This is a genomic window from Burkholderia sp. RF2-non_BP3, from assembly GCF_001522185.1.
In the GTDB taxonomy this organism is placed as follows: Bacteria; Pseudomonadota; Gammaproteobacteria; order Burkholderiales; family Burkholderiaceae; genus Burkholderia; species Burkholderia diffusa.
Genome location: NZ_LOSU01000049.1, coordinates 1 through 57,671 on the forward strand (window position 1 = coordinate 1; position 57,671 = coordinate 57,671).

Consider the following 57,671-nt stretch of genomic DNA (forward strand, 5'->3'; position numbering starts at 1 on the left):
GGAATACAAAACGCCCGATGCGGTGCATCGGGCGTTCTAGCGTCTGGATACTGTCAACCTATTCCAGGACTTGACACGGGAGCGTTGCCGGAGCCGCATGGCGCGAGGCGCCAACGCGAATCTCAGTCTTCGTCGTCGAAGTCGGATTCATCGATCCAGTGGGCCTGGATCGCTTCGAGGATCTTCTCGCCCGAGTGCGCCGGGTCGTCGGTGAAGCCGTCCAGTTCGATGACCCATTGGCGCAGGTCGACGAAATTGATCCGCTGCGGATCGACGTCCGGATGCTTGTCTGCCAGCGCGATGGCGATTTCGCGCGAATCGGTCCATTTCATGCCCTGCTCTCCCGTGTACGCGGCGAGTCCGCCCCGCCGATCCGTCAGTGATTTTCCTTCGCGTGGTTGATCGAGTACTTCGGGATCTCGACCACCAGGTCAGAATCTTCCTTCACGATTGCCTGGCACGACAGGCGCGACGTCGGCTCGAGGCCCCACGCCTTGTCGAGCAGGTCGTCTTCGTCCTCGTCGGACGGGTCGAGATCGTTGAAGCCCTCGCGGATCACCACGTGGCAGGTCGTGCATGCGCACGACTTCTCGCACGCATGCTCGATCTCGATCCCGTTGTCGAGCAGGTTGTCGCAAATACTCTTGCCGGGCGTCGCGTCGATCACTGCGCCGTCCGGGCACAGTTCGACGTGAGGCAGCACCACCAGTTGAGGCATGTCCGTTCCGTCAGTCAGGGTGCGGCGACTGGCGCCGCACGGTTCAATATCGCGCGGGCCGTCGCCGGCCCGCGCGCAGTTCGTTCAGATCTCGTCGAGCCGTCGGCCCGACAGTGCGCGCTTGATGCTCTTGTCCATCCGGCGCGCCGCGAATTCGTCGGTGCCGTCGGCCAGCGTCTTGGTCGCGGTTTCGATCGCGTCCGTGTCGTCGCCCTGCGCGATCGTGCGCAGCGCGGCGACGAGCGCGTCGACCTGCGTGCGTTCGGTGTCGTCGAGCAATTCGCCGTCGGCCGCCAGCGCCGCCTGCGTCGCCTCGATCATCCGCTCGGCCTCGACTTGCGCTTCGCGCAGCGCGCGCGCCCGCATGTCGATCTCGGCGGTCTTGAAGCTGTCCTCGAGCATCTTCGCGATGTCGTCGTCGGCAAGGCCGTACGACGGCTTCACGACGACCGACGCCTCGACGCCCGAATGCTGCTCGCGCGCGAACACTGACAGCAACCCGTCGGCATCGACCTGGTAGGTCACGCGGATGCGCGCCGCACCGGCCGTCATCGGCGGGATGCCGCGCAGCTCGAAGCGCGCGAGCGACCGGCAGTCGGCGACGAGCTCGCGCTCGCCCTGCACGACGTGGATCGCCATCGCGGTCTGGCCGTCCTTGAAGGTCGTGAATTCCTGTGCACGCGCGATCGGAATCGTCGAATTGCGCGGAATGATCTTCTCGACGAGGCCGCCCATCGTCTCGACGCCGAGCGACAGCGGTATCACGTCGAGCAGCAGCCAGTCGTCGCCGCTGCCGCGATTGCCGGCGAGCAGGTCGGCCTGGATTGCCGCGCCGAGCGCAACGACCTGGTCCGGATCGAGATTGACGAGCGGCGGCTGGCCGAAATGCTTCGCGACCGCCTCGCGGATCACCGGCATGCGCGTCGCGCCGCCGACGAGCACGACGCCCTTGATGTCGGCCGGGCTCACCTGCGCATCGCGCAATGCCTTGCGGGTCGGCGTCAGCGTACGCTGCACGAGCGGCTCGACGAGCGCGGCGAACGTGTCGTGCGAGATCGTCTGCTCGATCCGGGCACCGCTCGACAGCGTCACGTCGAGCGACGCCTGCGGCGCGGACGACAGCGCTTCCTTCAGCACGCGCACGCGATCGAGCAGCAGGCGCACGTCCTCGGGCGCGAGCGCCTTCGCATCGATGCCGGCCTGCGCGAGCACGTGGCCGAACAGCGCGTGGTCGAAATCGTCGCCGCCGAGCGCGGAATCGCCGCCCGCGGCCAGCACTTCGAACACGCCCTTGGTCAGCTTCAGGATCGACAGGTCGAACGTGCCGCCGCCGAGGTCGTACACCGCATAGAGGCCTTCGGCCGCGTTGTCGAGACCGTAGGCGATCGCGGCCGCGGTCGGTTCGTTCAGGAGACGCAGCACGTTGAGGCCCGCAAGACGCGCGGCGTCCTTCGTCGCCTGGCGCTGCGCGTCGTCGAAGTACGCGGGCACCGTGATCACCGCGCCGACCAGTTCGTCGCCGAGCGTGTCTTCCGCGCGGTAGCGCAGCGTCGCGAGAATCTCGGCCGATACTTCGACCGGGCTCTTCACGCCGTCGATCGTGCGGATCTGCACCATGCCCGGTGCATCGACGAATTCGTAAGGCGCGTTCGCCGCGCCTTCGACTTCCGCCTTGCCACGGCCCATGAAGCGCTTGACCGACACGATCGTGTTGCGCGGATCGGTCGCGGCCTGTTCCTTCGCTTCGTGGCCGATGCGGCGGCCGCCCTGCTCCAGATAACGGACCACCGACGGCAGCAGCGCGCGGCCTGCCTCGTCCGGCAGCACTTCGGGCACGCTGTTGCGCACGGCCGCGACGAGCGAGTTCGTCGTGCCGAGATCGATCCCGACAGCGAGTCGCCGCTGGTGCGGCGCCGGCGCCATGCCCGGTTCGGAAATTTGCAGTAAAGCCATCTTGGTTCGTTCGGGCGCTCGGCCCGTTTGCTGCGCGTGCCGCGAGGCACGCGGTTAAGTTTCGAGGCGCTCGATCTGCGCGCCCACTTCCGACGCGACCCGTTCGATGAACATCAGCTGACGCACGGCTTCGGCGGCGGCCTGGTCGGCGGCGCTGTCGAGCAGCGTACCGAGGCGCTCGAGGCGCACGCGTTTTTCGTCGCGCAGTTCGGCGAGCAGCGCATCGAGCGCGTCGACGTTGCGGGCGGCCGCGGCATCCTCGATGCCTTCGCGCCACTCCATCTGCTGCATCAGGAACGCGGGCTCCATCGCGGTATTGTTTTCGGCACCGATATCGACGCCGCGCAGCGACAGCAGATAGGTCGCGCGCTTCAGCGGATCGCGCAGCGTGCGGTAGGCTTCGTTCGCACGGGTCGCCCATTGCATCGCGATGCGCTTTTGCGCGTCGCCGGCCGCCGCGAAGCGGTCCGGATGGACCTGCGTCTGCACCGTGCGATATGCGCTGTCGAGCGCAGCCTCGTCGAGCGCGAATTGCGCCGGCAGGTGAAACAGATCGAAGTGGCTGTCTTTCAGCGAAACCATCGTCGCGTTCAATTCCGGTTCGTCGCGCGGCAAACGCCGCACATTAAAAAGGCGGCTCGTGCCGCCTCTTGCCCGCATCGCGCGGATACCCGCGTCACACGCGGAACGATTCGCCGCAACCGCACTCGTCCTTCACGTTCGGGTTGTTGAACTTGAACCCTTCGTTCAGGCCTTCGCGTGCGAAGTCGAGCTCGGTGCCGTCGATGTACGCGAGGCTCTTCGGGTCGACGACGACCTTCACGCCATGGCTCTCGAACACCTGATCCTCGGGGGCCAGCTCGTCGACATACTCGAGCTTGTACGCGAGCCCCGAGCACCCGGTCGTGCGAACGCCAAGCCGCAGGCCCACACCCTTGCCGCGACGGACGAGGTATTTCTGGACGTGCTGTGCTGCTTTTTCGGTCAGTGTAATTGCCATGATGTCCTTGCCGCGGCGCGCCACCCGGGCCCGCCGCGTTCCTTCACAAGCCGCTCGATGCCGCTCAGGCCGCTGCCTGATCGCCTTCCTTCGTGTCGTGGCGCTTCTTGTAGTCGGCCACGGCTGCCTTGATCGCGTCTTCCGCGAGAATCGAGCAGTGAATCTTCACCGGCGGCAGGGCCAGCTCTTCGGCGATCTGCGTGTTCTTGATCGACAGCGCCTCGTCGAGGGTCTTGCCCTTCACCCATTCGGTCACGAGCGAGCTCGACGCGATCGCCGAACCGCAGCCGTAAGTCTTGAACTTCGCGTCTTCGATCACGCCGTCCGCGCCGACGCGGATCTGCAGCTTCATCACGTCGCCGCAGGCCGGCGCGCCGACCATGCCCGTGCCGACCGCGTCGTCGTCTTTCGCGAACGAACCGACGTTACGCGGGTTTTCGTAGTGATCCAGAACCTTGTTGCTGTATGACATGACTCAGACTCCTTGACTCGTTACGTCTGCGTGCGCAAATCCGCCCGCGAATGTATTCAATGCGGTGTTCAGTGTGCGGCCCATTCGATCGTCGACAGATCGATGCCTTCCTGGTGCATTTCCCAGAGCGGCGACAGTTCGCGCAGCTTCGCGATCTTGCTGTTCAGCAGTGCGATCACGAAGTCGACGTCCTGCTCCGTCGTGAAGCGGCCGACCGTGAAGCGGATCGAGCTGTGCGCGAGTTCGTCGTTGCGGCCGAGTGCACGCAGCACGTACGACGGCTCCAGCGACGCCGACGTGCACGCCGAGCCCGACGACACCGCGACGTCCTTGATCGCCATGATCAGCGACTCGCCTTCGACGAAGTTGAAGCTGATGTTCAGGTTGTGCGGGACACGGTGCTCCATGTCGCCGTTCACGTACGTTTCCTCGATCTGCGACAGGCCGCGCAGCAGCTTGTCGCGCAGCATGCGGATGCGCTCGTTTTCGGTCGCCATTTCTTCACGCGCGATGCGGAACGCTTCGCCCATGCCGACGATCTGGTGCGTCGCCAGCGTGCCCGAACGCATGCCGCGCTCGTGGCCGCCGCCGTGCATCTGCGCTTCGATGCGCACGCGCGGCTTGCGGCGCACGTACAGCGCGCCGATGCCCTTCGGGCCGTAGGTCTTGTGCGCCGAGAACGACATCAGGTCGACCTTCAGCTTCGCGAGGTCGATCTCGACCTTGCCGGTCGACTGTGCGGCGTCGACGTGGAACACGATGCCCTTCTCGCGGCAGATCTCGCCGATCGTCTCGATGTCCTGGATCACGCCGATCTCGTTGTTCACGTGCATGACCGACACGAGGATCGTGTCCGGGCGCAGCGCGGCCTTGAACACGTCGAGGTCGATCAGGCCGTCTTCCTTCACGTCGAGATAGGTGACTTCGAAGCCGTCGCGCTCGAGCTCGCGGCAGGTGTCGAGCACGGCCTTGTGTTCGGTCTTCACCGTGACGATGTGCTTGCCCTTGCCCTTGTAGAAATTCGCGGCACCCTTGATGGCGAGGTTGTCCGATTCCGTCGCGCCGGACGTCCAGATGATCTCGCGCGGATCCGCGTTCACGAGCGCGGCCACCTGCTCGCGCGCTTCCTCGACCGCGCGTTCCGCGTCCCAGCCGTATGCGTGGCTGCGCGACGCCGGGTTGCCGAACTGCTCGCGCAGATACGGCACCATCTTGTCGACCACGCGCGGGTCGACCGGCGTCGTCGCGCTGTAATCCATATAGATGGGCAGGTGGAGAGTCTCTTGGGTCATCTGTCGCTCCGGGAATTCTGTGCAGGGACTATGTGCGTTATGGGGTGTGCGGCGCGTTCGCGCTCACGAACTCGCGATGTTGAACACCGAATTGGGACCGAGCGGCATCGTGCGCACCGGTTCGGCCGGCGCCGCGACGGGCTCCGGCGTGCGCCGGTCGCGCAGCACCGCGGGTGCGCCTTCGCGTGCGCGCTGCTGATCGACGAGATCCTGCAGCGATACCGAATCGAGGTATTCGACCATTTTCTGGTTCAGGGTCGACCACAGCTCGTGCGTCATGCAATGGCCGTCGGGCTGCTTCGAGCCGTCGCACGTGCCTTTGCCGCCGCACTGCGTGGCGTCGAGCGGTTCATCGACCGCGATGATGATGTCGGCGACGGTGACGTCCTGCGCGCGGCGCGCGAGGTTGTAGCCGCCGCCCGGGCCGCGCACGGATTCGACGATTTCATGCCTGCGCAGCTTGCCGAACAGCTGTTCGAGATACGAGAGCGAAATCCGCTGGCGCTGGCTGATGCCTGCAAGCGTCACCGGGCCCTGCTCCTGGCGCAGTGCCAAGTCAATCATCGCCGTGACGGCGAAACGGCCTTTGGTGGTGAGTCTCATGGTGTCTAGGGGACTGCAATCTTGACGATTTTGGTCAAGTATAAATATTTGACGTTTTTAGTCAAGTATCCATGTCTTCGACAGGGTATTCGCAAATCGCTGAATACGCCCCGCCGCGATCAGCGTGCGGTGCCGCTCCGGAGGGTGTCCAGCAGGCCCGCGCACGCGCGCTCGACCTGGTCGAGCACCTGTTCGAAGCCCTGCGCGCCGCCGAAATAAGGATCCGCCACTTCGGTCTCGGTCGCGCCCGGCGCGAATTCCATCAGGAGGCGCACCTTGTCGCGATGCTCGGGCGGGCAGCGCCGCCGCAATTCCGCGAAATTGGCTTCATCCATCGCCAGCAGCAGATCGAACCGCTCGAAATCCACCGCGCTCACCTGCCGCGCCCGCAGCGCCGACAGGTCGTAGCCGCGGGTGCGGGCCGCCGCCTGCGCACGCGTGTCGGGCGGCTCGCCGACGTGCCAGTCGCCGGTCCCGGCCGAGTCGATCGCGATCCGGTCGGCCAGCCCGGCCGCATCGACCTGGTGGCGCATCACGCCTTCGGCCGTGGGCGAACGGCAGATGTTGCCGAGACAGACGAAACAGATCGCAACGCGGGTCATCGCACTATCGAAAAGCCGCGGCGAACCGCGCGGAAGAAGAACGCGCCATTATACAAAGGCGCCCGGAATCGCGCCGCCGCGCAAAGCGACGGCGGCGTGCCTTACAGCGCCTTGGGTACGGCGAGCACGACGTCGCCGGATACGGTCGGCAACGGCTTCGCCGCGTCGCCGACCAGCCCGAACGACACCGCGCGCGCGAGCTCGGCCGATGCCTGATGAACGGCGAGCGGGCCACGCGACGGCGCGTCGGCCATCGCGTGCAGATAAGCGACCGCGGCGAGCGGAACGACGATTGCCAGCGGCCAGTACATCGATATTGTCTTTCTCATGATGCGGCTCCTTGACCTCATGCCCCGAAACCCGATTCCGGGGACTACAGGCAGGATTCTATAGGCCGCACCTATCGAGATAAATACATGAATAGCGAACGCACTGTTGTCGCTCGATGAACAGTCGTCAGCCGAGGTGGCTTTGCGATGCCGCGTACAGCTCGCGGAACGTGCGTCCGGTCGGCGTCGGCATGTCGCGCGTGTCCATCCAGCCGCCCATCATCGGCAGGCGCCGCAGCGTGCCGCCATTGCCGCCCAGCCGCTCGAGGATGCGCACCGCGAGCTTGGTCGTGAGCGCATACAGCATCGGCCGGCGCGCGACAAAGCCCCACGCGGCGAGCGCGGCGCGCTCGCGCCACGGCCGCAGATGCCGCTCGACCTGTTTCTCGCGCAACGTGCGCAGCAAGTGCGACAACGGGATCCCGGCCGGGCACACGCTGTCGCATTCGCCGCACAGCGTCGCGGCCTGCGGCAGGTCGAGCGCTCGGTCGAGCCCCACGTAGCTCGGCGTCAGCACCGAGCCCATCGGGCCCGGATAGACCCATCCGTACGCGTGCCCGCCGACCTTCTGATATACCGGGCAGTGGTTCATGCATGCGCCGCAGCGGATGCAGCGCAGCATCTCCTGGAACTGGCCGCCGATCAGTCCCGTGCGGCCGCCGTCGACGAGTACCACGTAGTTGTGCTCCGGACCGTCCTCGTCGCCGGGGCCGCGCGGCCCGGTGAGCAGCGAAAAATAGTTCGAGGTCTTCTGCCCGGTCGCCGAGCGCGGCAGCAGACGCATCGCGGTCGCGAGATCCTCGAGCGTCGGCAGCACCTTCTCGATGCCCGTCACCGCGACATGCACGCGCGGCATCACCGTGCACATCCCTTCGTTGCCTTCGTTCGTGACGACCGCGACCGACCCCGTCTCGGCGATCACGAAGTTGCCGCCCGTCACCCCCATGTCGGCCGACAGGAAATGCGGACGCAGCACCTCACGCGCCTCGCGCGTCATGTCGGGAATCTCGGTCAGCCGCTCGCGGTGGTGCGTGCGCGCGAACAGGTCCGCAATCTCGTCCTTGTCCTTGTGCACGACGGGCGCGATGATGTGGCTCGGCGGCTCGTTGTCGTTGATCTGCAGGATGTATTCGCCGAGGTCGGTCTCGATCGACTGCACGCCCATCTCGGCGAGCACCGCGTTCAGGCGCATTTCCTCGGACACCATCGACTTCGTCTTGATGACCTTCTTCACGTCGTGGCGTCGCGCGATGTCGGCGACGAGCCGCGCGGCGTCGGCGGTCGTTTCCGCGAACAGCACCGTCGTGCCGCGCCGCGTCGCCTCGCGTTCGAACGCCTCGAGCCACACGTCGAGATTCTCCAGCGCACGGTTGCGGCGCGCCTTCAGCGCGGCGCGCGTCGCCTCGAAGTCGATCGCGGTCATCGCGTCGGCGCGTGCGGACACGAATTTCGTCGACAGCTTCTTCAGGTTCTGCTGCAGGCGCTGGTCGGCCAGCTTCTGGCCGGCACGGGCCTTGAAATGCATCGATTGGACTTGCATCGCGGTATCGGGGAAAAGTGAGCGGAACCGGGCGTCAGACGTCGCCCGCCAGCACCTGCGCGACGTGCAGCACGCGCGTGTCGCGGTCGCCCGTGCGGCGCAACCGCCCTTCGATGTTCAGCATGCAGCCGAGATCGCCGAGCACGACGGCGCCCGCGCCGGATGCGCGCACGTTCGCGCATTTCTCGTCCGCGATGGCCGCCGAAATGTCTCCGTACTTGACCGCGAACGTGCCGCCGAAGCCGCAGCAGTGCTCGCAGTCCTTCATCTCGGTGACGGCCACGCCGCGCTGCGCGAGCAACGCGCGCGGCTGCGCCTTCACGCCGAGCTCGCGCAGGCCCGAGCACGAGTCGTGATAGGTGACGGGCCCCGTGAATTCGCCGGGCGCAAGCGTCACCTTCGCGACGTTCGCGAGGAAATCGGTCAGTTCATAGACTTTCTGCTGAAATCGCGCATAGCGCCCCATCAGTTCGGGGTCGTCGCGGAACAGGTCGCCGTAGTGCGTGCGGATCATGCCGCCGCACGAGCCCGACGGCGCGACGACGTAGTCGAACTGCTCGAACTCGCGCAGCGTCTTTTCGGCGAGATCGCGTGCGAGCGCGCGGTCGCCCGAGTTGTAGGCCGGCTGGCCGCAGCAGGTTTGCGCGGGCGGCACGAACACCTCGTAGCCGGCTTCGCGAATCAGTTTCAGCGCGGAAAAACCGATTTCCGGACGCATCAGGTCGACTAGGCAGGTCACGAACAAACCGACTCGCATATGCGCTCCTTCGAGAAAACGGCTCTCATTATCCGCCGTTTGGCCGGCAAGACCAACGCCGGCGCGCGCGCAAGCACGCACGGCCGGAAACGAGGACTTCCTCGAACAGCGTTCGCTTTTTTCACGATACGAGATACAATCGACGCAACCACCGCTTGATGCGTCAACCGATTCTCCCCCGACATGAGCCAACCCACCCCGGATTCCAAAACGTCGATCCAGGTGATCGAACGCATGATGCGGCTGCTGGACGCGCTCGCCGCGCACAGCGACCCCGTCAGCCTGAAGGAGCTTGCGCAGCGCACCGAGCTGCATCCGTCGACCGCGCACCGCATCCTCAACGACATGGTGACCTGCCGCCTCGTCGACCGCTCCGACCCCGGCACCTACCGGCTCGGCATGCGGCTGCTCGAACTCGGCAACCTCGTGAAGGCGCGCCTGTCGGTACGCGACGCCGCGCTGATGCCGATGCGCGAACTGCACCGCCTGACCGGCCAGACCGTGAACCTGTCGGTACGCCAGGGCGACGAAATCGTCTATATCGAGCGCGCGTATTCGGAGCGCTCGGGGATGCAGGTCGTCCGCGCGATCGGCGGCCGCGCGCCGCTGCACCTGACGTCGGTCGGCAAGCTGTTTCTCGCGGTCGACGAAACGTCGCGCGTGCGCGCCTACGCGACGCGCACCGGGCTGTCCGGCCATACGCAGAACAGCATTACCGACATCGCGAAGCTCGAGCGCGAACTGACGCTCGTGCGCCAGCAATCGTGCGCGCGTGACAACGAGGAACTGGAGCTGGGCGTGCGCTGTATCGCGGCCGGCATCTACGACGACTCGGGTAAGCTCGTCGCGGGCCTCTCGCTGTCGGCACCGGCCGATCGCCTGCAGGACGCGTGGCTCGGCCAGTTGAGCCGCACCGCCCTCACCATTTCGGAATCGCTCGGCTATCGGCCGGAGCCTGCGAAGGACGCCGAAGGGCTGCAACGGCACGCATGACCCGCACCGCCCGCCGCACGGCGGCCGGACGAAAAAAAGCCCCGCGATAGCGGGGCTTTTTCTTTGCGGCGACGGTACGGCGGCGAACCGCCGTGGCGCGATCAGGTGCCGCCGCTCGCCGTGTTGGCCGCCGTCAGGCGCTCGCCGCCGCCGGCGTCGAGCCAGTTGCGCAGGCGCGCCGCGTCGGCGAAACGCGAGTACTTGCCGAACGAATCCAGCAGCACCATCACCATCGGCCGGCCATGGATCGTCGCCTGCATCACGAGACATTCGCCTGCCTCGTTGATGAAGCCCGTCTTCTGCAGGCCGATGTCCCACGAGCCGTTGCCGCGGATCAGCGCGTTCGTGCTGTTGTAGACCAGATTGCGCTTGCCCGTATTGACGTCGTACGTGCGGTCGGTCGAGAACTGGCGAATCATCGGGTACTGGTACGCCGCGTTGACCATCTTCACGAGGTCGCGCGCGCTCGACACGTTCGAGCTCGACAGACCCGTCGAATTCTCGAAGTGCGTGTCGTTCATGCCGAGCGACTTCGCCTTCGCGTTCATCGCGGCGATGAATGCCGGACGGCCACCCGGGTAGTAGCGCGACAACGCGGCAGCGGCACGGTTTTCCGACGCCATCAGCGCGATGTGGAGCATGTCCTCGCGCGACAGGACCGAGCCGACCGACAGGCGCGAGCCCGTGCCCTTCTCGTAGTCGCGGTCTTCGTCGGTGACTTCGAGCTGGTCGGTCATCGGCGATTTCGCGTCGAGCACGACCATCGCCGTCATCAGCTTCGAGATCGACGCGATCGGCACGACGGCGTGCGAATTCTTGTCGAACAGCGGCTCGCCGGTGTTCTGGTCGACGACGTACGCGACGCTCGAGCGCAGCGCGAGCGCGTCCGGCGTGTCGTGCAGGCCGAATGCCTGACCGACCGTCGGGCGACGCGGCTGGAACGCGACCTTGCGCACCGCACCGCGGTGGCCGTGCACGTTCGACGCGAGCGTCGCGCGCTTGCGCGTTGCCTTCGGCGCATCGGCCGACGCGACGTTGGCGGATTTCGCGGAGGCGGCCTTCACCGTCTTCTTCTTCGCCGAAGAAGTGGAAGCGGCTTTCTTGGCGGCCTGGTGGGTCTTCGCAGTGGCGGCAAAGGCGTCAGCGGGTGCGACGGACGCAGCGGTCGCCAGCAAGGCGACGGCGACCGACACAGCCGTGCCGAGCGTCATGCTCTGCAACAATCTGCGCGGTGAAAACGATTCGGCTTTCATTGGGGTCTGGACAAAGCGGGCGGGAGTTTCCGCAAGTGTAGTTAAAGCTGAAAAAAAGAGCAATATTAGGCACTTACCGATCGTCGTTAAACCGGAATGTAAGAGTTGACCAACGACGAGTCGATCAACCTTCCCGCTCCCATCGAAAAAATTGATGAGATGCGCTGCCCGACAGCACCCGTCTCCCGATTACCACACGGTTAATTGAGATAACGTCACTTTGGCGACGAATTAAAGCGGGGAAAGTACGTACCCGGCGCTCGGTGTGCCTGTGGCACCGGCGTCGACCGCGGCGGCGGCACATCGCCACGGCACGCGCAGTGAAACGGCGCGCTTTTCGACAGGAACAGAAGCATAACGTTCCACATGCCTGTCAGGTTTACCTGTGCATGATCATGGTGCGCCGCGCCTTCCCCGGCCCGGTGCGCACCATGTGGGATCACGCCTGAAACCGATTCCGGACGGGCGTGATAACTCGTTGTTTTATCGATAATTTGTCGCGATTGTGCAACGCACAAAAAGTACTTGACAAGCGTTTTCTCTGCCCTAAAATACGACTCATTGCTGCGTTGCACAAAGCACGCGCATCCGTGGTTCCCCAGCGTAGTGCCCCTTACCCTGCGATCGACGCGATCGCTTTTCAGGAGCTTGACATGTCCTTGCTGACCCCCGAGCAAATCGCCGCCGCACAGAAAGCCAACCTCGAAAGCCTGTTCGGTCTGACGACCAAGGCGTTCGAAGGCGTCGAAAAGCTGATCGAACTCAACCTGCAGGTCGTGAAGTCGTCGCTGGCGGAAAGCCAGGAAAACGCGCAGCGCCTGCTGTCGGTGAAGGACGCGCAGGAACTGATCGCGCTGCAAGCGAGCCTGTCGCAGCCGGTCGCGGAAAAGGTGCTGTCGTACAGCCGTCACCTGTATGAAATCGCGTCGTCGACCCAAGCCGAGTTCGCGAAGGTTGCCGAAGCGCAATTCGAAGAGCAGAACAAGAAGGTCCAGGCGCTCGTCGACAACGTCGCGAAGAACGCCCCGGCCGGTTCGGAAACGGCTGTCGCCGCCCTGAAGTCGGCGCTGAACGCAGCGAACACGACGTACGAAACGGTCCAGAAGGCTGCCAAGCAAGCCGTCGAGATCGCCGAAACGAACTTCAACGCGGCTGCCGCTGTCGCGACGAAGGCTGCGAGCGCTGCTGCATCGCGCCGTTCGAGCAAGCCGGCCGCGTAAGCGTCCCCTGCTCCTGAAAAAGCCGCGCACTGCGCGGCTTTTTTTCGTTTCCGGCGTCGGAACATCCGGGCATCCGGTCGTCGCCGGCGCGTTGGCGCACTGCCGTCGGCTGCAGGCAAAAGAAAACGCCGCCGTCCGGATATCCCGGGCGGCGGCGTTTTTTCGTGGCCGGCACGAGGCCGGCCATGCCGGTCGCGTTACTTCTTGCGTTGCGGCGGCAGGTCCGTGCAGACGCCTTCGTACAGCTCGGCGGCCATGCCGACCGATTCGCCGAGCGTCGGGTGCGGATGGATCGTCTTGCCGATGTCTTCCGCGTCCGCGCCCATCTCGACGGCGAGGCACACTTCGCTGATCAGGTCGCCGGCGTTCAGGCCGACGATACCGCCGCCGATCACGCGATGGGTTTCCTCGTCGAAGATCAGCTTCGTGAAGCCTTCGTCGCGGCCGTTCGCGATCGCGCGGCCCGATGCGGCCCACGGGAACACGGCCTTGCCGTACTTGATGCCTTCGGCCTTGCACTGGTCTTCCGTCTTGCCGGCCCAGGCCACTTCCGGATCCGTGTACGCCACCGACGGGATCTGCAGCGCGTCGAAGTACGCCTTCTCGCCGTGCGCGGCTTCCGCTGCGACGTGGCCTTCATGCACGGCCTTGTGCGCGAGCATCGGCTGACCGACGATGTCGCCGATCGCGAAGATGTGCGGGACGTTCGTGCGCATCTGCTTGTCGACGTCGATGAAGCCGCGGTCGGTGACCGCGACCCCGGCCTTGTCGGCACCGATCTTCTTGCCGTTCGGGCTGCGGCCCACCGCGACGAGCACGAGGTCGTAGCGCTGCGCTTCCGCCGGCGCCTTCTCGCCCTCGAACTTCACGTAGATGCCGTCTTCCTTCGCTTCCGCGCCGACCGTCTTGGTCTTCAGCATCACGTTGCCGAAGCGCTTCGCGTTGTACTTTTCCCAGACCTTCACGAGATCGCGGTCCGCGCCCATCATCAGGCCGTCCATCATTTCGACGACGTCGATCTCGGTGCCGAGCGTCGAGTACACCGTCGCCATTTCGAGGCCGATGATGCCACCGCCGATCACGAGCATGCGCTTGGGCAGCTGACGCAGTTCGAGCGCGCCCGTCGAATCGACGACGCGCGGGTCTTCCGGCATGAACGGCAGCTTCACTGCCTGCGACCCGGCGGCGATGATCGCCTGCTTGAACTTGACGACCTTCTTGCCGTTTTCGCCCTGCACTTCCATGTGATACGGATCGACGAATGCGCCGACGCCGGTGACCACTTCGACCTTGCGCGCCTTCGCCATGCCGGCGAGGCCCGTCGTCAGCTTCTTGACCACGCCGCCCTTGAAGTCGCGCAGCTTGTCGAGATCGACCTGCGGCTTGCCGAACGAGATGCCGTGCGCCGCGAGCGCTTCGGCTTCCTCGACGACGAGCGCCGTGTGCAGCAGTGCCTTCGACGGAATGCAACCGACGTTCAGGCAGACGCCGCCGAGCGTCGAGTAGCGTTCGACCAGCACCGTCTTCATGCCGAGGTCGGCTGCGCGGAACGCGGCCGAATAGCCGCCGGGGCCGGCGCCGAGCACGAGCATGTCGCACTCGATGTCGGCGGAGCCGCTGTAGCTGCCGGCTTGCGGCGCGGGTGCCGCAGCGGCGGCGGGCGCAGCGGCCGGAGCCGGTGCTGCGGCCTTCGCGGGTTCGGCTGCTTTCGCCGGAGCGGCGGCGCCTGCCGAAGCTTCGACGATGGCGATGACCGTGCCTTGCGAGACTTTCTCGCCGGCCTTGACCTTGACTTCCTTGACCGTGCCGGCGACGTCGCTGGGCACTTCCATGGAGGCCTTGTCCGATTCGAGCGTGATGAGCGTTTGCTCTTTTTCGATCACGTCGCCGGGTTTGACGTTGACTTCGATGACATCGACGCCGCTGAAATCGCCGATATCCGGAACCTTGACTTCGATGAGACTCATTACTGTCCCCTTCTTGATTAGCTGCAGACAGAGAGGGAGCCGCTCGCGGAAGAACTACGGCCTGACAAGAGAACGCACACTTGGGCAGGACCACCTTTGCCGTCCGCCCAAGGACGCGCCTTTCTTTTGGTTACTTTTCTTTGGAAGACAAAGAAAAGTGACCGCCGCCCCGCGCAGGGGCGACGCTAGCAGACCGTCAAGAAAGCCAGTTCAACGACAGCGCGTGGATCACCGAAAGAAAACCCACGCCCCGCGAGCACGCTCCCCGCTCATCAAAGAATGATGCGACGGAAATCGGCAAGCAACGCACCGAGATACGCATTGAACCGCGCGGCTTCCGCGCCATCGATGACACGATGGTCATACGACAGCGACAGCGGCAGCGTCAGACGCGGCACGAACTGCTTGCCGTCCCACACAGGCTTCATCTGACCGCGCGACAACCCGAGGATCGCGACTTCCGGCGCGTTGATGATCGGCGTGAAGTTGGTGCCGCCGATGCCGCCGAGCGACGAGATCGAGAAGCAGCCGCCCTGCATCTGGTCCGGCTTCAGCTTGCCGTCGCGCGCGGCCTTCGACAGCTCGGCCATTTCCTTCGCGATGTCGACGAGGCCCTTCTTGTCCGCGTCGCGGATCACCGGCACGACGAGACCGTTCGGCGTGTCCGCGGCGAAACCGATGTGGTAGTACTGCTTGAACACCAGGTTGTCGCCGTCGAGGCTCGCGTTGAAGGTCGGGAACTTCTTCAGCGCCGCGACGACCGCCTTGATCACGAATGCGAGCATCGTGAACTTCACGCCGGCCTTCTCGTGCTCCTTGTTCAGCTGCACGCGCAGCGCTTCGAGCTCGGTGATGTCCGCTTCGTCGTTGTTCGTGACGTGCGGGATCATCACCCAGTTGCGATGCAGGTTCGCGCCCGAGATCTTCTTGATGCGCGACAGCGGCTTCGCCTCGAACGGGCCGAACTTCGCGAAGTCGACCTTCGGCCACGGCAGCAGGTTCAGCTCGCCGCCGCCTGCCGGCGCGGCTGCCACGCCCGGCGCTGCGCGCTGGCCCGTCATCACGCCCTTCACGAAGCCCGTGATGTCGTCCTTCGTGATACGGCCCTTCGGACCGCTACCCTGCACGCGTGCGACTTCGACGCCGAGTTCGCGCGCGAACTTGCGCACGGACGGCGATGCGTGGCTCGCGCGATACTCGCCCGACGGTGCGGCGGCCGGCGCGGCAGCAGCCGGAGCCGGTGCGGCCTTCGCGGGGGCCGGTGCGGCGGCGGGTGCCGGCGCTGCTGCGGCCGGTGCCGGTGCGCTCGCTTGCGGCGCGGCGGCCGGCGCGGCGCCGGCGGCGTCGAGCAGCACGATCAGCGTGCCTTCCGACACCGAATCGCCCACCTTGACCTTGATTTCCTTCACGACGCCGGCGGCCGGGCTCGGCACGTCCATCGTCGCCTTGTCCGATTCGAGCGTGACGAGCGACTGCTCCTTCTCGACCGTGTCACCGACCTTCACGCCGATCTCGATCACCGGGACGTCCTTGTAATCGCCGATGTCGGGCACCTTCACCTCGAGCGTGCCGCCCGACGCAGCGGGAGCGGCAGCCGGCGCGGCTGCGGCCGGTGCCGGAGCTGCCGCCGGAGCCGGCGCTGCTGCCGGCGCGGCCGCGCCGTTCACCTGCGCCGCGGCGCCGCCTTCGAGCAGGATGATCAGCGAGCCTTCCGATACGGAATCACCCACCTTGATCTTCACTTCCTTGACCGTGCCGGCTGCCGGGCTCGGGACGTCCATCGTCGCCTTGTCCGACTCGAGCGTGACGAGCGACTGCTCGGGCTCGACCGTGTCGCCCACCTTCACGAGCACCTCGATGACGGGCACGTCCTTGTAATCGCCGATATCCGGCACCTTCACTTCGATCGCTTGACTCATCTTTTTGTGTCTCCATGGCCGCGCGCGCCCCTCCCGGAAGCGGCGCGCGGCATCACACGGCGCGTGTGCGTTAAACGGTCATCGGGTTGGGCTTCGACGGATCGAGGTTGTACTTGGCAATCGCGTCCGCGACCACCTTGCGCTCGATCGTGCCTTCGTCGGCCAGCGCGTTCAGCGCCGCGACGGTGACCCAGTGACGGTCGACTTCGAAGAAGTGACGCAGCTTCTCGCGGGTGTCCGAACGACCGAAGCCGTCCGTGCCCAGCACGACGAAGCGGCGATCGATCTGGCCGCGGATCTGGTCGACCAGCGCGCGCACGTAGTCGGTCGATGCGATGACCGGGCCTTGCGTGTCCTTCAGGCACTTCTGCACGTGCGACAGGCGACGCTCTTCGGTCGGATGGAGCAGATTCCAGCGCTCGATTTCGTGACCTTCACGCGCGAGTTCGGTGAAGCTCGGCACGCTCCACAGGTCGGCCGCGACGCCCCAGTCGTTCTTCAGCAGGTCGGCGGCGGCGATCACTTCGTTGAAGATCGTGCCCGCGCCGAGCAGCTGCACGCGCGGCGCCTTCTGGTCGGCGTCCGCCTTCTTGAACGCGTACATGCCCTTGATGATGTCGGCCGCCACGTGCTCGCCCTGCGGAATCGCCGGGTGCTCGTAGTTCTCGTTCATCACCGTGATGTAGTAGTACACGTCTTCCTGGTCCTGCACCATGCGGCGCAGACCGTCCTGGATGATCACCGCGAGTTCGTAGCCGAACGTCGGGTCGTAGCTCACGCAGTTCGGCACCGATGCCGCCCACAGGAGCGAGTGACCGTCTTCGTGCTGCAGGCCTTCGCCGTTCAGCGTCGTGCGGCCCGCGGTGCCGCCGAGCAGGAAGCCGCGCGAGCGCATGTCGCCCGCCGCCCATGCCAGGTCGCCGATCCGCTGGAAGCCGAACATCGAATAGAAGATGTAGAACGGCACCATGATCTCGCCGTGCGTCGAATACGACGTCGCCGCCGCGATCCAGTCGCACATGCCGCCCGCTTCGTTGATGCCTTCCTGCAGGATCTGGCCGGTTTCCGATTCCTTGTAGAACATCAGCTGGTCGGAATCTTCCGGCACGTACTTCTGGCCTTCCTGGTTCCAGATACCGATCTGGCGGAACAGGCCTTCCATGCCGAACGTACGCGATTCGTCCGGGACGATCGGCACGACGCGCTTGCCCAGCGCCTTGTCCTTCAGCAGGATGTTCAGGATCCGCACGAACGCCATCGTCGTCGAGATCTCGCGGCCTTCGCCCGTGCCCTTCAGCAGCGGCTCGAATGCGTCGAGCGCCGGCACCGGCAGCGACGTCGCCTTCTCGCGGCGATGCGGCAGGTAGCCGCCGAGGTCCATGCGCTTCTGGCGCATGTATTCGAGTTCCTTCGAACCTTCCTCGAACTTCAGGTACGGCACGTCGGCGATCTGCTCGTCGGTGATCGGCAGGCGGAACTGGTCACGGAACTTCTTCAGTTGCTCGACCGGCAGCTTCTTCTGCTGGTGCGTGATGTTCATCGCCTGGCCCGACTCGCCCATCCCGTAGCCCTTGATGGTCTTCGCGAGGATGACGGTCGGCGCGCCCTTCGTGTTGGTCGCTTCGTGGAATGCCGCGTAGATCTTGTGCGGATCGTGGCCGCCGCGGTTCAGCGCCCAGATGTCGTCGTCCGACCAGTCGGCGACGAGCGCCTTCAGTTCAGGCGTGTTGAAGAAGTGCTCGCGTACGAACGCGCCCGACTCCGACTTGTACGTCTGGTATTCGCCGTCGACGACTTCCATCATGCGGCGCATCAGCGCGCCCGTCTTGTCGCGTGCGAACAGCGCATCCCAGCGGCTGCCCCAGATGACCTTGATCACGTTCCAGCCGGCGCCGCGGAATTCCGATTCCAGTTCCTGGATGATCTTGCCGTTGCCGCGCACCGGGCCGTCGAGACGCTGCAGGTTGCAGTTGATCACGAACACGAGGTTGTCGAGCTTCTCGCGGCTCGCCATGCCGATCGCGCCGAGCGATTCCGGCTCGTCCGTCTCGCCGTCGCCGAGGAACGCCCAGACCTTGCGGCCGGCGGTCTTCGCGATGCCGCGCGATTCCAGGTACTTCATGAAGCGTGCCTGGTAGATCGCCATGATCGGGCCGAGACCCATCGACACGGTCGGGAACTGCCAGAAGTCCGGCATCAGCCACGGGTGCGGGTACGACGAGATGCCCTTGCCGTCGACTTCCTGGCGGAAGCTGTCGAGCTGCTCTTCCGACAGGCGGCCGAGCAGGAACGCGCGCGAGTACACGCCCGGCGACGAGTGGCCCTGCACGAACACGAGATCGCCGCCGTGCTGGTCCGACGCCGCGTGCCAGAAGTGGTTGTAGCCGACGTCATAGAGCGTCGCGGCCGATGCGAACGACGCGATGTGGCCGCCGACGTTCGTGTCCTTGCCTGCGCGCAGCACCATCGCCAGCGCATTCCAGCGCGTGTACGAACGAATGCGGTGCTCGACGTCCTGGTCGCCCGGAATCTTCGCCTGGGCTTCGACCGGGATCGTGTTGATGTACGGGGTGTTGGCGGAGAACGGCAGGTGTTCGCCGTGCATGCGGGCGAATTCGATCTGCTTTTCGATCAGGTAATGCGCGCGGCCGGTGCCCACGGAGGAGATCACGCCGTCGAGCGACTCGAGCCATTCAACGGTTTCTTGCGGGTCGTCGTCACGATCGGCGGCGACATATTTCATCACTTCGTTCGGTACAGCGGACATTCTCGTCTCCTGGGTCCTGGAATGTGAGGATCGCTCTCGTGCAGACGACGCGACGCGGCCGGCTGCGGGCAAGCTCCGACGGATTGTAATGATCGTGTACGGCCACGCGCAACAAAATTTTCGAATTGTGAGATCTTTTCTCGCAATGCGGAATATTGCTGCGCTGCACCCCCGTATCGGGCCTCTCCGGCACGCGCCGCGAGCACAAATCCGTTTCCGTTCAACATATCCGGTATGGGTTTTCCATGTATTGCGCTGCGCTACAATCCTGCCATGTTGACCGATCGGCTTTTCGCACGCTCGGCGCGACCGTCGGGCCCGCCGGCGGAGTCGCAGCCGTCCCGCTGGCACCACGGACCGTGGTGGTCCAACTCCTATTTGCTGACGCCGCTGCTGTCGATCCTCGTGTTCCTCGTGGTGATGAGCCTGATTCTATGGAGCCTCAATCGCCGCGAACAGCAGCAGCAGGAAGACACCCTGTTCCGTAACGTCGCGTGGGCGCAGCAGCAGATCCGCCTGTCGATGACGGGTGCGCAGGAGCAGCTGCAGGCGCTGTCGCGCGATCTCGCGTCCGGCCGCCTCGACCAGAACGCATTCCAGATGGCGGTCGCGGACGTGATGCAGACGCATCCGGAAATCCTCTATCTGAACTGGTACACCGCGCCCGGCGTGCAGCGCTGGCCGACCGTGCACCCGCCGCTGCTCGGCCAGCGGCTCGCGAAGCCCGGCGACGCGCAGATGCAGGACGCCGTGCGCGGCGCGTACGACGAGGCGCGCAGCACGCGCCGCCAGGCCTATTCGCCGCTGATCTACGACGACTTCGGCAACGGCTTCATCACGCTGCAGACGCCCGTGATGCGCGGCGACCGCGAATATCTCGGCTCGATCGCCGCGGTGTTCTCGGTCGAAGGAATCCTGAAGCACGACATCCCGCAGGAACTGTCGTCGAAGTACAAGATCTCGATCACCGACTCGAACAACCGCGAGCTGTCGTCCACGTCGACGCGCCCGCGCCTGCCGCGCGACTCCCACTACGATCTGCCGCTCGATCCGCCCGGCCAGGGGCTGACCGTGCGCGTGTACGCATTCCCGCAGCTCACGAACCTGACCAACAACACGCTCGTATGGCTGGTCGCCGGCCTGTCGTGCTTCGTGCTGTGGAGCCTCTGGAGCCTGTGGAAGCACACGCGCCAGCGCTTCGAGGCGCAGCAGGCGCTGTACGCGGAAGCATTCTTCCGCCGCGCGATGGAAAACTCGGTGCTGATCGGCATGCGCGTACTCGACATGCACGGCCGCATCACGCACGTGAACCCCGCGTTCTGCCGGATGACGGGCTGGGACGAGACCGACCTCGTCGGCAAGGTCGCGCCGTTCCCGTACTGGCCGCGCGACGCCTACCCGGAAATGCAGCGCCAGCTCGACATGACGCTGCGCGGCAAGGCGCCGAGCTCGGGCTTCGAGCTGCGCGTGCGGCGCAAGAACGGCACGCTGTTCCATGCGCGCCTCTACGTGTCGCCGCTGATCGACAGCTCGGGCCGCCAGACCGGCTGGATGTCGTCGATGACCGACATCACCGAGCCGAAGCGCGCGCGCGAGGAACTCGCGGCCGCGCACGAGCGCTTCACGACGGTGCTCGAAAGCCTCGACGCCGCCGTGTCTGTGCTCGCCGCCGACGAAGCCGAGCTGCTGTTCGCGAACCGCTACTACCGCCATCTGTTCGGGATCCGCCCGGACGGCCATCTGGAGCTGTCCGGCGGCGGCTTCGACCGCGCGCAGGCGTCGTCCGACTCGATCGACATGGTCGACGCGTTCGCGGGCCTGCCGGCCGCCGCGCTGACGAGCAGCACGGCCGACGCGCAGGAGGTGTACGTCGAGAGCATCCAGAAGTGGTTCGAGGTGCGCCGCCAGTACATCCAGTGGGTGGACGGCCACCTCGCGCAGATGCAGATCGCGACCGACATCACGACCCGCAAGAAGGCGCAGGAACTCGCGCACCAGCAGGAAGAGAAGCTGCAGTTCACGAGCCGATTGATGACGATGGGCGAAATGGCGTCGTCGATTGCTCACGAATTGAACCAGCCGCTCGCCGCGATCAACAACTACTGCTCGGGCACGCTCGCGCTCGTGAAGAGCGGCCGCGGCACGCCCGAAACGCTGCAGCCCGCGCTGGAAAAGACCGCGCAGCAGGCGCTGCGCGCGGGGATGATCGTCAAGCGGATTCGCGAATTCGTGAAGCGCAGCGAGCCGAAGCGCCAGCCGGCGCGGGTCGCGGACATCGTCGCCGACGCGGTCGGGCTCGCCGAAATCGAGGCCAGGAAGCGCAGGATCCGGATCGTCACGGAAATCCTCGCAAGAATGCCTATTATTTATGTCGACCCCGTGCTGATCGAGCAGGTGCTCGTTAACCTGATGAAGAACGCGGCCGAGGCGATGGCCGACGTGAAGCCGGCGTCGGCGGACGGCGTGATCCGCGTCGTCGCCGACATCGACGCAGGTTTCGTCGACATCCGCGTGATCGACCAGGGTCCGGGCGTGGACGAAGCGACCGCCGAACGCCTGTTCGAACCGTTTTACAGCACCAAGTCCGACGGCATGGGCATGGGGCTGAACATCTGCCGTTCGATCATCGAATCGCATCGGGGGCGTCTGTGGGTGGTCAACAATGTCGAACCGGACGGCCGCATTTCCGGCGCGACATTCCACTGCAGCCTGCCCATTGGGGAACCCGCTGATCTCGGCCAAGGGGGGCGCGAGGCATCGGCATCACATACCGTTACGGGAGAACTATGAATAGCCCTGTCACCACCACTCAGGAAACTGTCTTCGTCGTCGACGACGACGAGGCCGTACGGGACTCGCTGCGCTGGCTGCTGGAGGCGAACGGCTATCGCGTGCAATGCTTCTCGAGCGCCGAGCAGTTCCTCGATGCCTATCAGCCGGCGCAGCAGGCCGGCCAGATCGCCTGCCTGATCCTCGACGTGCGGATGTCGGGCATGAGCGGCCTCGAACTGCAGGAACGCCTGATCGCGGACAACGCCGCGCTGCCGATCATCTTCGTCACGGGCCACGGCGACGTGCCGATGGCGGTGTCGACGATGAAAAAGGGTGCGATGGACTTTATCGAGAAACCGTTCGACGAGGCCGAGCTGCGCAAGCTCGTCGAGCGGATGCTCGACAAGGCCCGAAGCGAAAGCAAGAGCGTCCAGGAACAGCGCGCCGCGAGCGAGCGCCTGTCGAAGCTGACCGCGCGCGAGCAGCAGGTGCTCGAGCGGATCATCGCCGGCCGCCTGAACAAGCAGATCGCCGACGATCTCGGGATCAGCATCAAGACGGTCGAAGCGCACCGCGCGAACATCATGGAAAAGCTCAACGTCAACACGGTCGCCGATCTGCTGCGCCTCGCGCTGTCGAAGAAGCAGGCCTGAACGTCGCGTGCGGCCGCGGGGCACCTGCCCGGCCGGCCGCACCGTCGCCCTGCCGCGCCGTGCGATGCGGCCCACTCGCGCGGCGCGGCCCGGCGCTTCCTCCCGGCGCGCCGGCACCGCCGCCATGACGCTTTCCCGATATTCGCTGTCGGACGACGGCAGGCGACCGGTATAATTGCGTGTTTTGCTGCGGCGCTTCGCGCGCCGCACGCCCGCATTCCAACTTCCCGGCAGGACCACCACCATGACAGCCCTCCTCATCGACGGCAACGCCCTCTCGAAGACCTTGCGCGCGCAGGCCGCCGAACGCGCCGCCGCCCTGACCGCACGCGGCCACCAGCCCGGTCTCGCGGTGATCCTCGTCGGCGCCAACCCGGCGAGCGAAGTCTACGTGCGCAACAAGATCAAGGCGTGCGAGGACAACGGTTTCTTCTCGCTGAAGGATGCGTACCCGGACACGCTGTCGGAAGCCGACCTGCTGGCGCGCATCGACGAACTGAATCGCGACCCGAAGATCCACGGCATCCTGGTCCAGCTGCCGCTGCCGAAGCACATCGACAGCCACAAGGTGATCGAGGCGATCGCGCCGGAGAAGGACGTCGACGGCTTCCACGTCGCGAACGCCGGCGCGCTGATGACGGGCAAGCCGCTGTTCCGCCCGTGCACGCCGTACGGCGTGATGAAGATGTTCGAAGCACATGACATCCCGCTGCAAGGCGCGAACGCCGTCGTGATCGGCCGCTCGAACATCGTCGGCAAGCCGATGGCGATGCTGCTGCTCGAAGCCGGCGCGACCGTGACGATCTGCCACAGCAAGACCCGCGACCTCGCCGCGCACACGCGCCAGGCCGACGTCGTGGTCGCCGCGGTCGGCAAGCGCAACATCCTGACGGCCGACATGGTCAAGCCCGGCGCGACGGTGATCGACGTCGGCATGAACCGCGACGACGCGGGCAAGCTGTGCGGCGACGTCGATTTCGCCGGCGTGAAGGAAGTCGCCGGTCACATCACGCCGGTGCCGGGCGGTGTCGGCCCGATGACCATCACGATGCTGCTGATCAACACGATCGAAGCCGCCGAGCGCGCCGCCGCGGCCGCCTGATCGCAACGCGATCGCCCCTGCCCGCCCAGCCGGCGCGCATTCGTGCGCCGGCGTCTGGCCGGCCGCCGTCGCGGCCGCGCCGATGCACCAAACTCCCCCGTATCCGACCCCGCACCGAGCGCAAACCAATCGCGTCGTTAGAAACTAACGATTGGAAAGCGCACGATGCGCCCCAATAATGTCGGTATCGGGCGCCGCCGTATCGCGCCTCACCCTTTTCACTCCGGTTCATCCGGCAACAGACAGGGAGTCTTAATGTCCGCCAGCGCCAACACCAATCCGCTCCTCGATTTCTCCGGCCTGCCCCGCTTCGGCGAGATTCGTCCGGAACACGTGACGCCCGCGCTCGACACGCTGCTCGATGCCGCCAACCGCGCGGTCGACACCGCGAGCGCGCCCGAGACGCCGGCGACGTGGGCCGCGATCGTCGAGACGGTCGAGCAGGCGACGGAGCCGCTCGGGCGTGCATGGGGCGTCGTCGGCCACCTGAACGCGGTCGCCGATACGCCGGAGTTGCGCGCCGCCTACGGCGAAAACCTGCCGCGCGTGACCGAGTTCTGGTCGAGCGTCGGCCAGAACCTCGCGCTGTACGAGAAGTACAAGGCGATCGCCGCGAGCGCCGAATACGCGACGCTGTCCGCCGAACGCAAGAAGATCCTCGACAACGCGCTGCGCGATTTCCGCCTGTCGGGCGCCGAGTTGCCCGAGGACCGGAAGCCGCGCTTCGCGGAACTGCAGGAACAGCAGGCCGCGCTGTCGAAGGCGTTCTCCGACCACGTGCTCGACGCGACCAACGCGTATGCGTATTTCGCGCACGACGAAGCCGAGCTGGCCGGCCTGCCGGGCGACGCGATCGAAGCGGCCCGCGAAGCCGCGCAGAAGGACGGCAAGGAAGGCTGGAAGTTCACGCTGCATTTCCCGTCCTACTTCCCGGTGCTGCAGTACGCCGAGAACCGCGCGATGCGCGAGACGCTGTACCGCGCGTATGCGACCCGCGCCTCGGAACTCGGCCCGCAGTACGGCGGCGGCAAGGCCGAGTGGGACAACACGGCGATCGTCGCCGACGAACTGAAGCTGCGCCGCGAAGAAGCGCAGATGCTCGGCTACCGCAACTTCGCCGAGGTGTCGCTCGCGCCGAAGATGGCCGAATCGCCGCAGCAGGTGATCGCGTTCCTCGAGGATCTCGCGACGCGCGCGCGCCCGCACGCTGACAAGGACTGGGACGAACTGCGCGCGTTCGCCGCGAAGGAACTCGGTCTGGCCGAGCTCGCGCCGTGGGACGTCGCGTTCGCGGCCGAGCGGCTGCGCCAGCAGCGCTACGCGTTCTCGGAAAACGAGGTCAAGCAGTATTTCCCGGAACCGGCCGTGCTGAAGGGCCTGTTCACCGTCACCGAAACGCTGTTCGGCGTGCGGATCAAGCCGGACGACGCACCGGTGTGGCACAAGGACGTGCGTTTCTTCCGCGTGGAGAACCGCGACGGCTCGCTCGTCGCGCAGTTCTATCTCGATCTGTATGCGCGCGAAGGCAAGCGCGGCGGCGCGTGGATGGACGATGCGCGTGCGCGCGCGAAGCGCGGCAACGCCGTGCAGACGCCGGTTGCGTATCTGACCTGCAACTTCTCGGCACCGGTCGGCGGCAAGCCCGCATGCTTCACGCACGACGAAGTCATCACGCTGTTCCATGAATTCGGCCACGGGCTGCATCACATGCTCACGCGCGTCGACGAACTCGGCGTGTCGGGCATCAACGGCGTCGAATGGGATGCGGTCGAACTGCCGTCGCAGTTCATGGAAAACTTCTGCTGGGAATGGGACGTGCTGTCGTCGATGTCGTCGCACGTCGATACGGGCGCCACGCTGCCGCGCGAGCTGTTCGACAAGATGATCGCCGCGAAGAACTTCCAGAGCGGCCTCGGCACGCTCCGCCAGATCGTGTTCTCGATGTTCGACATGCTGCTGCACGTCGACTTCGACCCGGCCGGCACGACCGGCGTGAACGCATTCGCGCGCGAGATCAACGAGCGCTACCACGTGATCCCGCAGGCGGCGTTCTCGCGCTGGCCGAACACGTTCAGCCACATCTTCGCGGGCGGCTATGCGGCCGGCTATTACAGCTACAAGTGGGCGGAGGTGCTGTCGGCCGACGCGTATGCGGCGTTCGAGGAAGCGGCTGCCGCAAGCGGCAGCGTGCTCGACGCGGCGACCGGCACGCGCTATCGCCGCGAGATCCTCGAAGTCGGCGGCAGCCGGCCGGCGATGGATTCGTTCAAGGCGTTCCGCGGCCGCGAGCCGGAAATCGACGCGCTGCTGCGCCACAACGGGATGGCTTCCCCCGCGCACTGAGCATGCGCTGCCCGGCTCGTCCGGCAGCATCGAAAGGCACCGCTTCGGCGGTGCCTTTTTTCATGGTGCCGGCGTCTCGCCACCGGCGTCGTCCGTGTTGTCGGTATTGCGGTCGGCCTCATCGTCGAACAGCGAAAACTGCCCGTGACGCTCGGCCGTGTCCTCGTCGATGCGCACGCCGACGCCGAGCAGCCGCACGGCCTGCGCGCGCCGCTGCAGCCCCTTCGCGAGCAGCGTGACGGCCGTTTGCGCATTCGTCGCGTCGGCCACGCACTCGACCGTCGTGCGCTGGAAATCGGCGAAGCGGATCTTCACGTACAGCTTGCGGATCGTGCGGGCCGCGCCCGCGCGCGCGATGCGCGCGTCGAGCTGCACGACCAGACGGCGGATCTCGTCCGCGCATTGCTCGAGCGTCGTCAGGTCGGTCACGTAGGTCGTCTCGACGCTGACCGACTTGCGCTCCTGATCGGCCTGCACCGGCCGCTCGTCGATTCCGCGTGCCAGCTGGTACAGCCGCCGGCCGAACGCGCCGAATTCGCGATGCAGATCGATCAGCGACCAGTCGCGCAGCTGCGCGCAGGTCTGGATGCCGAGCCGGTCGAGCCGCGTGGCCGTCACCTGGCCGACGCCGTGCAGCTTGCGCACCGGCAATGCCGCGACGAATGCATCGACCTCATGCGGGCGCACGACGAACAGGCCGTCGGGCTTGTTCCAGTCGGACGCGATTTTCGCGATGAACTTGTTCGGCGCGACGCCCGCCGACACCGTCACGCCGACCGTGTCGTACACGCGCTGGCGAATCTCCCGCGCAATCAGCGTCGCGCTGCCCTGGCACAGTTCGGAGCCGCTGACGTCGAGGTACGCCTCGTCGAGCGACAGCGGCTCGACGTCACGCGTGTAGTCGCGATAGATCGCCATGATCTGCCGCGACGCCGCGCGGTACTTGTCCATCGCGGACGGCAGGATCAGCAGGTCCGGGCACTTGCGCATCGCCAGCGCCGACGACATCGCCGAATGCACGCCGTAGCGCCGCGCCTCGTAATTGCAGGTCGCGATCACGCCGCGCTGGTCGGGCCGGCCGCCGACTGCGAGCGGCCGGTTGCGCAGCGACGGGTCGTCGCGCATCTCGACCGATGCGTAAAAGCAGTCGCAATCGCAATGGATGATCTTGCGCACGCGCGACGGCGCGTCGCCGGGTGGCGGCACGCGCGGATCGGCAGGCGGGATGATGGTCGGATTCACGGTGCCGATACTGTACAAAAACACAGTGGCCGTTTCAACTGTCGCGTGCTGTCGCGTTCGGTCGCCTCCACGCAGTTCCGGCACGTTCCGGACGGCCGCACCGTACCGGTCCGCTTCGCGCGGATCGTACCGCCGCGCGCAAGGACCGCCCCCTATACTCGTCTGCCACAGGTTACGAAACGCACGGGTGACGGATGAAGACGATCGGACTGATCGGCGGGATGAGCTGGGAATCGTCGGCGGAGTACTACCGGATGATCAATCGCCATTCGAAGGCGCTGCACGGCGGCCATCACAATGCGAAGAGCGTGCTGGTCACGGTGGATTTCGCGGAGATCGAAGCGCTGCAGCGCGCGCAGGACTGGGCTGCGCTCGGCGAGCGGATGGCCGATGCCGCGCGCCGGCTCGAAGCGGCCGGCGCCGATCTCATCGTGCTGACGACCAACACGATGCACCGCGTGCACGGCGCGATCGAGGCTGCGGTGGCGCTGCCGTTCCTGCACATCGCCGATCCGACCGGCGCCGCGCTGCGTGCAGCGGGCGTCGAGCGCGTCGCGCTGCTCGGCACGCGCTACACGATGGAACTGCCGTTCTACGCGGCGCGTCTGCGCGACAAATTCGGTCTCGACGTGCTGGTGCCGGACGAATCCGCGCGCGGCGACGTGCACCGGATCATCTACGACGAGCTGTGTCATGGCGTGATCGATGCCGGGTCGCGCGCGACCTACGTGGCCATCATCGACGAACTGGCAACACGCGGCGCGCAGGCGGTGATACTCGGCTGCACGGAAATCACGCTGCTGATCGGTGCGGACGATTCGCCGCTGCCGGTGTTCGATACGACCGCGCTGCATGCGAAGGCGGCGGTCGAGTGGGCGGCGGGCTGAAAACAAAAAACCCGGCACGAGGCCGGGTTCCTGTCGACGAAGCGCGCATCGGTCACTTGCGCTGCACATCGTCTGGTGTGCTTGGTTGCGGGGGTAGGATTTGAACCTACGACCTTCGGGTTATGAGCCCGACGAGCTGCCAGACTGCTCCACCCCGCGTCAGAGAAATAAATTATAGGGTGATGAAGTACTCACGTCAACACTTTTGTCACAATTCCTTTGCAGGTCGTCGATAACGCAATGCATCGCGCCTGCTTCGCGTCGCGTGTCGCGCGCGTTCGCGCCCCTTGCTCGCGGTAAGATGGCGGCCTTCGCATCCACCCCGCACGCATTCCCGTTCATGAAAATCGCCACCTGGAACGTCAACTCGCTCAACGTCCGCAAGCAGCACGTGCTCGACTGGCTCGCGCAAAGCGGAACCGACGTGCTGTGCCTGCAGGAACTGAAGCTGCCCGACGAGAAGTATCCGCGCGCCGATCTCGAGGCTGCCGGCTACCGCAGCTGGTTCACGGGCCAGAAAACCTACAACGGCGTCGCGATCCTCGTGCGCGACACGCTCGCCGTCGACGAATCGGACGTCGTGCGCAACATCCCCGGCTTCGACGATCCGCAGCAGCGCGTGATCGCCGTGACGGTCGACGGCGTGCGCATCGTGTCCGCCTATTTCCCGAACGGCCAGGCGCCCGACTCCGACAAATTCGTCTACAAGATGCAGTGGCTCGACGCGCTGCATGCGTGGCTGAGCACCGAGATGCAGCGCCACCCGAAGCTCGCGCTGCTCGGCGACTACAACATCGCGCCGGAAGACCGCGACGTGCACGACCCGGCGAAATGGGAAGGCCAGAACCTCGTGTCGCCGCAGGAGCGTGCGCACTTCGCGAAGCTGATCGAACTCGGCTTCGTCGATGCGTTCCGCCGTTTCGAACAGCCGGAGAAGACCTTCACGTGGTGGGACTACCGGATGTTCGCGTTCCGCCGCAACGCGGGGCTGCGTATCGACCACGTCCTGCTGTCGCCGGCGCTCGCCGCCACCTGCACGTCGTGCGAAGTCGATCGCGTGCCGCGCACGTGGGACCAGCCGTCCGACCACGCGCCCGTCGTCGCGATCGTCGGCTGAGCCCCCCTGCCCGCTCGCGCCCGCGCTCAACCGCGCGCGGGCGCGGGCCCGAGATGGGCCCACAGGAAGCCGAATTCCGCCGCATCGGATTCGGCGCGCTCCAGATCGTCGGCGCTGCCGTGGCCGCCGTCGGTGTTCTCCCAGTACCACACCCGTTCGTGTCCGAGCGCATGCATGCGCGCGGCCATCTTGCGCGCATGCGCGGGATGCACGCGGTCGTCGCGCGTCGACGTCGTCAGCAGCAGCGGCGGATACACGACACCGTCGCGCACGCGGTGATACGGCGAGTAGGCGGCGAGTGCCGCGCCCTCGCGCGCATCGTCCGGATCGCCGTACTCGTCGAGCCACGCGGCGCCCGCGTGCAGCTTCGGATAGCGCCGCATGTCGAGCAGCGGCACGCGGCACAGCACCGCGCCGAACAGTTCCGGACGCTGCACCATGCAAGCGCCCACCAATAGCCCGCCGTTGCTGCCGCCCTCGATGCCGAGCTGCGCGGCCGTCGTCACGCCGGTGCGGATCAGGTCCTCGGCCACCGCGATGAAGTCGTCGAACGAGCGCTGCCGATGTTCGCGCTGCGCGTCGACGTGCCAGCCCGGCCCGAATTCGCCGCCACCCCGGATGTGTGCGAACGCCGCGACACCGCCGCGTTCGAGCCACGCAATGCCGAGTGCATCGCTGTAGCCCGGCAGGTTCGGAATCGCGAAGCCGCCATAGCCTGACAGCAGGCACGGCCGCGCGACGCGGGTGCGGCCGTCGGCGCGCTCCGGCGCATCGAGTGCATCGAGCGCGTCACGCGGCCCGATCAGCGTGTACGGCACCACCGTGCCGTCGCGCGAACGGGCATTCGCGCGACGCACGACGAGCCCGGTCGCATCGAACCGCACCGGCGGCCGGTCGAGCAGCACGCGGCGCGACGGCGCATCGGCCGCGCGATCGGCCAGGTCGGCGAGCCAGCATTCGGGCGGATCGAGATAGGTATCGACGTCCACGTACACGTCGTCGTTCAGCGTCGACTCGACCGGCTCGACGTCGATCTGCGCATCGCCCGGCCAGTCGAACGGCCGCGCGTCCCACGTCCACGCGCCGTCCTCGCCCTGGCGCGGCTGCCACAGCATCGTGCGGTTGTGCACGTCGTCGAGCCAGCTCGCGATCAGCATCGTGCGCGTGTGCGTCCACGTGCAGGCGGATGTCGACGGCCGCGGCGCGAACAGCGTCGTGAGCTCGCGCGAGCCGGCCAGGAACGCCTGCTCGCGGATCGCGAGCAGCGAGCCGCCCGCGTGATGCACGCCGCCGCAGTCCCAGTCGAGCCGCGGCTCCAGCACGAGCCAGCCTTCCCAGAAGCCGACCTCGACATGCGTCGGCACGTCGTAGCGCGCCCACTCGCCCGCGTCGGTCAGCCAGTACGCGTGTGCGTCGAAGAAATCCACGCTGCGCCACGCGACGTGACGGCCATCGATCGGGTCGAACCACGCGCCCGCGCTGATGTCGTCGGGTTCGCCGCGAAACACGACCGGCGCATCGGCGAGCGGCGTACCGCGCACCCAGCGGCGCGCGTCGTACGGATAGCCGGCTGCGGTCGCATGCGCTTCGCCGCGATCCCAGCTCACGTAGACGGTATCGCGGTCGATCCAGCCGACCGTGTGATGCCCCGGCTCGTCGATCGTGAAACCGCCGTCGACGAAACGACGCTGCACGAGATCGAACTCGCGCACGACGACGGCGTCGGCCCCGCCGGGCGACAGCGACAGCAGCGCGCGGTCGCCGTCGGGGTACAGGATCGCGTCCTGCTCGAACACCCACGACTCGCCCTCTTGCGCGCCGAGCGCGTCGACGTCGAGCAGCGTTTCCCACTCGGGCCGGCCGGCGCGCCAGTCGTCCCAGCGCGCGCGGCGCCACAGTCCCTTCGGATGGAGATCGTCCTGCCACAGGTCGTACGCCCAGTCGCGCCAGCGGGTCGGAATCACCGGGCGTTCGCGCGGCAGATACGCCTGCGCGAGCCGCGCGGTGAGCGCGCGATACGCATCGTCGTCGCGCAGCGCGACACGCGTGCGCGCGTTCTGCTCGTCGACCCAGGCGCGGGCGCGCTTGCTGTCGAGCGCTTCGAGAAAGCGGAAGGGATCGGCCCCGGCGGGCCAGCGGAAGGAATCGGACATGACGGAACGCACCTGACGGCAAACCGCGATTATGTCCGATCACGGCATGCGCGACGTCCGCGCATGCCGCGACAGCGGTTTACGGCTCCAGATGCAGTTCCTGGATCTTGCGCGTGATGGTGTTGCGGCCGATGCCGAGCCGCTCCGCCGCCTCGACCTTGCGGCCGCGCGTGAAGTCGAGCGCCTCGCGAATCACGGCCGCCTCGAAGCGGCGCGCGAGCTCGTCCATCACGTCGGCGGAATTCTCGCGCAGCAGCCGCGCGACTTCCGTGCGCAGGCCGCTTTCCCACATCGGATAGCCGGCCGGCGCACCGTTCGGTGCGGCCGCGACGGGCGCCGCCGTCAACGGCACGACACCGGCCGCCAGCTGTGCGCGCGCCGCGTCGCCCGCAACGCCGCCGCTCACGCCGCCGAGTGCATCCGCGCCATCGGCCGTCGCGGTCACCGGCGCGCCTGCCGGCACGAGGTCGGGCGGCAGGTCCTTGATCTCGACCGTCTGCGCGGGCGCCATCACGGTCAGCCAGTTCGCGAGGTTCTCGAGCTGCCGCACATTGCCGGGAAACGGCAGCGACGTCAGATACGCGAGCGCTTCGTCCGACACGCGCTTCGGCTCGACGCCGAGATCGCGCGCGCTCTTCTGCAGGAAGTGGCGCGTGAGCAGCGCGATGTCCTCGCTGCGTTCGCGCAGCGGCGGCAGCCGCAGCCGGATCACGTTGAGGCGGTGGTAAAGGTCCTCGCGGAACAGCCCCTGCCGCACGCGCGCCTCCAGATTCTGGTGCGTCGCGGCGATCACGCGCACGTTCGCGCGCAGCGGATTGTGGCCACCGACCCGATAGAACTGGCCGTCCGACAGCACGCGCAACAGGCGCGTCTGCAGATCGAACGGCATGTCGCCGATTTCGTCGAGGAACAGCGTGCCGTTCTCGGCCTGCTCGAAGCGGCCCTGGCGCGTCGTCTGCGCGCCGGTGAACGCGCCACGCTCGTGGCCGAACAGTTCGGATTCCAGCAGGTCCTTCGGAATCGCCGCCGTGTTCAGCGCGATGAACGGGCCGTTCGCCCGCGGGCTGTGACGGTGCAGCGCCCGTGCGACGAGCTCCTTGCCGGTGCCCGATTCGCCGGTGATCAGCACGGTCGCGGCCGAATGCGACAAGCGGCCGATCGCGCGGAACATGTCCTGCATCGCGGGCGCCTGGCCGAGCATCTCGGGCGCCTCGGCGACGCGCTCGTCCTGCGGCGCGCCGCCGCGCAGGCTCTCCTCGACCGCGCGGCGAATCAGCTCGACGGCCTTGTCGACGTCGAACGGCTTCGCGAGATATTCGAACGCGCCGCCCTGGAACGCCGCGACGGCGCTGTCGAGATCGGAGAACGCCGTCATGATGATGACGGGCAGGCCCGGCAAGCGCTCGTGCATCGCCTGCAACAGCTCGAGGCCGGAGCCGCCCGGCATCCGGATGTCGGACACGAGCACCTGCGGCGTCTCGTGGTCGAGCGCGGCCAGCGCGTCGCGCACGTTCGCGAAGCTCTTCGTCGCGAAGCTGTCCCGGGCGAGTGCCTTTTCGAGCACCCAGCGGATCGATTGGTCGTCGTCTACTATCCAGATCGGCTTCATAGGTCGGTCAGGTATGGGTGAATCCGGTGAATCGCCATGCCGTCGCTCAGTGATCGAGCGGCAGCAGGATCTGAAATTCGGTACGGCCGGGCCGGCTCTCGACCTCGATCATCCCGTCGTGCTGCTGCACGAAGGTCTGCGCGAGCGTGAGTCCGAGGCCGCTGCCGTCGTCGCGCCCGGACACGAGCGGGTAGAAGATCCGGTCGCGGATCTCCTCCGGAATGCCGGGCCCGTTGTCGACTATGTGCAAGTCCAGTGCCAGCTTGTACAGGCGCTTCGCGATCGTCACCTTGCGCGCGACGCGCGTGCGCAGCTCGATCTTCGCGTCGCCCTGCGCGATCCGTTCGCGCAGCGCCTGCGCGGCGTTGCGCACGATGTTCAGCAGCGCCTGGATCAACTGCTCCTTGTCGCCGCGCAGGTCCGGCACGCTCACGTCGTAATCGCGCTCGATGGTGAGCCCGCGCGGAAATTCCGCGAGCATCACCGCGCGCACGCGTTCGCACACTTCATGAATGTTGACGTCGCCGACGATGTGCGGATGCCGATGTGGCTCCAGCAACCGGTCGACGAGCGTCTGCAGGCGATCGGACTCCTTGATGATCACCTGCGTGTATTCGCGCAACTCACCGCGCTCGCGCTCGCTCAGTTCGAATTCGAGCAGCTGGGCTGCGCCGCGAATGCCGCCGAGCGGGTTCTTGATTTCGTGCGCGAGGTTGCGGATCAATTGCTTGTTGACCGCGGTCAGGTCGTGGATGCGCTCCTCGCGATCGGTGCGCGACTGCCGTTCGTTCTCGAACAGCTCGACGAGCACGAAATCGGGCGCGGTCTCGAGGAAGCCGACGATCGCATGCACGTGCAGCGGTTCGCGGCCGGGCCGGTCGAGCACGGTATCGAGATGCGTCGCGTGAAAGCGCTCCTCGCCGATCGCGGTGATCGTCGACGCGAGCTCGTTCGCGTTCGGGAAAATCTCGCCCCACGGCCGCTGCGCGAGCTGCCGGCGCGAGATGTCGAGCATCGCCTCCGCGGACGGGTTCGCGAACGCGACCCGCAGCGTCTTGCGGTCGAGCACGATCACGACCGTCGGCAGCGCTTCCAGCCCGGCAAGCAGGCCCGAGCGCGAGAGGCGCTCGTCTTCCGTCAGTCGCTCGGGCTGCCCCGTCTTCGCCTTGATCAGATTCTTCAGAGCCATCGTGCGTGTCGTCGCGCCTCAGCGGGTCGGAAAATGGAAATGCTCGGAACAAAAAAGGGACGGCTGGACGCCGTCCCCTTTCAGACTCCGCGGTCCCCGCCGCAAGCCGCGCGACGGGAACGAACCGGCATGACGGCGCTGGATCGAAGCGCCATCGCCGATTACAGCGAGTAATACATCTCGAACTCGATCGGATGCGTCGTCATGCGGAACTTCGCCAGCTCCTGCTCCTTCAGCGCGAGGTACGCATCGATCATGCCGTCGGTGAACACGCCACCGCGCGTCAGGAACTCGCGATCCTTGTCGAGCGCTTCCAGTGCCTGGTCGAGGCCTGCGCAGACGGTCGGGATCTTTGCATCCTCTTCCGGCGGCAGGTCGTACAGGTTCTTGTCCGCGGCTTCGCCCGGGTGGATCTTGTTCTGCACGCCGTCGAGACCGGCCATCATCAGTGCCGTGAAGCACAGGTACGGGTTGGCCATCGGGTCCGGGAAGCGCGTTTCGATACGGCGGCCCTTCGGGTTCGACACGTGCGGAATGCGGATCGATGCCGAACGGTTGCGTGCCGAGTAGGCGAGCTTGACCGGTGCCTCGAAGTGCGGAACCAGACGCTTGTACGAGTTCGTCGTCGGGTTCGTGATCGCGTTCAGCGCACGGGCGTGCTTGATGATGCCGCCGATGTAGAACAGCGCGAATTCCGACAGGCCGGCGTAGCCGTTGCCCGCGAACAGGTTCTGGCCGTCCTTCCAGATCGACTGGTGAACGTGCATGCCCGAACCGTTGTCGCCGACGACCGGCTTCGGCATGAACGTCGCCGTCTTGCCGTACGAGTGCGCGACGTTATGGATGATGTACTTCGACCATTGCGTCCAGTCGGCGCGCTGCACCAGCGTCGAGAACTTCGTGCCGATTTCGTTCTGGCCCTGGCCCGCCACTTCGTGGTGGTGCACTTCGACCGGGATGCCGAGCTGTTCGAGCAGCAGGCACATTTCCGAACGCATGTCCTGGAACGTGTCGACCGGCGCGACCGGGAAGTAGCCGCCCTTCGTGCCCGGACGGTGGCCCGTGTTGCCGCCTTCGAATTCCTTGCCTGCTGACCACGGCGCTTCTTCCGAGTTGATCTTCACGAAGCAGCCCGACATGTCCGTGTTCCACTGGACCGAGTCGAAAATGAAGAATTCCGGCTCCGGACCGAAGTAGGCGGTGTCGCCCAGGCCCGTGCTCTTCAGGTACGCTTCGCCGCGCTTCGCGAGCGAACGCGGGTCGCGCTCGTAGCCCTTGCCGTCGGCCGGCTCGACCACGTCGCAGGTCAGCACCAGCGTCGATTCTTCGTAGAACGGGTCGATGAATGCGGCGGTCGGGTCCGGCATGAGCAGCATGTCCGACGCCTCGATGCCCTTCCAGCCGGCGATCGACGAGCCGTCGAATGCATGACCGCTTTCGAACTTGTCTTCGTCAAACGCCGAAACCGGCACCGACACGTGCTGTTCCTTGCCGCGCGTATCCGTGAAGCGGAAATCGACGAACTTGACGTCCTCGTCCTTCACGAGCTGCATGACGTCGGCGACGGTTTTACTCATAACCTCTTCTCCTGATTGAACAATTCCGGCGGACTGGGAACCGCCTCGTTTATCGAGCTGCCCGGAGTCTGGCTTTGGCGCAGCGCGCCCCGGGTCGACCGAATTCTATATAGCAGCAACCGTGCCAGCCATGCACAGAAGCGACATGAATCGCGCCAGACCGCGCCACGGCAGGGCCCGGCTGCGCGATTCCGGGGCCAGGCGCCGCATCGGCGATCGCATGGCCGCACCTCCATGGTGCAAATGGCGAAGCATGCCCACGTCGCAGATTCATTCTGGTGCACGCGTGCCATTCTGCACTTTTTTGGTGAATGCGTGGGCGGTGCATACCCTGCCGGGCAACCGGACATCCGCGCGGCGGTGCCGCGCTAGAATGATCGTTTGACCGATACGGAGACCTCCTGCCATGAGTACGCTCGACCAGCTTTACGCGAAGGCCGAAGAACGCCGCGCCCAGGGTGCGCTCCACTATGCCGGCGCACTGCTGCCGGTCGAGGCGTTCGAACTGCTGCAGCTCGACCCGTCGGCACGCCTCGTCGACGTGCGCACCCGCGCCGAGCTCGACTGGATCGGCCGCCCGCTCGTCGGCGACGGCCAGTACCTGCACCTCGAATGGACGCGCTATCCGGGCGGCGTGCCGAACGCCGAATTCGTCGATCAACTGAAAGCGGCCCTCCCGGCCGATACGCCCATCCTGTTCCTGTGCCGCAGCGCCGCGCGCTCGAAGCTCGCCGCGGTCGCCTCGACGCAGGCCGGCTTCACGAAGGCGTTCGACCTGCTCGAAGGCTTCGAGGGCGGCAAGGATGCCGAAGGCCATCGCAAGACGGTCGACGGCTGGTGCTTCCGGAAACTGCCGTGGATCGGCGCCTGACAGCGCATCCGCCCAGGCACGCCCGACTGCGACATCGTCGAGCCGGGCGATGACATCCCGATGACGGGCCGCATTGCGCGGCCCGCGGTTTTTGTGCGGCCCTTGCGCGGCCCGCATCGGTGATCGGTGCGCGGCCCTCAGGCGCGCGGCACGTCCGGTTCGACCACGTCGCCGCCGAGCAGGTGCACGCCTTCGCGCAGCTTCACGAACGCGGCCGCGACCGCCTCCGGCTCGCCCTTCACGCCGAGATCGATGTGCCGGCGCGCGTAGATCCCGCCGCGCTCGGCATCGCCGACGCTCGGCAGGCTGAACACGCGCACGCCCGGGAAATCGCGCTCGATCTTCTCCATCAGCGGCGTGAGCGTCGATTCCGGCAGTTCGAACACGTACAACGAGCGCTCCGCGTGCGGCGTCGCGTGATGGAGATGCTGGTACTTCGTGTCGAGCACCCATTCGATCATCGGCCACGCCATCACCGGAAAGCCCGGCACGAAATGGAGATCGCCGACCGAGAACCCGGGAATCCGGTTGTAGCCGTTCGGGATGATCGTCGCGCCGGCCGGGAACACGCCCATGTTGAAGCGGTGCTGGTTTTCCGGCGATTCGAAATCGACCGGCCGGGCCGGATCGGTGTGCGTCTCGCGGATACGCTCCGAGATCAGCGCCTTCGCTTCCGGGTGCAGCTCGAGCGGCACGCCGAGCGCGGCGGCCGCGCACTGGCGCGTGTGGTCGTCCGGCGTCGCGCCGATCCCGCCCGTGGAAAACACGATGTCGCCGGATGCGACCGCGCGCGCGATCGTCGCGGTGATCCGCGCCGGATCGTCGCCGACGTATTCGGCCCAGTCGAGCGCGAGGCCGCGCGCGCCGAGCAGCTCGATGACCTTGGCCAGGTGCTTGTCCTGCCGGCGGCCCGAAAGGATTTCGTCGCCGATGATGATGATGCCGATGCTCATGCCTGCCCCATGTCGATTGCGGTGGCGCGCGAACTCGCGCGCAGGTCGTCCAGCGCGCGCAGGCAATAGTGCCCGAACCACAGCGCCGAAAAGACGAGGATGAAAGCGTAAACCCAGATCATGGCCGCCGCCACGAACGGAAACAGCACCATCATCCAGACCGACGACACCCACACGAACGTCGGCACGGTACCGAGCAGCCCGGTCGCGACGCCGATGCCGATCAGCGGCCAGCGATGCTGCCGCACCAGCGCACGTCGCTCGTCGCGGCTCGCGTGCTGCGCGAGCGCGTCGTAGGTCATCACGCGGTAGGTCAGCCAGCCCCAGATCACGGGCGGCAGCAGCGCGAAGAACGGCGGAATCAGCCACAGCGGGATCGTGACGACGAGCAGCACGACGCCGACGACGGCCGCGCCGAGCGAATTGAACACGCTGCCGAAGAACGTGCCGCCCCGCTTCGCCTCCAGCGCGGCGAACTGCCGGTTCGACAGGTGCTTGATCACGACCGGCATCGAGATCGTCGCGATCAGCAGCAGCACGGTCAGCACGATCAGCGGAATCGCGAGCGATACGACGACGAACGGCGCGACGACCGCATGCAGCTGCGACATCCCGATCGCGTCGAACATGCGGTACAGCACCGCCGTGAGCACGAAGCCGTCGAGCGCGCCGCGCGCGGCGTCGATCAGCGTTTGCCACGAGAACCACAGCACGACGCCCCACAGCAGCGCCGAGACGACGAACGGCATCAGGGTGAGCCACAGCATGCGCGGATGCAGCGCGCTGACGAAGGCCCGGACGAAGGAGCGCAGCAAGTCGTTCATGCGAACCTGTATCGACGAAGAAAAACGGGGAAAGGATAAACCACACGGCCCGCATGCGCCAAAGCGCTTGCGGGCCGTGCAGGAGAGCCGTTCAACGGGAAAGCGGCGGGGTCAGGCCGACGCCGCGCCGCGCTTCGCGGGAACGAGGCGCCGGAAGATGCGCACGAACGCGAGGCCGTGCTGCGCCCAGAAGCCGTCGCCGTAGGACACGCCTTCGATCTGCTCGCGGATGCCGGTCGGCTCGACCGTGCGGTTCCACGACGCGGTGCCGAACATCATGTCCCACCACGGGAACAGCACGCCGAAGTTGCAGCCGTACTTGGTGCCTTCGTGGCCGTAGCCGACCGCGTGGTGGCGCCGGTGGAAGGTCGGGCTCACGAGCAGGCGCTCGCCGAGCCGGCCGAACGACAGCCGCGCATTCGTATGCTGGATGCTCTGCATGAAGTTCGTGACCGCGGTCAGCACGACGAACTGCGACGGCGTCACGCCGATCACGAGCGCGATCGACGCGAAGAAGCACGACTGGATCACGTCGTCGAGCAGGTGGTTGCGGTCGTCGCACCACAGCGACATCTGCCGCTGGCTGTGATGCACCGCGTGCAGCTCCCACCAGATGCCGAACTTGTGCTGCCAGCGGTGATACCAGTAGCCGGCGAAGTCGAGCACGACGAGGTAGATCGCGAACGCGACGATCGGCCGCGACGTCACGCCGGGCCACAGATAGTCGAGGTTGACGTTCACGACGCCGTGCAGGCGCAGCCATGCCTGGAAGCCGTCGAACACCGGCTGCAGCGCAAAGAAGAAGAACAGCGCGTAGATGCCGAGCTTCGCGATCGCCGTATAGATCACGTCGACCCGCACCGCGCGGCGGTTCTGCCAGCGCTCGACCGGCAGCAGCGCCTCGAGCGGGCGCAGCAGCACGAACATCAGCACCATCTGCAGCGCGCCGATGATCACCCAGTACAGCGCGTCGTAGGTGTCCTCGTCATAGCCCATCAGGTTGAACTTGAAGAGGAGCGGCTGCACGACGTCGACGTACAGCCAGGTCTGGATGTCCGACACGAACGCATCGATCAGGTGCAGCATCGCTCGCCTCCGCCCGTCACGCGCCGTTCGCAGCCTTCCACGGCGCGCGGTCGTAGAAGTAGATCCCGTGCGGCGAACGGCCGACGGCGATCGTCTGCACCAGCTTGCGCGATGCGAGATCGATGATACCGACCTTCTTCGCGAAGCGGAACGTCACCCACAGCGTCTTCTTGTCGGCGGACAGTTCCATGTCGTCCGGTCCCGGCAGCAGGCCGGTGATGTCGCCGACGTTGGTGAGCGTGTTCTCGTCGATGATGCTGATCGTGTTCGCGACCCGGTTCGTGACCGCGACGTGCGTGCCGTCGGCGAGCGAGCGGAAGTTGTGCGCGCCGTTGCCCGTGTGGATCTGCTTGACGATCTTCTGGTTGCGCCAGTCGACCACCGCGACGTAATCCGCGCCAGTCATCCCGACCAGCAGGAACTTGTCGTCCGGCGTGAGCCACAGGCCGGCCGGCACCTTGCCGACCTTCATCTTCCACTTGACCGTCTGAGTCGCGAGGTCGACCGCCGCGATCTCGCCGGACACCTGCAGCGACACGAGCACGGTCTTGCTGTCCTTCGTGAACGCGATATGGCTCGGCATCACCGCGAGCGGCAAGCGCTTCACGAGATGCAGGTCGCGGCCGTCGTAGCCGTAGATGTCGAGCCGGTCGAGGCGCAGCCCGGTCGACACGAACCACTTGTTGTCGGGCGAAAAGCCGAGCTGGTACGGATCCTCGATGCCTTCGACCGTGCGCTGCAGCTTGCCCGTCTTCGGATCGACGAACATCAGGCTGTTCGAGACCGAATTCGCGACGATCAGCGACGAATTGTCCGGCGTCGCCATCAGGTGGTGCGGCTCCTTGCCGGTCGGCATCGTGCCGACGACCTGGCGGGTCTGCTGGTCGATCAGGGAAAGCGTCGCTTCGGCCGAATTGAGGATGATTACGTTATTGGCGTGTGCGGCGGGCGCCAGCACGGCGGCGGCCAGCGCAAGCGTGCGGCCGAAGGAAAGGAAAGTGCGCATGAAGACTCACGTCGTGGAACAGCAGTCATTGTAAAACGCTCGGCGGGCCCCACCGGTTGACGGAAGGCGGGGTTGCGCCACTTCGACGCACGTCGCGGCCGCCGTGCGGCCGGCCGCGGCGGGGCCCGCAACCGGTGCGGGCCCCGCCGGTCGCTGATGCGCTAACGCTGCATCGACTCCCACACCTTGTGCAGACGCTTGACAGAGACAGGCATCGGCGTGCGCAGTTCCTGCGCGAACAGCGAAATTCGCAGCTCCTCCAGCAGCCAGCGGAATTCCGCGAGGCGCGAATCGGCGACGCCACCGCGCTGCGACACCGCGCGCTGATACTGCTGGACGAGCGGCAGCAGCTCGCCGGACTGCTTCGCGTCGCGCGCCGGGTCGGCCTTCAGCTTGTCGATCCGCAGCGCGATGCCCTTCAGGTAGCGCGGGAAGTGTGCAAGCTGCACGTAAGGCGTGTCGATCACGAAGCGCTTGCCGACCAGCGCGGCGAGCTGCTGCTGCAGATCCGCATGGGCCTGCGCGAACGGCTTCGCCTGCGCGAGCTTCTTCGCAAGCCCCGCATACTCGGCGAGGATCTGCCCGACCAGCCGCGCGATCTCCTGCGCGAGCAGGTTCAGGCGGCTCCTGCCCTCGTCGCGGCGCGCGTGGAAGCTCGCGTCGTCGTCGGGCAGCGGATCCTGCAGGCACGCGCGGTCGAGCGCCGTGTCGATCAGCTGGTCGCGCAGTTCGTCCTGCGTGCCGAGCGACATGTACTGCATCGCCATCTCGCGCAGCCCCGGCAGGTTCTTCTCGAGGAACTTGATCGGCTCCTTCAGCTGCAGCGCGAACAGCCGCCGCAAGCCGGCTCGGTGGATCCGCGCGGCCTCCTCCGGCGAGTCGAACACTTCGACGTCGCAATGCGTGCCGCGATCGACGAGCGCAGGATAGCCGTACAGCGTCTGGCCGCGGCGGCGGATCTCCAGCAGCTCGGGAAGCTTGCCGAAGTTCCACGTCGTCAGGTTCTCGTACAGCGCGGTCGCGCCGGCTTCCGCCGGGGCGGCCGTGTGCGGCGCCGCGCCCTTGCCCGGCTTGCCGCCCTTCGCCGTCGAACCCGCCGCCGCGGCGAGCGCCGGCGCGCCGCCCGCGTCGCCGTCGCCCGCTTCGCCGCCCGGCGCGATCGTCGACGCCGCCGCGATCTTCTGGAACTGCTGCTGCGCCTGCGCGCCGAGCTCCTGGCGCAGTTGCGCCAGATTGCGCCCCATCGCGAGCTGACGGCCGTGCTCGTCGATCACCTTGAAGTTCATGAACAGGTGCGCGGGCAACGTCTCGAGCTTGAAGTCGGCCGTCTTCATCGCGACCTGGGTCTCGCCGCGCACGTCGGCGATCAGCGCCTCGACGAGGCCGCCCGCGCCGAAGCGCTCGCGGCCCGTGCGCTCGACGAAGCCGGCCGCGTATTCGGGCAGCGGCACGCAGTGCCGGCGCAGCTTCTGCGGCAGCGACTTCAGGAGCAGCTGCACCTTTTCCTTCAGCATCCCCGGCACGAGCCATTCGCAGCGGCGCGCGTCGACCTGGTTCAGCGCGTACAGCGGCACCGCGAGCGTCACGCCGTCGCGCGGCGTGCCGGGCTCGAAATGGTACGTGAGCGCCATCTCGACACCGGCCATCGTCGCGCGCTTCGGAAACAGCTCGGTCGTCACGCCGGCCGCCTCGTGGCGCATCAGGTCGTCGCGCGACAGGTACAGCAGGCGCTGCTTCTCCTCCGCCTGACCGCCCTTCTTCGCCTCGTCGCGATACCAGCGCTCGAACGCGGCGCCGGTGTGAATGCCCTCCGGAATCGCCTGGTCGTAATACGCGTAGATCAGCTCGTCGTCGACCAGCACGTCCTGGCGGCGCGACTTGTGCTCGAGCTGCTCGATGTCGGCGAGCAGCTTGCGGTTGTGCGCGAAGAACGGCAGCTTCGTGTCGAACTCGCCCTCGACCAGCGCGCCGCGGATGAACAGCTCGCGCGCCCGCGCCGGATCCTGCTTGCCGAACGCGACGCGCCGGCGGTGGTAGATCGGCAGCCCGTACAGCGTCGCGCGCTCGAACGCGCTGACCTGCGCGGGGCGCTTTTCCCAATGCGGCTCCGACAGCGATTTCTTCAGCAGATGCGCGCCGATCTTCTCGACCCACTCCGGCTCGATCTTCGCGAGACAGCGCGCATACAGCCGGCTCGTCTCGACGAGTTCGGCCGCCATCACCCAGCGGCCGGCCTTCTTCGCGAGCGCGGAGCCCGGCCACAGGTAGAACTTGATCCCGCGTGCGCCGAGGTAGTGCGGATCGTCGTCGGCCTTCATGCCGAGGTTGCCGAGCAGGCCCGTCAACAGGGCCAGATGGACCTGCTCGTAGGTCGCCTCGACCTCGTTGAGGCGCCAGCCGTGCTCGCGCACGACCGTCAGCAGCTGCGAATGGACGTCGCGCCATTCGCGCAGCCGCAGGTGCGACAGGAAGTTCTGCCGGCACGCGTCGATCAGCTGGCGGTTCGACTTCTTGTGCGCGACGGCTTCCTCGAACCACGCCCAGATCTTCAGCCACTGCAGGAATTCGGAGCGCTCGTCGGCGAACCGGCGGTGCGCCTGGTCGGCCTGCTCCTGCGCCTCGATCGGACGGTCGCGCGGGTCCTGAACGGACAGCGCGCTCGCGATGATCAGCACCTCGCGCAGCGACTGCTGGTCGCGCGCGGCGAGAATCATCCGGCCGACGCGCGGATCGAGCGGCAGCCGCGCGAGTTCGCGGCCGAGCGGCGTCAGCGCGTTGTCGTCGTCGACCGCGCCGAGTTCGTTGAGCAGCTGGTAGCCGTCCGCGATCGCGCGGCCGGGCGGCGGCTCGAGGAACGGGAACGATTCGATCGCGGTCAGGTGCAGCGACTTCATCCGCAGGATCACCGACGCGAGCGACGAGCGCAGGATTTCCGGATCGGTGAAACGCGCGCGCGCCTGGTAGTCGCTTTCCTCGTACAAGCGGATGCAGACGCCGTCGGCCACCCGGCCGCAGCGGCCCGCGCGCTGGTTCGCGGCGGCCTGCGAGATCGACTCGACCTGCAGCTGCTCGACCTTGTTCCGGTACGAATAGCGCTTCACGCGCGCGAGCCCGGTGTCGACGACGTAGCGGATGCCCGGCACCGTCAGCGACGTTTCGGCCACGTTGGTCGCGAGCACGATGCGGCGTGCGTTCGACGCCTTGAACACCTTGTCCTGGTCGGCCGCCGACAGCCGCGCGAACAGCGGCAGAATCTCGGTATGCGGCGGATGATGCTTGCGCAGCGCCTCGGCCGCCTCGCGGATCTCGCGCTCGCCGGGCAGGAACACCAGCACGTCGCCGGGGCCTTCGCGGCACAGTTCGTCGACCGCGTCGACGATCGCGTCCATCAGGTCGCGTTCGGCCTCGCGCGCGGTCTTCACGCGATCGCGGCCGCCCGTGCCTTCGGCGTGCTTCACGGCCGGGCGATCCTCGGCCACCGGCCGGTAGCGCATCTCGACCGGATACAGCCGCCCGCTCACCTCGATCACGGGCGCCGGGCGCGCATCGGTGCCGAAATGGCGCGCGAAACGGTCGGCGTCGATCGTCGCGGACGTGACGATCAGCTTCAGGTCCGGCCGCCTCGGCAGGATTTCCTTCAGGTAGCCGAGCAGGAAGTCGATGTTCAGGCTGCGTTCGTGCGCCTCGTCGATGATCAGCGTGTCGTACGCCTTCAGCAGCGGATCGGTCTGCGTCTCGGCGAGCAGAATGCCGTCCGTCATCAGCTTGACGGACGCGCCCGGCGCGAGATTGTCGGTGAAACGCACCTTGTAGCCGACCACCTCGCCGAACGGCGTGCCGAGCTCCTCGGCGATGCGCCGGCCGGTCGACGACGCGGCCAGGCGCCGCGGCTGCGTATGGCCGATCAGGCCCGTGCCGCCGGCGCCGAGGCCGCGGCCGAGATCGAGACAGATCTTCGGCAGCTGGGTGGTCTTGCCCGAACCCGTTTCACCGCAGACGATGACGACCTGATGACCGGCGATCGCGCGCGCGATTTCGTCGCGCTTGCCCGACACGGGCAGGCTTTCGGGGTAGGTGATCGGCGGAACGGGATTGGGCGCGACGGCCGCGCGCGGCGGACGCTCGCGGCGCGGCGCGCGCTCGCCGGCGGCCTGGGGCGCGCCCTGCGCGGCCGGCTGGCCCGGCTCGCGGCGCCGCTCGTCGCCGCGCGGCCCGCGCGGCAGCTGACCCGCCTGCTGTTGCTGCTGGCGCGGCGGCTGGCCCTGCTGCTGACGCGCATCGGCCGCCCCCTCCGGGTGCCGGGCCGACGGCGCTTTGGCCCGCGTCGGCGCGGGACTTTTAGGTACATTCGACATGGGGGCGCATTATAATCCCGCCCATGAATTCCCAAACCGACCTCCCACCCGCCCAGACCGGCGCCGCGACGCCGCCGGCCGCCGACGATTCGGCCGCCAGCCACGCGCAGTTCGTCGACTGGATGCGCTCCGTCGCGCCTTACATCCACAAGTTCCGCAACAGCACGTTCGTCGTGGGGTTCGGCGGCGAGGTGGTGCAGCAGGGGCTGCTGAACGCGCTCGTGTCCGACATCGCGCTGCTGCAGGCGATGGGCATCCAGATCGTGCTCGTGCACGGCTCGCGGCCGCAGGTCGAGGAGCAGCTGAGCCTGCATGGTGTCGAATCCGAGTTTTCGCACGGGCTGCGCATCACCGATGCGCGCGCGCTCGAATCCGCGAAGGAAGCGGCCGGCGAAGTGCGTCTCGACATCGAGGCCGCGATCAGCCAGGGTCTGCCGAACTCGCCGATGGCGCACGCGCACATCAGCGTCGTGTCCGGCAACTTCGTGACCGCCCGGCCGGTGGGGATTCTCGACGGGGTCGATTTCGCGCACACGGGCATCGTGCGCAAGATCGACGCCGAATCGATCCGTCATTCGCTCGCGAGCCGCAAGCTCGTGCTGCTGTCGCCGCTCGGCTTCTCGCCGACCGGCGAGGCGTTCAACCTGTCGATGGAAGACGTCGCGTCGGCCGCCGCGATCGCGCTGCGCGCCGACAAGATCATCTTCCTGACCGAGGCGCCCGGCATCGTCGACGACGAAGGCGGCCTGATCCGCGAAATGTCGCTCGACGCGGCCGCCGAGCTGCTCGACTCCGGCAACATCCAGGGCGACGACGCGTTCTTCCTGAAGCACTCGATCCGCGCCTGCCGCGGCGGCGTGACCCGGGCCCACCTGATTCCGCAGTCGCTCGACGGCAGCATGCTGCTCGAACTGTTCCTGCACGACGGCGTCGGCACGATGATCTCGTACGAGAACCTCGAAAGCCTGCGCGAAGCGACGCCGGACGACGTCGGCGGCATCCTGTCGCTGATCGAGCCGCTCGAATCCGACGGCACGCTGGTGCGGCGCGGCCGCCACCAGATCGAACGCGACATCGACCACTTCTCGGTGATCGAGCACGATGGCGTGCTGTTCGGCTGCGCGGCGCTGTATCCGTACCAGCAGGAGAAGATCGGCGAGATGGCGTGCCTGACGGTCGCGCCGGAAGCGCAGGGCTCGGGCGACGGCGAACGCCTGCTCAAGCGCATCGAGCAGCGCGCCCGCGCGCGCGGCCTCACGCACATCTTCGTGCTCACGACGCGCACCGAGCACTGGTTCCTCAAGCGCGGCTTCGTCAAGGTCAGCGTCGACGACCTGCCGGAAGACCGCCGCAAACTCTATAACTGGCAGCGCAAGTCGCTCGTGCTGATGAAGCAGCTCTGAGCGCAGGCACGACTGCCCTCCCCCAGACCGATTACAGGAGAAGTACACGATGGCTCGAATGATCCAATGCGCGAAGCTCGGCAAGGAAGCCGAAGGTCTCGATTTCCCGCCGCTGCCGGGCGAACTCGGCAAGCGCATCTACGAAAGCGTGTCGAAGGAAGCGTGGCAAGGCTGGCTCAAGCAGCAGACGATGCTGATCAACGAGAACCGCCTGAACATGGCCGACCCGCGCGCGCGCCAGTACCTGATGAAGCAGACCGAGAAGTACTTCTTCGGCGACGGCGCGGACCAGGCGTCCGGCTACGTGCCGCCGACGGAAGGCTGACGCACCGCGAATCGCGCGGGCCGGTCGCGCCGGCCGCGTTGCGAAGCGAAGCAAGGCAAACGGCACCGTGTATCGCACGGTGCCGTTTGCTTTTGGGAGGGCGGAATCGAGGCGATGCGATCCGTCCGGCGCGTGCGCCGCCGCCGAATCGGCAAGTCGCGCCGGCCCGGCGGATTCAACCCGCCGGTTTCAACGCACCGCGGTCGCCCGCCTGCGCGGTCTCGCCGATCGGACTTTCAGCGCTCGCGCCTTCGGCACCCCATTCGGCCGCATCGCTGCGCTCGGCCGTCGACAACTCGTCCGCGCGGTAGCCGGTGCGATTCAGCAGCGCGAGCATGCATGCGAGCGACACGAGCGCGTACAGCCCCGACGCGATCGCGACGCCGACGATGCTGCCGGTCGCGTTCAGGATCGCCTGCGCGAGCACCGGCGTGCCGCCGCCGACGACGAGCGCGCTCAACTGATACGCGAGCGACAGGCCCGTGTAGCGGATGTTGGCCGGAAACACGCGCGCGAGCACGCCGCCGACCGCGCCGTAGAACATCGCCGACGGGATCGTCGAGATGCACATCCCGGCGACGGCGATCCAGTACGAACGCGTCGCGAGCGCATGGAACATCACCGGCATCAGCACGATCTCGGGAATCAGGATCCAGCACATCGCGCGTCGCATGTCGACCTTCGACACGAACCACGCGCCGACCGGCTGCATCAGGAACTGCACGACGAGCGAGATCGACAGGATGCCGAGAAACGTGCCCTGCGCGTAGCCGAGCTCCTTCGTCGCCCACGACAGCGCGAAGGTGCTGCGGAAATACGTGACGTTGATCACCGGCAGCGTGCCGGCCGCGAGCAGCACGACGGGCCAGTGGTCGCGCACGACGTCGCGCAGCGGCAGCTTCACCGTGCGCTTGCGCGCGAGCACGCGCTGCATGTCGAGCGATTCCTCGAGCCGCAGCCGGATCACCATCCCGATGATCACGAGCACCGCCGACAGCAGGAACGGGATGCGCCAGCCCCACATCAGGAACGACGGCGTCGGCAGCGCGCTCAGCGCGAAGAAGGCGGCTGTGGCGAGCAGGTTGCCGGTGGGCGAACCCTGCTGCGCGAACGCCGCATAGAGGATGCTGCGATGCTTCGGCGCGTTCTCGCTCGCGATCAGCACCGCGCCGCCCCACTCGCCGCCGACCGCGATGCCCTGCAACACGCGCAGCACGACGAGGCCCGCCGGCGCCCACACACCGATCGACGCATAGCCGGGCAGCAGGCCGATGCCCGTCGTGGCCAGCCCCATCATCACCAGCGTGATCACGAGCGCGGTCTTTCGGCCGACGCGGTCGCCGAGATGCCCGAACACGATTCCGCCGAGCGGCCGCGCGGCGAAGCCGGCCCAGAACGTGACGAATGCGAGCAGCGTCGCGACGCCGGGATCCATCGTGCTCGAAAAGAACACCTTGCCGAATACGAGCGCGGCGGCGGTGCCGTAGATGTAGAAGTCGTACCACTCGATCGTGGTGCCGACGAACGCCGCGAGGGCGGCGCGGCCGGGCCGCGGCTGCGCGGCGGACGGGGATTGCGGACGGCTCATCGATGTCTCCATGTTTGTGATCGGCGGCGCGACTGTCGCGCGCCTTGCCGGATGGCCGGCCTTGCGCCGCCGGCTGGCGGTGGTGCTTTACGTCGCCTTACGTCGCTTTCATTGCCTTGCGTCGAGCGGCTTGTCCCTGCGATGCGCCGGCCGAGGATGCTCGCGTGCGCGCACCACTCGGCCGGTCACGCCGGGTCCGGCGCGACCTTCAGCACGCCGGCGTCGAGCAATCGTTGCTGGAGCGCGGGATCGACGCCGAGGCGGTCGAGCACCGCGCGCGTGTTGCGGCCGAGCGCGGGCGGCGGCGAACGATAGGTTGCCGGCGTGCGCGACAGCTTCACCGGCGATGCCGTGCCGCGATATGCGCCGATCTCGACGAACAATTCGCGGTGCAGCGCATGCGGGTCGCGCGCGACGTCGGCGACCGTGCGCACCGGCCCGCACGGCACGCCCGCCGCCATCAGGTCGCGCGCCAGCGGCTCGCACGGATGGGCGGCGAGCCGTGCCTCGAGTTCGGCCTTCAGTTCGGGCCGGTGCGCGCAGCGGCTGCGGTTGTCGGCGAAACGCGGATCGCCCGCGAGCGCCGGCGCGCCAAGATGCGCGACGAGGCGCGCGAACTGCCGGTCGTTGCCGACCGCGAGGAAGATCGGCACCGTCGCCGTGCGATAGCTGTCGTACGGCGCGATGTTCGGATGCGCGTTGCCGCTGCGCCCGGGCACGCGCCCCGAGCCGAAGAAGTTCGGCAGGTGCGGATGCAGCAGCGATACGCCGCAGTCGTACAGCGCGATGTCGATCGACTGCCCCTGCCCGCTCTTCTCGCGCTCCGCGAGCGCCAGCAGGATGCCGGCCAGCGCGTTGAGCCCCGTGACCATGTCGACGATCGGCAACCCGATGCGCATCGCGTCGCCGTCGCGCTCGCCGTTGACGCTCATCAGCCCGGCCATCGCCTGGATCACCGCGTCGTAGCCGGGCAGCCCGCCGAGCGGGCCGTCCTCGCCGAAGCCCGTCACCGCGCAGTGGATCAGGCGCGGGAAACGCGGCTGCAGGTCGCGCGCATAGTCCATGCCCCAGCGCGCGAGCGTGCCGGGCTTGAAGTTCTCGACGAGCACGTCGGCGTCCTCCAGCAGGCGCCACAGGATCGCGCGCCCGTCGTCGCGGGACAGGTCGAGCGCGAGCCCCTCCTTGTTGCGGTTCACGCCCATGAAATACCACGCGGTGTCGCCGAGGAACGGCGGCCCCCAGCCGCGCGTCTCGTCGCCGTCCGGCGGCTCGATCTTGATCACGGTCGCGCCGTGATCGGCGAGCGCCTGCGTGCAGTACGGACCGCCGAGCACGCGGCTCAGGTCGACGACCTTGAGCCCGTCGAGCGCGCCGCGCGGCGCGTTCATCGCTTCCGTCGCGCTCATCGTTCGACCTCCGGCAGCAGGTCGAGCGCCATGTCGAGCGGCACCGGCGTGCCACGCAGCAGCGCGTCGAACGCCGCTGCTTCGTCGTCGCGCGACGCCGGTGCGAGCGGGTCGACCGGCAGCAGCTTGTAACGCACGACCAGGTGCGCGAGCGCGAGGCGCCGGTAATCGGGTGCGAGCCGGGCGCCCTCGCACGCCATCAGCACGGCCGCGCTCGCGTAGTAAAGCGCCGACGCGGCCTGCCGCACGCGCGCGTCGTCGCCTTCCGCCGCGACCCGCGCGAGCGCATCGCACGCGCGCGCGAGAATGCGCCGCAGCGCCGCGCGGCTCGCGTCGGGCAGCGGCGCCGCGCCGAGCCGGTCGCCGAGGAACGTGCGCAGCGCGTCGAGCGCCTGCTCGCGCTGCGCGGCGCGCGCGACGTCGAGCGCGACGATGTTGCTGGTGCCTTCCCAGATCGAGCCGAGATGCGCGTCGCGCACGAGGCGCGCATCGCTCCATTCCTCGATGTAGCCGGTGCCGCCGCGCACCTCCATCGCATCGCCCGTCACGCGGCGCGCATCGCGGCACGCGCGGAACTTGATCAGCGGCGTCAGGATGCGCACGCAGCGCGCGGCCTGCTCGTCGCCCGCATCCGCCTGCGGCAGCAGCAGCGCGATCTGCATGAACATCGCGCGCGCGGCCTCGGCGGGCAGCAGCATCTTCATCAACTGACGCTGCATCAGCGGCATCTCGATCAGCTTGCGGCCGAACGCGGCGCGATGCGCGGCCACGTGCAGCGACTCGTTCAGCGCGCGCCGCATCAGGCCCGCCGCGCGCACGCCGTTCGACAGCCGCGACATGTTGATCATGTCGGCCATCTGGTGAAAGCCGCGGCCGATCTCGCCGATCAGCCAGGCCTGCGCGCCTTCGAGCGCGATCTCGCCGCTCGCCATCGAACGGCTGCCGAGCTTGTCCTTCAGCCGCACGATCCGGTAGCGATTGCGCGTGCCGTCCGGCAGCGTCTTCGGCAGCAGGAACAGCGCGAGGCCCTTGATGCCGTCCGGCGCGCCGTCGGGCCGCGCGAGCACCATCGCCAGGTCGGCGTCCGCGTTCGAGCAGAACCACTTGTCGCCGTACAGGCGCCACACCGCCCCGCCCTGCGCGTCGGTTTCACGCACCGCGCGCGTCGCGATGCGGCCGACGTCGGAGCCGGCCGCCTGCTCGGTCATGAACATCGCGCCCTGGAACAGCGTGTCGAAATCGCGCGACGCGAGCCTCGGCAGATAGTGTTCGACGAGCGCCGGGTCGCCGAAACGACGCAGCGTGCGCGTCAGCGAATCGGTCATGCTGACCGGGCAGCACAACCCGAATTCCGCCTGCACGAACAGAAACGTCAGCGCGTACTTGACGAGCGGCGCCACCGCCTCGGGCTGATGGCTCAGCGCCGCCAGCCCGAGCTCCGAGTAAGCGACCCGTTCGAGCGCGACATACGCGGGATCCTTGTCGATCCGCTGCACGGCTTCGCCGCGCCGGTTGCGATGCTCGAGCACGGGCGGATGCTTGTCCGCGCGCGACGCCCACGCGTCGAGTTCGCCCGACACGCGCGCGCCGAGCGCGTGCAGCTGCGGTTCGAGTGCCGCGTAGCGGGTCGCGCCGAGATGCAGTTTCAGCAACGCGCCGAGATCGGGATCGGCCGTGAAGAAGTTGATGCCCCGGCTATCGGGGATGTTGTTGGTCGCGCCTGTGTCCGGCGTGCGAGCGGTGTCGTTCATGCATGCGTCTCCATGGTGGCCCGGCTGCGGGCCGGTGCCCGCGCCGTGGCGGCGCGGCCGGCTGGTGCCAGGCGTTCAGCAGAGCGTAGGCGCGCGATCGATAAGCGTCCAATACAGGATTTATCCGGTACGATAGACGACGCTTATCGATGCCGATGCGGGGAGGACGCACCATGGAACTGAGGCAGTTGCGCTACTTCGTGGCGGTCGCCGAGGAGCTGCATTTCGGGCGCGCGGCGAAGCGCCTGTTCATCTCGCAGCCGGCGCTGAGCTTCGACATCCGCAAGTTCGAGGATGCGCTCGGCGTGCAGCTTTTTTCCCGCACCAACAAGACGGTCGCGCTGACCAACGCGGGCGCGGTGCTGCTCGGCGAAGCGCGCCGGCTGCTGCTGCAGGCGGCCGAGGCAGAGCGTCTCACGGTGCGCTCGGCGTCCGGTCTCGCGGGACGGCTGCGGATCGGCTTCGTCCATTCGATGCTGTATCGCGGGCTGCCCGACGCGGTGCGACGCTTCGAGGCCGACTATCCGGGCGTCGAGATCGTGCTGAGCGAGATGAACACGCAGGCGCAGGTGCAGGCGATCCAGCGCGGCCAGATCGATCTCGGCTACGCGCACTGGGGCCACTGCCCGCCCGAGGTCGAATCGGCGCCCGTCTACGCGGAACCGTTCGTGTGCTGCCTGCCGGCCGCGCATCCGCTCGCGCGGCGCCGGCAGGTCGCCCTCGCCGCGCTGGCCGCGGAACCGTTCATCCTGTTTCCGCGCGACGCGGCGCCGCACTATCACGACCTGATCATCGCGCAATGCGTGAACGCGGGATTCAGCCCGCTGATCCGCCACGAGGCGCGGCTCTGGCAGACGATCCTGTCGATGATCGAATTCGGGATGGGCATCGCGCTGGTGCCGCGCGTGCTGCAGCAGGTGAAGAGCGACCGGCTCGCGTTCCGGCCGCTGAAGGATGCGTCGCTGGAATCGCGCACGCTGGAGCTGAAGCGCAGCGGCACCGCCGAACCGGTCGCGCTGCGCTTCGCCGACTACGTGCGCGCGTCGATCGACGCGCTGCCCGCGCTCGCGGGCTGAGCCGGCGCGCCGGTACGCCGCGCCGCTACTTCTCCGCTACTTCGCTTCCGGCTGCAGCACCGGCTGCGCGCGCCGATACCACACCGCATACACGACGGACAGCGCGACCAGGAACGGAATGCCGAAGATCAGCGTCATGTGGAATTCGGCCGTGAAGTACGTCGTCACCATCACCGCGAGCATCAGCGCCGCGCCGAGCAACGTCAGCAGCGGGAAGCCGCGCATCCGGAACGCGGGCGCCGGCAGGCCGAGCGCCGCGCGACGCCGCCGGAAGCAGTAATGCGTGACGAAGATCATCATCCACGTGAACAGCGCGCCGAACATCGACACCGACATCATGATCGTGAACGACGCGTCCGGATACAGCACGCTCAGGACCGTCGCGAGCGCGATGCCGAGCGTCGACAGCATCAGCGCGCCGAACGGCACGCCGCGCGTGTTCACCTCGCCGAGCGCCTTCGGCGCATGACCCGCGCGCGACAGGCTGAACATCATCCGCGTCGTGATGTAGAGCTGGCTGTTCATCGCGGACAGCGCGGCGATCAGCACGACGAAGTTGATCAGCCCGGCCGCGCCCGGCAGGTGGATCGCCTCCATCACCTTCACGAACGGGCTTTCGTCGCGCCCCGCCGCCGTCCACGGCACGATCGCGAGCATCAGCGCGAGCGTGACGAGGTAGAACAGCACGAGCCGCACGATCGTCGAGCGGAACGCGCGCGTCACCGCGCGCTCGGGATCTTCCGCCTCGCCCGCCGCGACCGCGATCATCTCGATGCTCAGGTAGCTGAAGATCGACACGATCACCGCGACCCACATCCCCCACATCCCCTTCGGGAAGAACCCGCCGTGCTCGGTGTAATGGTGGAAGCCCGCGCCGGCCGCGCCGTCGCCGACCAGCGCCGGATTGCCGAACACGACGTATGCGCCCAGCACGATGAAGCCGACGATCGCCGCGATCTTCACGACCGAGAAGCCGTATTCGACCGCGCCGAACACGTCGACGCTGCGCGCGTTGACGAACACGAGCAGCGCCGAGAAGCCGACGATCCACAGCCAGCCCGGCACGCCCGGGAACCAGTACTTCATGTACAGCGCGATCGCGGTGACTTCGGTGCCGACCGCGAGCACGATGCACGCCCAGTACGCATAGCGCACGAGGAATCCGGCCCACGGGCTCACGTAATGTTCGGCATAAGCGCCGAACGACCCGGAAGTCGGGTGCGCGACCGTCATCTCCGCGAGACAGCCCATCAGCAGCAGCGAGATGAACGCGCCGATCGCGTAGCTGACGAGCACGCTCGGCCCGGCAAAGCCGATCGCGAACCCGCTGCCGAGAAAGAGACCCGTGCCGATCGCACCGCCGATCGCGATCATCGCCATCTGCCGTGCGGAAAGCGTGCGGCGCAGACCCTGCTCGCGCGCCGCGATGTGCTGGAATTGCCCTTCTGGTTGCATCGAATGACCTCGTTCGAAAGCGTGTGTCCGGTCGAAACATCGACGGCGCACGGACCGGTGCCGGACCGCACCGGCCACCGCGCGCCGCGTGCTCAGAACATGTGGCGCAAGCCGGCCGCGATACCCGTCTGGTTGCCGCGTCCGGGCATTTCGGTGAACGCGCCGCCGGTCACCCGGTTGTAGTCGACCGTCGCATAGACCTGCGTCGCCTTCGACAGAGCGTACTCGGCCTCGAGCACGCCCGTATAGCGCTTCCCGCCGTTACCCGCGACGCCGTTGACGTTGCGGATGTCGTCGTAGTACGCAACGCCCGTCACCGACACCGCCGGCGTGACCTTCACGCTCGCGCCGGTATAGAAGATCGCGTCGCGGCGCGGATTGTCGGCGAACGAACCGTAGGTCACGTCGCGGCCCGGCGCGTTCAGCAGTTGCCGGTCGAGCAGGCCCGTGCGGTCGATGCCGCCGAGATAGCCCGCGTACAGCGTCGCCGCGCCGAACGCGTAGCGTGCGCCCGCGCCCCATGCCTGCTGCGCACGGCTGTTCAGGTCGCGCGCCTGCTGGTAGGTCGCGCCGACCATCAGCCCGCCGAGCGTGTACGACACGTGCGTGCCCCAGTACGCATTCGCGCCGAGGCTGCCCGCGACGCCGCCGAAGCCGTAGCTCGCGCCGACGTTCAGCCCGCCGAACGTGCCGTCGTAGCTGACGACGTTGCTCGCGCGGCCCTGCGTGAGGAAGTACGGCCACATGTTGGCCGTATAGTTGCCGACCGTCAGCGGATCGAGATCGCCGAACAGGTTGAACGCCTCGGTCGCCTGCCGGCCGAGCTTCACGGTGCCCCAGTCGCTCGCCAGGCCGACATACGCGTAGCGGCCGAACAGCGCGCCGTCGAGCTGCCCGTTCTGCGGCTCGAAGCCGCTCTCGAGCTGGAAGATCGCCTTCAGCCCGCCGCCGAGCGCTTCGCTGCCCTTCAGGCCCCAGCGGCTGTTGGTGATCGCGCCGTTGGTCATCTGCACGCTCGCGTCGTTCGACGCGTTCGCATGCGTCGTGTAGCGAATGCTCTGGTCGACGATGCCGTACAGCGTCACGCTGCTCTGCGCCATCGCGCCGCTCGCGGCGAGCAGGCCCGCCATCGTCGGTACTGCGAATCGAGTGATACGCCTCATCTTCGTCTCCATCCTTGTCTGAATATTTGATGTTCGTCGGGGGGTGTTGATGCTTGTCGTTGATCGTGGGTGCTGCGATCGTCGCGAAGTCGCGTGCCGGCTAGCCGCGTGCCGCCGGCAGCGCGACGTACGCGACGAGTTCGACGCGCATGTCCGGGTGCGCGAAGCCCTGCACGCCCACGCACGTGCGGTTCGGGTACGGTTCGTGAAAGTGGCGCCGGTATTCGGCGTCGAATTCGGGCATCGCCTTCACGTCGGACAGATAGACGAGCACCTGCGCGACGTCGTCCATCGTCGCGCCGGCCGCCGCGACGGCCTTCGCGAGATTGCCGAGCGTGATGCGCGCCTGCTCGGTCATCGTGTCGCCGGCGATCGCGCCGGACGCATCGACCGGCCCGTGGCCGGTAAACATCAGCCCGCTCGCGCGGGTCGCCCACGAGAACGGCTGCGCGAGTTGCGGCAAGTCGACCGGGATCGTGTCTGCCATCGTGTCCTCCTTCGGTTCGGGAGCGGCCGCTCAGGCGGCCTGGCGCGACGTGCCGCCGAGCACGTCGGCGATCGCGTTCGCGACGTGGTCGACGTTCGCGTCGTTCAGGCCCGCGATGCACATGCGGCCCGAGCGCAGCAGGTAGACGCCGTGCGACGCGCGCAGCCGGTCCACGTCGGTCGCGGCGATGCCCGAGTAGCTGAACATGCCGCGCTGCGTGACGAGCGCATCGAACACGCTCGCCGGCAGGCGCGCGTCGAGCCGCGTCTTCAGCGCGCAGCGCATGCGCTTGATGCGCGTGCGCACCTCGGCCACCTCGTCTTCCCAGCACGCCCGCAGGACGTCGTCGTTCAGCACGGCCGACACGAGCTGCGCGCCGAACAGCGGCGGGCTCGAATAGGTGCGGCGCACGCCGGCCTGCAACTGGCTCAGCACCGTCGCCGCTTCGCCCGCGCTCGCGCAGACGATCGACAGGCCGCCCACGCGCTCGCCGTACAGCGAGAAGTTCTTCGAGAACGAGTTGCTGACGATCGCCGGCAGTCCCGCTTCGACGATCGCGCGCACGGCCCATGCGTCGTCGTCGAGCCCGTCGCCGAAGCCCTGGTACGCCATGTCGAGGAACGGAATCAGCCCGCGGCGCGCGAGCACGTCGATCACCGCGCGCCATGCGTCGCGGCCGAGGTCGAGGCCCGTCGGGTTGTGGCAGCACGGCTGCAGCAGCACGATGCTGCGCGCGGGCAGCGCGTCGAGCGCCGCGAGCATCGCGTCGACGCGCAGGTCGTTGCGCGCTTCGTCGTAGTACGGATACGTATGCACGTCGAGACCGGCCGCCGCGAAGATCACGCGATGGTTGTCCCACGTCGGATCGCTGATCCAGATCGCGCTGTCGGGGAAATAGCGCTTCACGAACTCCGCGCCGAGCCGCAGCGCGCCCGAGCCGCCGAGCGTCTGCAGCGTCGCGATACGCCCTTGTGCGAGCGCCGCGCAGTCGGCGCCGAACACGAGGCGCTGCACGCCCTGCCGATACGCGGCGAGCCCTTCCATCGGCAGATACGAATGCGGCGCGCCGGCTTCGCGCACGCGCTCGGCCGCGAGACGCGTGCTCTCCAGCACGGGGATGCGGCCCGCTTCGTCGTAGTAGAGACCGATGCTGAGGTTGACCTTGTGCGGATGGGCATCCTGCTGGAACGCCTGGAACAGCGACAGGATCGGGTCGCCCGGATAGGCGGGAATGTGTTCGTACATGGCGGAATGACGCTGGAAGTTGAAGGCGGCGAGTCGGCCGGCGGCGTGACAGCGCGTCAGGCCGTGCGGTCGAGGCATGGGGCGCATGTTATCGAGGACGAAATAGAATGAGCTTCACTTTTCGATGACGAATCGCCGCCATTGCAGTAGAGTCTGCGCTTGTCATCTCAAAAACTATGGGATTCTGCGAAATGAATCTGGATCGAACCGACATGCGGATCCTCCGGCATCTCGAGCGGGACGGACGCATCAGCAATCAGGACCTCGCGAATGCGGTCGCGCTGTCGCCGTCGGCGTGCCTGCGGCGCGTGAAGCTGCTCGAGGAACGCGGCGCCATTTCGGGCTACCGCTGCACGATCGATCCGAAGAAGGTCGGCGTCGCATTCGAGGCGCTCGTGCACGTGTCGATGCGGCCGGACGTGCCCGAATGGCACGACCGGTTCGTGGAGGCGATCCAGCAGTGGCCGGAAGTCATCGCCGCGCAGATCGTGACGGGCGGCTCGAACTACGTGCTGACGGTGCGGGCGCGCGACCTCGACCACTATTCCGACTTCGTGATCAACCGCCTGCACCGCGCGACGGGCGTGATGTCGATCAATTCGAGCATCGTGCTCGCGACGCTCAAGCGCGACGGCTCGATCCTCGATC

The 57,671-nt window shown here is 67.1% G+C and carries 46 protein-coding genes and 1 tRNA gene (1 of these 47 running past the window's edge); 13 read left to right on the forward strand and 34 right to left on the reverse strand.

The window, feature by feature from the left end; genetic code table 11:
- Window positions 1-122: 122 nt before the first annotated feature.
- The 12 genes from iscX to WS45_RS23880 form a co-directional block, all read right to left on the reverse strand.
- Window positions 123-332, reverse strand: a complete 210-nt coding sequence (gene iscX / locus WS45_RS23825) for a Fe-S cluster assembly protein IscX (RefSeq protein WP_040144569.1) — start codon at window positions 330-332, stop codon at window positions 123-125.
- A 44-nt stretch (window positions 333-376) separates the two neighbouring features.
- Complete coding sequence (gene fdx, locus WS45_RS23830) at window positions 377-718, reverse strand: ISC system 2Fe-2S type ferredoxin (RefSeq protein ID WP_059464189.1); 342 nt, start codon at window positions 716-718, stop codon at window positions 377-379.
- A gap of 84 nt (window positions 719-802) precedes the next feature.
- Entirely contained in the window at window positions 803-2,671 is a 1,869-nt protein-coding gene (gene hscA / locus WS45_RS23835; protein ID WP_059690948.1) for a Fe-S protein assembly chaperone HscA, read from the reverse strand.
- A gap of 54 nt (window positions 2,672-2,725) precedes the next feature.
- Window positions 2,726-3,253 (reverse strand): Fe-S protein assembly co-chaperone HscB, encoded by a 528-nt coding sequence (gene hscB, locus WS45_RS23840; protein ID WP_034176899.1) that lies wholly within the window; start codon window positions 3,251-3,253, stop codon window positions 2,726-2,728.
- 94 nt (window positions 3,254-3,347) lie between these two features.
- Window positions 3,348-3,671 carry an iron-sulfur cluster assembly protein IscA gene (gene iscA / locus WS45_RS23845; protein WP_011885413.1) on the reverse strand — a complete coding sequence of 108 codons (324 nt, stop codon included), beginning with the start codon at window positions 3,669-3,671 and terminating at the stop codon, window positions 3,348-3,350.
- Window positions 3,672-3,735: 64 nt separating this feature from the next.
- Entirely contained in the window at window positions 3,736-4,143 is a 408-nt protein-coding gene (gene iscU, locus WS45_RS23850; protein ID WP_009691729.1) for a Fe-S cluster assembly scaffold IscU, read from the reverse strand.
- Between the two features lie 68 nt (window positions 4,144-4,211).
- Window positions 4,212-5,435, reverse strand: coding sequence for an IscS subfamily cysteine desulfurase (locus WS45_RS23855; protein WP_059535854.1), 1,224 nt, complete (start codon window positions 5,433-5,435; stop codon window positions 4,212-4,214).
- 63 nt (window positions 5,436-5,498) lie between these two features.
- Entirely contained in the window at window positions 5,499-6,038 is a 540-nt protein-coding gene (iscR, locus tag WS45_RS23860; protein WP_009691731.1) for a Fe-S cluster assembly transcriptional regulator IscR, read from the reverse strand.
- A 119-nt stretch (window positions 6,039-6,157) separates the two neighbouring features.
- Window positions 6,158-6,640 carry a low molecular weight protein-tyrosine-phosphatase gene (locus WS45_RS23865; RefSeq protein WP_059701987.1) on the reverse strand — a complete coding sequence of 161 codons (483 nt, stop codon included), beginning with the start codon at window positions 6,638-6,640 and terminating at the stop codon, window positions 6,158-6,160.
- 101 nt (window positions 6,641-6,741) lie between these two features.
- On the reverse strand, window positions 6,742-6,969 hold the full coding sequence (locus WS45_RS23870; RefSeq protein WP_059701989.1) for a hypothetical protein: 228 nt from the start codon (window positions 6,967-6,969) through the stop codon (window positions 6,742-6,744).
- 127 nt (window positions 6,970-7,096) lie between these two features.
- Complete coding sequence (locus tag WS45_RS23875; protein ID WP_059701991.1) at window positions 7,097-8,509, reverse strand: lactate utilization protein B; 1,413 nt, start codon at window positions 8,507-8,509, stop codon at window positions 7,097-7,099.
- Window positions 8,510-8,543: 34 nt separating this feature from the next.
- Window positions 8,544-9,266 (reverse strand): (Fe-S)-binding protein, encoded by a 723-nt coding sequence (locus WS45_RS23880; RefSeq protein ID WP_059535864.1) that lies wholly within the window; start codon window positions 9,264-9,266, stop codon window positions 8,544-8,546.
- Between the two features lie 183 nt (window positions 9,267-9,449).
- On the opposite strand from WS45_RS23880, the gene WS45_RS23885 reads away from it, so the two are divergent.
- Complete coding sequence (locus WS45_RS23885; RefSeq protein WP_059535866.1) at window positions 9,450-10,259, forward strand: IclR family transcriptional regulator; 810 nt, start codon at window positions 9,450-9,452, stop codon at window positions 10,257-10,259.
- Between the two features lie 101 nt (window positions 10,260-10,360).
- Here the strand turns inward: WS45_RS23885 and pbpG are convergent, their stop codons facing one another.
- Window positions 10,361-11,512, reverse strand: coding sequence for a D-alanyl-D-alanine endopeptidase (gene pbpG / locus WS45_RS23890; RefSeq protein WP_059535869.1), 1,152 nt, complete (start codon window positions 11,510-11,512; stop codon window positions 10,361-10,363).
- A gap of 653 nt (window positions 11,513-12,165) precedes the next feature.
- Between pbpG and WS45_RS23895 the strand changes: the two genes are divergently transcribed.
- Window positions 12,166-12,732: a phasin family protein gene (locus WS45_RS23895; protein ID WP_059450463.1), complete on the forward strand. Its 567-nt coding sequence runs from the start codon at window positions 12,166-12,168 to the stop codon at window positions 12,730-12,732.
- A gap of 197 nt (window positions 12,733-12,929) precedes the next feature.
- Here the strand turns inward: WS45_RS23895 and lpdA are convergent, their stop codons facing one another.
- From lpdA to aceE, 3 genes are all read right to left on the reverse strand, one after another.
- Complete coding sequence (gene lpdA, locus WS45_RS23900) at window positions 12,930-14,699, reverse strand: dihydrolipoyl dehydrogenase (protein WP_059535870.1); 1,770 nt, start codon at window positions 14,697-14,699, stop codon at window positions 12,930-12,932.
- A 272-nt stretch (window positions 14,700-14,971) separates the two neighbouring features.
- Window positions 14,972-16,618: a dihydrolipoyllysine-residue acetyltransferase gene (gene aceF / locus WS45_RS23905; protein ID WP_059701993.1), complete on the reverse strand. Its 1,647-nt coding sequence runs from the start codon at window positions 16,616-16,618 to the stop codon at window positions 14,972-14,974.
- Between the two features lie 70 nt (window positions 16,619-16,688).
- Window positions 16,689-19,385, reverse strand: a complete 2,697-nt coding sequence (gene aceE / locus WS45_RS23910; protein ID WP_059535874.1) for a pyruvate dehydrogenase (acetyl-transferring), homodimeric type — start codon at window positions 19,383-19,385, stop codon at window positions 16,689-16,691.
- A 273-nt stretch (window positions 19,386-19,658) separates the two neighbouring features.
- Here aceE and fixL point away from each other — a divergent pair, with 273 nt between their 5' ends.
- The 4 genes from fixL (at window position 19,659) to WS45_RS23930 (ending at window position 26,255) form a co-directional block, all read left to right on the forward strand.
- Window positions 19,659-22,175, forward strand: coding sequence for an oxygen sensor histidine kinase FixL (gene fixL / locus WS45_RS23915; protein ID WP_059464201.1), 2,517 nt, complete (start codon window positions 19,659-19,661; stop codon window positions 22,173-22,175).
- Window positions 22,172-22,810 (forward strand): oxygen response regulator transcription factor FixJ, encoded by a 639-nt coding sequence (gene fixJ, locus WS45_RS23920; RefSeq protein WP_006493245.1) that lies wholly within the window; start codon window positions 22,172-22,174, stop codon window positions 22,808-22,810. The genes fixL and fixJ overlap by 4 nt, the downstream gene beginning before the upstream one ends.
- Window positions 22,811-23,054: 244 nt before the next feature.
- Entirely contained in the window at window positions 23,055-23,912 is an 858-nt protein-coding gene (gene folD, locus WS45_RS23925; RefSeq protein WP_059464202.1) for a bifunctional methylenetetrahydrofolate dehydrogenase/methenyltetrahydrofolate cyclohydrolase FolD, read from the forward strand.
- Between the two features lie 255 nt (window positions 23,913-24,167).
- A complete protein-coding gene (locus WS45_RS23930) occupies window positions 24,168-26,255 on the forward strand; it encodes a M3 family metallopeptidase (RefSeq protein WP_059535876.1) in 2,088 nt (695 codons plus the stop codon).
- Between the two features lie 60 nt (window positions 26,256-26,315).
- Here WS45_RS23930 and dinB read toward each other — a convergent pair whose 3' ends face one another.
- Entirely contained in the window at window positions 26,316-27,521 is a 1,206-nt protein-coding gene (dinB, locus tag WS45_RS23935; protein WP_059701994.1) for a DNA polymerase IV, read from the reverse strand.
- A gap of 170 nt (window positions 27,522-27,691) precedes the next feature.
- Between dinB and WS45_RS23940 the strand changes: the two genes are divergently transcribed.
- On the forward strand, window positions 27,692-28,384 hold the full coding sequence (locus WS45_RS23940) for an aspartate/glutamate racemase family protein (protein ID WP_059535880.1): 693 nt from the start codon (window positions 27,692-27,694) through the stop codon (window positions 28,382-28,384).
- 82 nt (window positions 28,385-28,466) lie between these two features.
- Here WS45_RS23940 and WS45_RS23945 read toward each other — a convergent pair.
- A tRNA-Met gene (locus WS45_RS23945) sits at window positions 28,467-28,543 on the reverse strand.
- Between the two features lie 181 nt (window positions 28,544-28,724).
- On the opposite strand from WS45_RS23945, the gene xth reads away from it, so the two are divergent.
- Complete coding sequence (xth, locus tag WS45_RS23950) at window positions 28,725-29,501, forward strand: exodeoxyribonuclease III (protein ID WP_218921273.1); 777 nt, start codon at window positions 28,725-28,727, stop codon at window positions 29,499-29,501.
- 26 nt (window positions 29,502-29,527) lie between these two features.
- Here the strand turns inward: xth and WS45_RS23955 are convergent, their stop codons facing one another.
- The 4 genes from WS45_RS23955 to glnA all read right to left on the reverse strand — a co-directional run bounded on the left by WS45_RS23955 (window position 29,528) and on the right by glnA (window position 36,029).
- On the reverse strand, window positions 29,528-31,654 hold the full coding sequence (locus WS45_RS23955; protein WP_059701996.1) for a prolyl oligopeptidase family serine peptidase: 2,127 nt from the start codon (window positions 31,652-31,654) through the stop codon (window positions 29,528-29,530).
- Window positions 31,655-31,733: 79 nt separating this feature from the next.
- Complete coding sequence (ntrC, locus tag WS45_RS23960) at window positions 31,734-33,263, reverse strand: nitrogen regulation protein NR(I) (protein ID WP_059535886.1); 1,530 nt, start codon at window positions 33,261-33,263, stop codon at window positions 31,734-31,736.
- Between the two features lie 46 nt (window positions 33,264-33,309).
- Window positions 33,310-34,452 carry a nitrogen regulation protein NR(II) gene (gene glnL, locus WS45_RS23965; protein ID WP_059535888.1) on the reverse strand — a complete coding sequence of 381 codons (1,143 nt, stop codon included), beginning with the start codon at window positions 34,450-34,452 and terminating at the stop codon, window positions 33,310-33,312.
- A gap of 161 nt (window positions 34,453-34,613) precedes the next feature.
- The gene (gene glnA / locus WS45_RS23970) at window positions 34,614-36,029 is read right to left on the reverse strand and encodes a type I glutamate--ammonia ligase (RefSeq protein ID WP_059535891.1); all 1,416 of its coding nucleotides are present in this window, start codon (window positions 36,027-36,029) and stop codon (window positions 34,614-34,616) included.
- 406 nt (window positions 36,030-36,435) lie between these two features.
- On the opposite strand from glnA, the gene WS45_RS23975 reads away from it, so the two are divergent.
- Window positions 36,436-36,900, forward strand: coding sequence for a rhodanese-like domain-containing protein (locus tag WS45_RS23975; protein WP_059535893.1), 465 nt, complete (start codon window positions 36,436-36,438; stop codon window positions 36,898-36,900).
- Window positions 36,901-37,037: 137 nt separating this feature from the next.
- Here WS45_RS23975 and WS45_RS23980 read toward each other — a convergent pair whose 3' ends face one another.
- From WS45_RS23980 to hrpA, 5 genes are all read right to left on the reverse strand, one after another.
- Window positions 37,038-37,853 (reverse strand): competence/damage-inducible protein A, encoded by an 816-nt coding sequence (locus WS45_RS23980; protein WP_059535895.1) that lies wholly within the window; start codon window positions 37,851-37,853, stop codon window positions 37,038-37,040.
- Window positions 37,850-38,677 (reverse strand): EI24 domain-containing protein, encoded by an 828-nt coding sequence (locus WS45_RS23985; RefSeq protein WP_059535897.1) that lies wholly within the window; start codon window positions 38,675-38,677, stop codon window positions 37,850-37,852. The genes WS45_RS23980 and WS45_RS23985 overlap by 4 nt, the downstream gene beginning before the upstream one ends.
- 111 nt (window positions 38,678-38,788) lie before the next feature.
- Entirely contained in the window at window positions 38,789-39,763 is a 975-nt protein-coding gene (locus tag WS45_RS23990; protein WP_059690959.1) for a sterol desaturase family protein, read from the reverse strand.
- A gap of 16 nt (window positions 39,764-39,779) precedes the next feature.
- Window positions 39,780-40,769: a YVTN family beta-propeller repeat protein gene (locus WS45_RS23995; protein WP_059535900.1), complete on the reverse strand. Its 990-nt coding sequence runs from the start codon at window positions 40,767-40,769 to the stop codon at window positions 39,780-39,782.
- Window positions 40,770-40,930: 161 nt separating this feature from the next.
- Window positions 40,931-45,124, reverse strand: coding sequence for an ATP-dependent RNA helicase HrpA (hrpA, locus tag WS45_RS24000; protein ID WP_059690960.1), 4,194 nt, complete (start codon window positions 45,122-45,124; stop codon window positions 40,931-40,933).
- Between the two features lie 23 nt (window positions 45,125-45,147).
- Between hrpA and argA the strand changes: the two genes are divergently transcribed.
- Together argA and WS45_RS24010 are read left to right on the forward strand one after the other, a co-directional pair.
- Window positions 45,148-46,527, forward strand: a complete 1,380-nt coding sequence (argA, locus tag WS45_RS24005; protein WP_044847668.1) for an amino-acid N-acetyltransferase — start codon at window positions 45,148-45,150, stop codon at window positions 46,525-46,527.
- Window positions 46,528-46,576: 49 nt separating this feature from the next.
- Window positions 46,577-46,852, forward strand: a complete 276-nt coding sequence (locus WS45_RS24010) for an oxidative damage protection protein (protein ID WP_006478357.1) — start codon at window positions 46,577-46,579, stop codon at window positions 46,850-46,852.
- 175 nt (window positions 46,853-47,027) lie between these two features.
- Here the strand turns inward: WS45_RS24010 and WS45_RS24015 are convergent, their stop codons facing one another.
- From WS45_RS24015 to WS45_RS24025, 3 genes are all read right to left on the reverse strand, one after another.
- Window positions 47,028-48,440 (reverse strand): MFS transporter, encoded by a 1,413-nt coding sequence (locus WS45_RS24015; RefSeq protein WP_059690966.1) that lies wholly within the window; start codon window positions 48,438-48,440, stop codon window positions 47,028-47,030.
- A gap of 185 nt (window positions 48,441-48,625) precedes the next feature.
- Window positions 48,626-49,828, reverse strand: coding sequence for a CaiB/BaiF CoA transferase family protein (locus WS45_RS24020; protein ID WP_059702002.1), 1,203 nt, complete (start codon window positions 49,826-49,828; stop codon window positions 48,626-48,628).
- A gap of 14 nt (window positions 49,829-49,842) precedes the next feature.
- On the reverse strand, window positions 49,843-51,597 hold the full coding sequence (locus tag WS45_RS24025) for an acyl-CoA dehydrogenase family protein (protein WP_059701998.1): 1,755 nt from the start codon (window positions 51,595-51,597) through the stop codon (window positions 49,843-49,845).
- A 173-nt stretch (window positions 51,598-51,770) separates the two neighbouring features.
- Between WS45_RS24025 and WS45_RS24030 the strand changes: the two genes are divergently transcribed.
- Window positions 51,771-52,673: a LysR family transcriptional regulator gene (locus WS45_RS24030; RefSeq protein ID WP_059535906.1), complete on the forward strand. Its 903-nt coding sequence runs from the start codon at window positions 51,771-51,773 to the stop codon at window positions 52,671-52,673.
- A 36-nt stretch (window positions 52,674-52,709) separates the two neighbouring features.
- Here WS45_RS24030 and WS45_RS24035 read toward each other — a convergent pair whose 3' ends face one another.
- The 4 genes from WS45_RS24035 to WS45_RS24050 all read right to left on the reverse strand — a co-directional run bounded on the left by WS45_RS24035 (window position 52,710) and on the right by WS45_RS24050 (window position 57,023).
- Window positions 52,710-54,128, reverse strand: a complete 1,419-nt coding sequence (locus WS45_RS24035; protein ID WP_059535908.1) for an amino acid permease — start codon at window positions 54,126-54,128, stop codon at window positions 52,710-52,712.
- Between the two features lie 92 nt (window positions 54,129-54,220).
- Window positions 54,221-55,291 (reverse strand): porin, encoded by a 1,071-nt coding sequence (locus WS45_RS24040; RefSeq protein WP_373557211.1) that lies wholly within the window; start codon window positions 55,289-55,291, stop codon window positions 54,221-54,223.
- 100 nt (window positions 55,292-55,391) lie between these two features.
- On the reverse strand, window positions 55,392-55,778 hold the full coding sequence (locus tag WS45_RS24045) for a RidA family protein (protein WP_059535912.1): 387 nt from the start codon (window positions 55,776-55,778) through the stop codon (window positions 55,392-55,394).
- Window positions 55,779-55,808: 30 nt separating this feature from the next.
- A complete protein-coding gene (locus WS45_RS24050) occupies window positions 55,809-57,023 on the reverse strand; it encodes an amino acid aminotransferase (protein WP_059702000.1) in 1,215 nt (404 codons plus the stop codon).
- 191 nt (window positions 57,024-57,214) lie between these two features.
- Here WS45_RS24050 and WS45_RS24055 point away from each other — a divergent pair, with 191 nt between their 5' ends.
- Window positions 57,215-57,671, forward strand: the 5' portion of a protein-coding gene (locus WS45_RS24055; RefSeq protein WP_059535916.1) for an Lrp/AsnC family transcriptional regulator. The gene runs 26 nt beyond the window's last position; only the first 457 of its 483 coding nucleotides appear in the window; its start codon is at window positions 57,215-57,217; its stop codon lies beyond the right edge, outside the window.

What these genes read in the sequence shown, in the direction of transcription:
- iscX (WP_040144569.1), bottom strand. Translation starts at nt 332, where the DNA reads ATGAAATGGACCGATTCGCGCGAAATCGCCATCGCGCTGGCAGACAAG.
- fdx (WP_059464189.1), bottom strand. Translation starts at nt 718, where the DNA reads ATGCCTCAACTGGTGGTGCTGCCTCACGTCGAACTGTGCCCGGACGGC.
- hscA (WP_059690948.1), bottom strand. Translation starts at nt 2,671, where the DNA reads ATGGCTTTACTGCAAATTTCCGAACCGGGCATGGCGCCGGCGCCGCAC.
- hscB (WP_034176899.1), bottom strand. Translation starts at nt 3,253, where the DNA reads ATGGTTTCGCTGAAAGACAGCCACTTCGATCTGTTTCACCTGCCGGCG.
- iscA (WP_011885413.1), bottom strand. Translation starts at nt 3,671, where the DNA reads ATGGCAATTACACTGACCGAAAAAGCAGCACAGCACGTCCAGAAATAC.
- iscU (WP_009691729.1), bottom strand. Translation starts at nt 4,143, where the DNA reads ATGTCATACAGCAACAAGGTTCTGGATCACTACGAAAACCCGCGTAAC.
- WS45_RS23855 (WP_059535854.1), bottom strand. Translation starts at nt 5,435, where the DNA reads ATGACCCAAGAGACTCTCCACCTGCCCATCTATATGGATTACAGCGCG.
- iscR (WP_009691731.1), bottom strand. Translation starts at nt 6,038, where the DNA reads ATGAGACTCACCACCAAAGGCCGTTTCGCCGTCACGGCGATGATTGAC.
- WS45_RS23865 (WP_059701987.1), bottom strand. Translation starts at nt 6,640, where the DNA reads ATGACCCGCGTTGCGATCTGTTTCGTCTGTCTCGGCAACATCTGCCGT.
- WS45_RS23870 (WP_059701989.1), bottom strand. Translation starts at nt 6,969, where the DNA reads ATGAGAAAGACAATATCGATGTACTGGCCGCTGGCAATCGTCGTTCCG.
- WS45_RS23875 (WP_059701991.1), bottom strand. Translation starts at nt 8,509, where the DNA reads ATGCAAGTCCAATCGATGCATTTCAAGGCCCGTGCCGGCCAGAAGCTG.
- WS45_RS23880 (WP_059535864.1), bottom strand. Translation starts at nt 9,266, where the DNA reads ATGCGAGTCGGTTTGTTCGTGACCTGCCTAGTCGACCTGATGCGTCCG.
- WS45_RS23885 (WP_059535866.1), top strand. Translation starts at nt 9,450, where the DNA reads ATGAGCCAACCCACCCCGGATTCCAAAACGTCGATCCAGGTGATCGAA.
- pbpG (WP_059535869.1), bottom strand. Translation starts at nt 11,512, where the DNA reads ATGAAAGCCGAATCGTTTTCACCGCGCAGATTGTTGCAGAGCATGACG.
- WS45_RS23895 (WP_059450463.1), top strand. Translation starts at nt 12,166, where the DNA reads ATGTCCTTGCTGACCCCCGAGCAAATCGCCGCCGCACAGAAAGCCAAC.
- lpdA (WP_059535870.1), bottom strand. Translation starts at nt 14,699, where the DNA reads ATGAGTCTCATCGAAGTCAAGGTTCCGGATATCGGCGATTTCAGCGGC.
- aceF (WP_059701993.1), bottom strand. Translation starts at nt 16,618, where the DNA reads ATGAGTCAAGCGATCGAAGTGAAGGTGCCGGATATCGGCGATTACAAG.
- aceE (WP_059535874.1), bottom strand. Translation starts at nt 19,385, where the DNA reads ATGTCCGCTGTACCGAACGAAGTGATGAAATATGTCGCCGCCGATCGT.
- fixL (WP_059464201.1), top strand. Translation starts at nt 19,659, where the DNA reads ATGTTGACCGATCGGCTTTTCGCACGCTCGGCGCGACCGTCGGGCCCG.
- fixJ (WP_006493245.1), top strand. Translation starts at nt 22,172, where the DNA reads ATGAATAGCCCTGTCACCACCACTCAGGAAACTGTCTTCGTCGTCGAC.
- folD (WP_059464202.1), top strand. Translation starts at nt 23,055, where the DNA reads ATGACAGCCCTCCTCATCGACGGCAACGCCCTCTCGAAGACCTTGCGC.
- WS45_RS23930 (WP_059535876.1), top strand. Translation starts at nt 24,168, where the DNA reads ATGTCCGCCAGCGCCAACACCAATCCGCTCCTCGATTTCTCCGGCCTG.
- WS45_RS23940 (WP_059535880.1), top strand. Translation starts at nt 27,692, where the DNA reads ATGAAGACGATCGGACTGATCGGCGGGATGAGCTGGGAATCGTCGGCG.
- xth (WP_218921273.1), top strand. Translation starts at nt 28,725, where the DNA reads ATGAAAATCGCCACCTGGAACGTCAACTCGCTCAACGTCCGCAAGCAG.
- WS45_RS23955 (WP_059701996.1), bottom strand. Translation starts at nt 31,654, where the DNA reads ATGTCCGATTCCTTCCGCTGGCCCGCCGGGGCCGATCCCTTCCGCTTT.
- ntrC (WP_059535886.1), bottom strand. Translation starts at nt 33,263, where the DNA reads ATGAAGCCGATCTGGATAGTAGACGACGACCAATCGATCCGCTGGGTG.
- glnL (WP_059535888.1), bottom strand. Translation starts at nt 34,452, where the DNA reads ATGGCTCTGAAGAATCTGATCAAGGCGAAGACGGGGCAGCCCGAGCGA.
- glnA (WP_059535891.1), bottom strand. Translation starts at nt 36,029, where the DNA reads ATGAGTAAAACCGTCGCCGACGTCATGCAGCTCGTGAAGGACGAGGAC.
- WS45_RS23975 (WP_059535893.1), top strand. Translation starts at nt 36,436, where the DNA reads ATGAGTACGCTCGACCAGCTTTACGCGAAGGCCGAAGAACGCCGCGCC.
- WS45_RS23980 (WP_059535895.1), bottom strand. Translation starts at nt 37,853, where the DNA reads ATGAGCATCGGCATCATCATCATCGGCGACGAAATCCTTTCGGGCCGC.
- WS45_RS23985 (WP_059535897.1), bottom strand. Translation starts at nt 38,677, where the DNA reads ATGAACGACTTGCTGCGCTCCTTCGTCCGGGCCTTCGTCAGCGCGCTG.
- WS45_RS23990 (WP_059690959.1), bottom strand. Translation starts at nt 39,763, where the DNA reads ATGCTGCACCTGATCGATGCGTTCGTGTCGGACATCCAGACCTGGCTG.
- WS45_RS23995 (WP_059535900.1), bottom strand. Translation starts at nt 40,769, where the DNA reads ATGCGCACTTTCCTTTCCTTCGGCCGCACGCTTGCGCTGGCCGCCGCC.
- hrpA (WP_059690960.1), bottom strand. Translation starts at nt 45,124, where the DNA reads ATGTCGAATGTACCTAAAAGTCCCGCGCCGACGCGGGCCAAAGCGCCG.
- argA (WP_044847668.1), top strand. Translation starts at nt 45,148, where the DNA reads ATGAATTCCCAAACCGACCTCCCACCCGCCCAGACCGGCGCCGCGACG.
- WS45_RS24010 (WP_006478357.1), top strand. Translation starts at nt 46,577, where the DNA reads ATGGCTCGAATGATCCAATGCGCGAAGCTCGGCAAGGAAGCCGAAGGT.
- WS45_RS24015 (WP_059690966.1), bottom strand. Translation starts at nt 48,440, where the DNA reads ATGAGCCGTCCGCAATCCCCGTCCGCCGCGCAGCCGCGGCCCGGCCGC.
- WS45_RS24020 (WP_059702002.1), bottom strand. Translation starts at nt 49,828, where the DNA reads ATGAACGCGCCGCGCGGCGCGCTCGACGGGCTCAAGGTCGTCGACCTG.
- WS45_RS24025 (WP_059701998.1), bottom strand. Translation starts at nt 51,597, where the DNA reads ATGAACGACACCGCTCGCACGCCGGACACAGGCGCGACCAACAACATC.
- WS45_RS24030 (WP_059535906.1), top strand. Translation starts at nt 51,771, where the DNA reads ATGGAACTGAGGCAGTTGCGCTACTTCGTGGCGGTCGCCGAGGAGCTG.
- WS45_RS24035 (WP_059535908.1), bottom strand. Translation starts at nt 54,128, where the DNA reads ATGCAACCAGAAGGGCAATTCCAGCACATCGCGGCGCGCGAGCAGGGT.
- WS45_RS24040 (WP_373557211.1), bottom strand. Translation starts at nt 55,291, where the DNA reads ATGAGGCGTATCACTCGATTCGCAGTACCGACGATGGCGGGCCTGCTC.
- WS45_RS24045 (WP_059535912.1), bottom strand. Translation starts at nt 55,778, where the DNA reads ATGGCAGACACGATCCCGGTCGACTTGCCGCAACTCGCGCAGCCGTTC.
- WS45_RS24050 (WP_059702000.1), bottom strand. Translation starts at nt 57,023, where the DNA reads ATGTACGAACACATTCCCGCCTATCCGGGCGACCCGATCCTGTCGCTG.